Origin of the sequence: Flavobacterium sp. (assembly GCF_025352425.1) — a bacterium.
Classification (GTDB): Bacteria; Bacteroidota; Bacteroidia; order Flavobacteriales; family Flavobacteriaceae; genus Flavobacterium.
Map to the genome: position 1 here is coordinate 1 of NZ_JANXTI010000064.1, position 51,296 is coordinate 51,296.

Genomic DNA, 51,296 nt, shown 5'->3' on the forward strand with positions numbered 1-51,296 from the left:
GTATAAGGTTGATTATTTTCGGAACCTACATTCTGAGATTCAAATAAATTCAAGAAATCACCAACGACGGGATTTGGAAATATTTCTATTTCATTTTTGGCATTCAAACCAAGACCCAGCGCTATCCAACAATAATCAATTGTAGTTGCCGTAGCAGCTGATCCGGCATGGGTTGTTAAACTGTTCGCATCCTCAATAGTTCTTAAAACATTATAGTGGTTAATTGTTTGCGAATAAGTTCCAACTGCTACATTGGCACCATAAAATACAGTGGCTATTCTGTTAGTAGGTGTGAAATCATCTTCATCATAGGTCACGATTAGCAACGAATTATTATTGATACACCATTGTTTATAAGCATCTAAATTTTGACTAACCCAAGTATCATATTGCAAGACCGTGTTGCTTATAGGCGCGCAACTATTATGTCCATCGTGGCACATATCTGGTATTACAAAGCATACACTTGGAAGATTGTTAAAATTGGTTGGAAATGCAGTAAATGGCTGGTTTGTTGTTGTTGGTATTTGATTACTTCCAGTTCCCATCCAATTAGCGGCAGGATTATGTTTTCTGACATAGTTGCTACTTGTAGCTCCGTCATAACCAACAGACGGTAAGCCATCGGAGTAAGTTTTATATGTTTTTCCAGATGTTATTAATTCGCTGCCCAAATTGGCTGTAGTAAATTTTGTTCCAATGGCATTATCATTAGTAATACCTTGGTTTCCGCCCGAATAAAACTGCAAATAGTTTGGTTGGCTTGGATGTGACAAAGCGAATGAATTTGTGAATTTTGCTCCTTGTGCGGCAAGAGCATTTATATAAGGCGCATTTGAACTTCCAAAAACAGCTGTTGAAGCAGTATTTTCACCAATGACTATCACAATATGCGAGAATGATGGTACTTGTGAAAAACTTGTTATTGCTGTCAATAACATTATGCTAAGCAGGATAAAACGATTTATTTTTTTCATTTTGTTAATATTAGAAATCAAAAGTATTGATTTCTTTAGTACAATCATGTTAATGTCAAGTATATTATTTATTTCTTACCAAACTGTTTGTTGTAGTAGACTTCTTTTAACTAAAATAAAATAATAATACTATTTTTGTTAAAAGCACAACTCATGACCGACTTAGATTACCTAAAATATCTCGAAGGATTCTTAACTGAGAATCGCAAAGAGCGTTTTGAAAAAGTATTGGCAAATAGAACGAACCATTTCACAATTGTTGTAGAAGATGTTTTTCAGATGCACAATACAAGTGCAGTTATGCGCAGCTGCGAGGTTTTTGGTATTCAGCAATTGAATATTATTGAACAGCGTTTTGGTAAGAGTATCGATAAAGAGATTGCCATGGGCGCTCAGAAATGGGTTGACATCAACACTTTTGAAACGGTAGACTCATCTATAAAATCCATGCGGTCAAAAGGTTATCAAATTATAGCCACCACGCCACATAACAATTCCTGTATGCTTAGCGACTTTGATATTTCAAAACCAAGTGCTATTTATTTCGGAACTGAAAAAGAAGGATTATCACAAGATGTCATTGATCAGGCGGATGGCTATATTAAAATTCCTATGGTGGGTTTTACGGAAAGCCTCAATATCTCTGTTTCGGCAGCGATTATCATTCAGGACATTACTACCCGATTGCGTCAATCTAATGTTGTGTGGCAATTATCAGAAGAAGAAATTCTTGAAAAGCGCTTGCTTTGGGCAAAGAATACCATTAAGGATATTAAGCGGATTGAAGAGCGGTATTATTCTAAGTAGTTGTCGGTTAACAGTTGTCAGTCGTTACATAACAAGACAGAAAACAGAGAACTATTTCTTCTTTAACACCTTATATTGCTCATAGCATTCGCTAATAGCGTCCATGATTTGTAAATCGTTTGCAGTTTTGATAAACTCTTCGGAATAACTGCAACGGGTAAGGATTTCGGCTATTTCTTTTTTATTAATGCCGAGCAGTACTCCAAGAGTTTCTCTGTCAAACTTAGATTCTAAAAGATTTCTAACCGTATCATCTTTTTTCATCTGTTTTAGCTTTTTGAGCTCGTTGGTTTTCTTTCCAAAGAAATTATACAACATATCCGCCGGATTAAAAATAGAACCTAAGACTCTTGTAAAAGCTCCGGGCGATGTATCTCCTGTTTCATATCCTTGTGTCAAACCCGAAATACTGTAACGATAGTTTTCCCTGTCTGGAATAAGTCTGGAATCTATTTCGAGATAGCCTGTTAAATCGTATTTCCTTACTATTACTTCTTCCAAGGCAATTGCTTTTTCGGTAAGCATTAATTTGGCGGCACCATTTTTTACCCAGTCATTAGTAACTCTTACCCTCAACGATTGATAACCAACTAATGTAATGTGCAGGGTATCATTGACAGTTGCTTCCAATTCAAAGTATCCTTTTCCATCTGTAGTAATTCCTTTTACTTTGTTGACGTTAATAACGTTTACATTGGAAATTGGCATCAGCGTATTGTCGTTGATGATTGTTCCTGTAACTTTTTGAGATATCGGATTGACTTGTGCGGAAGCACTCAGGGAAAATATAAAGAGAAGTAAAACTGTAAAATATCTCATAGCTGGTTTTGACGGTTTAAAAGTATGAAACTCTTTTATGATATAATAAAGTTTGGTATCAGAATTAGAACAAAATTAACAAAAGAGTGAAATTCCAAACTGAGAAAAACTTTATTCATTAAATTAAAAAACTCCGACTTGCAAACAAATCGGAGTTAGTGATATTCCAAATAATTGGAATTATTTTTAAACTTTAAAAGCTTTAGCTTTTTCTCGGCCTTCTGCTTTTAGCAGCTTCAAACGAGCGACCTGCAGGCTTATCACTTGAGCTTTCGGAACGTCTTGGTGCGCTGCCTTCTCTTTGGGCAGCACCTGGTTCCCGTTTCGGAGCAGCACTATCGCGATTGAAACCACCTTCTCTTCTTGGTCTTTCTGAAGAACTTCTTTCGCTTCTGAAACCACCTTCTCTTGGTGCTGAGCTTTTGTCGCTTCTGAAACCGCCTTCTTTTCTTGGTCCGAAACTTCCGCTGCCACCTGAACTTCTTCCTCCAAAACCGCCTGAGCTTCTGCGTTCACCGCCACCACTTCTTCCGTTATGGTCACGTCTTTCACGGCTTCCGCCATCGTTTTTAGAGATTTCAACGTTGATTCTTCTTCCATTCATATCAAATCCGTTAAGGACTGACATTACTTTTTCAGTATGTTCTCCGTCAGTGTTAAAGAAAGAGAAACCTTCTTTTACATCAACTTTGAATACATCATCCCGACCTAAATCAAGCGTATCTTTCAAGAAATCTTTCAACTGCATCCAATCAAAATCGTCTCTCGAACCAATGTTTACAAAATAACGAACAGGATCTCCGGCTCTGATTTCTCTTGGCTCTGAACTTCTTTCGCTTCTATCGCCACCTTCACCGGATAAATCGCGTTTCTTTTTATAATAATTAATGAAACGGTTAAATTCAACCGAAACCATTTTCTTTATTAACTCTTCTTTGGATAAACCGTCAAGAACTTCGTTGATAGCCGGTAAGTAACTATCTATTTCGTGGTCAACTTCGGTATCTTTAATTTTATTTGCTAAGTGCAATAATTGGATTTCACAGATTTCGATTCCGCTTGGAATTGTTTTCTCCTGAAATTTTTGTTGGATGATTCTTTCGATTGAATTAATCTTACGCAATTCACTTTTAGTGATGATTACGATAGAAGTTCCCAATTTACCCGCACGACCTGTACGGCCTGACCGGTGAGTATAGGTTTCAATTTCGTCCGGTAACTGATAGTTTACTACGTGAGTAATATTATCTACGTCGATTCCACGAGCAGCAACATCAGTTGCAACAAGCATTTGGATTTGACGGCCACGGAAAGATTTCATTACACCATCACGTTGCGCTTGCGATAAATCGCCGTGCAAAGCTGCTGCGTTGTAACCGTCTTCTATTAACTTTTCGGCTACTGCCTGTGTATCACGTTTGGTTCTACAGAAAACTACAGAGAAGATATCCGGATTAGCATCCGCCAGTCTTTTCAACGCTTCATAACGATCACGCGCATTCACACAGTAAAACTCGTGTGAAACGGTAGCCGTACCTGAGTTTTTACTTCCAACGGTAACTTCCGCAGGATCATTCATGAATTTCTTAGCAATTCTAGCTACTTCTGCAGGCATTGTTGCTGAAAACAACCAAGTGTTTTTTTCGTCAGGAGTATCAGATAATATCGAAACGATATCTTCATAAAACCCCATGTTTAACATCTCATCTGCTTCGTCAAGAATACAGAAATTGATATTTTTAATGTTTACAAGACCACGATTAATCATGTCCTGCATTCTACCCGGAGTTGCCACAATGATTTGTGCTCCGCGCTTAATCTCTCTGGCTTGTTCTGTAATGCTTGCACCACCATAAACTGCCACTGTATGTAAACCTTTTACATATTTTGAGTATTGTTTAATCTCGTTGGTGATTTGTAAGCAAAGCTCACGCGTTGGGGATAAAATTAACGCTTGCGTACTTCTGTCTTCAGCATCAATTTTTTGAATTAGCGGAAAACCAAAAGCTGCCGTTTTCCCTGTTCCTGTTTGTGCTAATGCGACTAAGTCTGTGTTTTGTTCCAATAGTACCGGAATCGCTTTTTCTTGCACTTCTGACGGATTCTCAAATCCTAGATCTTTGATCGCCAGCAGTAACGATTCATTCAGACCTAATTGTTCAAATTTATTCATATTGTATTTTAAAATTTGGTGCAAAGATACTTTTAAAATGCCATAAAAACTAATTTGTTATGTTCTGAAAATTAATAAGTTATGATTTTGCGTTTTAATGAAAAACGAAGAAAGATGCCAGAAGCGAGATTGAGGTAGTGTATTATTTCAAAAAATCGACTAATTGCTTCACAGCCAAACCACGATGGCTAATTTTTGATTTCTCTTCTATCGACAATTCAGCAAAGGTTTTGTCATAACCTTCGGCAATAAATATTGGATCGTAACCAAAACCATGAGTACCAATTTTTTCTTTTATGATTTTGCCTTTGATTACACCTGTAAAAAGCGTTTGTTTTCCGTTAAGATTTAAAGCAATCACGGTTTTGAATTGAGCTGAACGATTGGATTCATCCATTAAATTTAATAGCAGTTTATCCATATTGTTGTTGGCGTCTTTTTGTTCACCGGCATAACGGGCAGAATGTACGCCGGGTGCGCCGTTCAAAACTTCTACTTCCAGACCGGTATCATCGGCAAAGCAATTGTAACCAAAGGTTTCTGAAACATAATTGGCTTTGAGTATTGCGTTACCTTCAATTGTTTCCGCTGTTTCCGGAATTTCTTCAAAACAACCAATGTCTTGTAAGCTTAGAATTTGGATGGATTGTGGAAGCAACAATTGAATTTCCTTGATTTTATTTTGATTGCTTGAAGCGAAGACGAGTTGCATTGAAATGAAGTATTAGGATGACAAAGTTATTTTAAAATATAGTATTTTGATTTATTAACAGATAAAATTTATCGTGTGTTCCTCTTTTTCATATTATTGTTGAAAACTAAACGCCAAATTTATTCGTAAATTGGTTTATCCAAAATATAACGAAACCAACATGCTATCAAATACCACAAGCAAAGCATGTAATAGTTTGCTTTGCCTTATTGGCATCTTTCTATTACTAGGTCAAAATGCGACTTCACAATTTCTTTTGCAAAAAGGCAAACAATCCGAACTGATAGCTATTGAGAGCCAATCTGAATATGTTGATGTTGGTCAAGTTGACATAACCTTCAATCAAATTAAGAATATCAAAGCATTCCATTTTTTGCCAATGAAAAAGGGAAATATGGATTTTGGTTTTACAAATCATAATATTTGGGTACGCTTTCAGTTAAAGAATACTACGGATGAAGAACTTAATTATTTTTTTGAAACGGCAAGACCGATTACAGATCTAGCCGAATTATATGTTATAAAAGAAAACAAACAAGTTATTAAATACATTAGCGGAGATGCCATTCCATATGACCAAAGAAGTTTTAAGCTCCGAAAAACCATATTCAAGATAAATTTAATGCCCGGGGAATCTCAGCATTTTTATTTACACGTAAAAAGTGACGGAGAGCAACTTTCAATGCCAATGGTACTTCACTCAACTGAAAGTCTGTTGGAGGAAAGTTCTTTTGAGCAGTTTATATTTGGATTTTTCTATGGAATCTTACTTATAGCGTCTATTTTGTATTTGTTCTTTTTCCTGGCGATGCGCGATAAGACGTTCTTTTTTTATAGCATGTATGTTGTTTTTATAGGATTGTTGCAGTTTTCCATTGATGGCTATTTTTATAAATTTGTTACACCACAGTCGGGTTGGTTTTCTTTACATGCTGTAATTATATTTGCCTGTTTTGCCAATTTCTTCCTTGGTCGTTATGCTCAAGTATATTTAAAGATAAGCCAATACAGCCGTCTTATAAATAATGCTTTTTATGTTATGTATTGCTTGGATTTGATTCTATTCCTGTCCTTGTTTATTAGTCCGAAAGCATTGCAGTATTCGTATCCAATTGCAAATGGAATGGGATTAGTGTTACTAATGTTAATTATTTCCTCCCAAATCATCATTTATATCAGAACCCAAAAAATTGATCGTTTCTTTTCTATAGGTATCTTTTTCCTTATTTCAGGTTTTGTGATTTTTATCCTGAAAAACTTTGGAGTTCTACCACTCACTTTTTTAACTGAAAATGGTTCCAAACTGGGAACGGGAATGGAAGTGATTTTCCTTTCACTTTCCATGGCGAATTTAATCCGAAACCTAAAAGACGAACGTGAGTTATTGCAAACGATAGCGCTTCAAAAATCGGGAGAAATGAACGAATTGAAGTCCTATTTTTTATCCAATATAAGTCATGAATTACGAACTCCGCTAAACGCTATTTTGAATACAGCCAAATCAATAGCTAATGATTCCAAAGATGAACAAATACAAAACGGCAGCCAAATCATTAAGTATTCGACCTATAGTTTATTGAATTCGGTTAATGATATTCTGGACTTTTCTAAAATTGAAAAAACCGAGATAAAATTGGAGTTGGCCGACTTTGATCTGGTAAAAACTGTAGAGCATATGGCCAATAATTTCATTAGTGAAGCTAAAGATAAAGGTTTGGAATTTACTTTCATAAAAGGTGAAGATTTGCCTCAAATGGTAAATGGTGATATTGCCCGATTGAGTCAAATTCTGCAAAATATATTAAGTAATGCGCTCAAATTTACAAATGAAGGTTTTGTCAAATTTAAATTGGATGCCAAAAAAGAGAAAGACAATAAAGTTAAAGTCACATTTTTGGTAAGTGATACGGGAGTTGGGATTTCTAAAGAAAAAATAAATAGTGTTTTCGATTCGTTTTCGCAGGATAGCATTACCAACAAACGAAAATTTGGTGGTTTGGGACTTGGACTTTATATCGTAAAACATTTGGTAAATCTGCAAAATGGTAAAATTAAAGTAGATAGCACTACTGGCTTAGGTACTGTGGTTACTATCGATTTGACTTATAAAAATATTGAAGTCAAAAAAGAAATTGAAACAAACGGTGCAACTAATGACTACGATTTAAATGGAAAATCTATTTTAGTTGTTGAGGATAATGCTATGAACCAGATGGTGATTAAAATGATAACCAAAAAATGGCTCAATACCACGGTTGATTTTGCTAACAACGGACAAGAAGGTGTGCAAAAACTTATGGAGAATCATTACGATATCATATTAATGGATTTACAAATGCCGATTATGGATGGTTATGAAGCTACGATTGCCATTCGTAATGGCGAAGCAGGTGAAGACAAAAAATCAATTCCGATTATTGCCTTGACAGCAGATGTTATGGAAAGTACCAAAACAAGAGTAATTGAGATTGGAATGAACAAATATTTATCTAAACCAGTAGATAAGGATACTTTATTTGAACTCATTAAACTATTGGTGACCTAAGTTTCTTAATCTTTACCACAATTTAAGGTTTACATTTTCTGAATATAATGATTAGGAGTAAACTAAATTTATAATTACTTTTGCCACGATTAAACACAAAGTGATTATGGTAAAAGATTTATTCGAAAGAATACAAAACAATAAAGGTCCGTTGGGAAAATGGGCATCTCAAGCCGAAGGGTATTATGTTTTTCCAAAACTTGAAGGAGAACTTGGACCAAGAATGACTTTCCACGGAAAAGAGATTTTAAACTGGTCAATCAATGATTATTTAGGTTTAGCCAATCATCCTGAAGTTCGTCAGGCCGATACTGACGCTGCTGCAAAATATGGTGCTGCTTATCCAATGGGAGCCCGAATGATGTCTGGGCACACTGATGCTCATGAGCAATTAGAAAACGAATTAGCAGCTTTTGTAATGAAAGAATCAGCATACTTGTTAAACTTTGGTTACCAGGGAATCATGTCTTGCATTGATGCATTAGTTACAAAAAACGATATTATTGTTTACGATGTTGATGCTCACGCTTGTATCATTGATGGTGTTCGACTTCATATGGGCAAACGTTTTACCTATAAGCACAACGATTTAGAAAGCATGGAGAAAAATCTTCAACGTGCGACTAAAATGGCTTTGGAAACTGGTGGCGGAATTTTATTCATTACTGAAGGTGTTTTCGGAATGCGAGGCCAACAAGGAAAGCTGAAAGAAATTGTGGAACTGAAAAAGAAATACAATTTCCGACTTTTAGTTGATGATGCTCACGGTTTTGGAACATTGGGAAAAACCGGTGCCGGTGCGGGAGAAGAACAAAATTGTCAGGATGGAATTGATGTGTACTTCTCAACGTTTGCTAAATCTATGGCAAGTATTGGTGCATTCCTTGCTGCTGATGCAGCTATTATTGATTATTTAAAGTACAATTTGCGTTCACAAATGTTTGCCAAAGCTTTACCAATGATTCAAACTGTTGGGGCTTTAAAAAGATTACAACTCCTGAGAGACAATCCAGGGTTGAAGGACAAACTTTGGGAAAACGTAAACGCTTTACAAAATGGATTAAAAACACACGGATTCAACATTGGAGATACTAACACTTGCGTAACCCCAGTTTATTTAGAAGGTTCTATTCCAGAAGCAATGGTAATGGTTAATGACTTAAGAGAAAACTATCACATCTTCTTATCAATCGTGGTGTATCCGGTAATTCCTAAAGGGATTATCCTGTTAAGAATGATTCCGACAGCCTCCCACACCTTGACTGATATTGAAGAAACGCTTTCTGCTTTTGATGCTATCTATGAGAAATTAGTAAACGGCACATACAAAAAAATTGCGGACGCTACTACTGTTGACGTTTCGTAAGGTTAGAAAGATTTTGTTGATTGACGACCTCAAAATGTAAAAAATTACATTTCCGCATTGGCCTCATTAAGCATATCAGTGTAAACTGTTTGAGATATTTCTCCGATAAATTGAGAGAGTTTTTTGTTATCTTTTCCTTTGGTCATGACTGTCAACAAATAAGGTTTGTTGGCAAGATAAACGATGGCCGATTCATGGAGCTGTTTATCATTCTGATTTCCGGATTCCCCAAATTTGTGAGCCACTTTAGTACCCGGAGGCAATCCTTTAAGAATACCTTCTTTGAAGTTGGATTGACTCAATAATTCTCCGGCATACTCTGAATGCTCAATAGATAAATAAGCCGCATTGTATATCGCTCTCATAAAATAGGAATACTCTCTAGTAGTAAACAAATATTGTGAAGCATACATATTTGGTACCTCTAAACCAACATCAGAAAAAAGTTTTTGGAGAATTTTAGGTTCCAAATTCTTTTCTAACAATATAGTAGCATTATTATCTGAATACTTTATCATATAAGAAAGTAATTCTTTCACGGTATAGGATTGACCAAATTGTATTGTTTTTGATGCAAAAGCCACATTTTTTCCTGCATCAACCCTTTGGTCGTACACGATTGATTTATTCAAAAAACCGGGATTAATTTCATCTTGTCGCAAAATTGCTATTAGTACCGGTACTTTAAATAATGAGCCGGGGTCAAACTTATCACCATCATTAACGGAGGTCCATTCATTATGAGCATATTCTCTCAAATAAACTGAAGCAGTGGTAAGATCCCCCGTGGTTTTATACCTATCAATGATTGCTGCCATTTTTTGCTTAATACCCGCCAATGGTGCTGATTCACATTCTTCATCCACAAACATTAAAGGTTTTATAAATTTGTAACCATTCATTCTTTTTACATCGTAATTGCATGAATAAGAACTGGCTGCCAAAATGGATTGTTCCTTATATTGTCTTTCCTTCCAAATACTGGTTACACTGAATGTTAGAACAGCTATCAGTAATGAAAAAATGATGATGTGAAGTAGTGAAAAATTTTTATTCCTGAATGAAATCATTTTATGGATATATTAAATATGTCGCAAAATTAACTAATCTTTTTTAAAGAAATCATAAAATTAGTCGCAATTTTTGATATATTTTCTCATTTAACACAACCTTATGATTAACAGAGGCTAAGATTTTGAAATTATGTGAAAAGTAAAATGAGTAAACCACCAATAAAAAAAAGCGGACATATATCCGCTTTTTTATTCAATTCCGAAAGCACTATTGCACTTTAATAATTTTATTTTCAACGATATTATATGCTCTTACAACGGCTTTATAATCTTCAAAATTTACCGTGTTACTTTTATTTAGATAACCTGGTATAACCACCACCCTAAATATCTGATTAGCTTTGTAAGCGTCGCTAACGCCAGCTAAATCAAACCCTTCTAAATGCAATTCGGAGTCAAAACGGGTGAAATCATAATCGTAACGTAAATCTAAAGTTCCGTCATCGAAATAGTAGGTTTCGGGTAACAGTTTCCAAATATCTTCTCCCTGAAAAGAGCCTGATAATCGATAGACTAAAACCATGTTAGAGGAACTGATTGAATGGGGATAAGTTAGCACAACGCTGTAATCACTTGGTAAGAAGTTGACATTAGTATATTCAAATACTTCACTGATAGTATCATTATCAGTATTGTCGTGGCTGCAACTTTGTAGCATTATCATCCCGATAAAAGCTAAAATTAGAGAAATCTTTTTCATTGAAGTTGTTTTTTTAATGATTTTTAATATTTCGCCCAAGCTCCTCATTAACTGTGCCAAAGTTTTAAATTTTTAAAGAACAGACGATAGATGATGACAAAATATAAACTTTACTTTTGTGTCATGGGAAGGAACAATGCCAAAAATATAAAAACGCACAACGACAAGCTTCACAAAGCGCAGGATAAGGAGAAAGCTAAGAAGGCGGTTCGTGCTGAACAGCTGAAAGCAATTGTGAAGAAGTTTAATGACAATAAAAACTCCTAGTCAACTACTTATCCCCATGGTATAAATATCGTTACACAAGGCATAACTATTGTTACACAAGGCTTAAGTACAATTGAACAGCGTTACTCTTACATATTCCTTCTATATTGTCCTCCTACTTCAAATAACCCAGCAGTTATCTGCCCTAAGGAACAATATTTAGTGGCATTCATCAATACCTCAAAAATGTTTTCGTTGTTGATGGCCGCATTTTGTAGAGCCACAATTTGCTCGTCTTCCTTGTCGTGATAGGTTTTGTGCAAATTATCCAAGGTTTGTATCTGTACTTGCTTTTCTTCTTCGGTAGCACGGATAACTTCGGCCGGTAAAACGGTTGGTGAACCTTTGGAGCTTAGGAAAGTATTCACTCCGATGATTGGAAATTCTCCTGTATGTTTTAAAGTTTCATAGTATAAACTTTCTTCCTGTATTTTGCTTCTTTGGTACATAGTTTCCATGGCACCAAGCACGCCGCCACGTTCTGTGATTCTGTCAAATTCCAGCAACACGGCATTTTCTACCAAATCGGTTAGTTCTTCAATGATAAAAGAACCTTGTATTGGGTTTTCGTTTTTGGCTAAGCCCAATTCTTTATTGATAATCAACTGAATTGCCATGGCCCGACGCACGCTTTCCTCTGTTGGAGTTGTGATTGCTTCGTCGTAGGCATTAGTATGTAAGGAATTACAGTTATCATATATTGCATACAAAGCCTGTAAGGTCGTACGGATATCATTGAAATCGATTTCCTGTGCGTGTAATGAACGACCTGAAGTTTGAATATGATATTTAAGCATCTGTGCTCTTTCATTGGCGCCGTATTTATTTTTCATGGCTTTCGCCCAAATCTTACGCGCAACCCTTCCAATCACGGCATATTCAGCATCAATTCCGTTAGAGAAGAAAAAGGATAAGTTTGGCCCAAAATCATTGATGTCCATACCACGGCTCAGATAGTATTCCACGTAAGTGAAACCATTCGATAACGTAAACGCCAATTGCGTTATAGGATTAGCGCCTGCTTCGGCAATATGATAACCCGAAATAGAAACCGAATAGAAGTTCCGCACATTGTTTTGGATAAAATATTCCTGAACGTCACCCATTAACCTAAGTGCAAATTCGGTAGAGAAAATGCAAGTGTTCTGCGCTTGGTCTTCTTTAAGAATATCTGCCTGAACGGTACCACGAACTTGTGACAACGTCTTCACTTTTATATCCTGATATACTTCCATTGGCAATACTTGGTCGCCTGTAACGCCGAGCAGCATAAGTCCCAGACCATTATTTCCTTGTGGTAAATCACCATTGTATTTTGGTCTTGGCAATCCTTTTTCTTTATAGATTTCGTTGATTCTTTCTTCAACTTCTACCTGAAGATTATTCTCAACGATGTATTTTTCGCAGTTTTGATCGATGGCGGCATTCATAAAAAAGCCTAATAACATTGGCGCCGGACCGTTAATCGTCATCGAAACTGAAGTCAATGGATGGCACAAATCGAAACCAGAATATAATTTCTTGGCATCATCTAAACAGCAGATTGAAACTCCGGCATTCCCAATTTTACCGTAAATATCCGGACGTAAATCGGGGTCGTTTCCGTATAATGTCACGCTGTCAAAAGCTGTCGAAAGCCTTTTTGCGGGCAAACCTGCACTTACATAATGGAAACGTTTATTGGTACGTTCGGGCCCGCCTTCTCCGGCAAACATTCGTGATGGATCTTCACCTTCACGCTTGAACGGATATAATCCGGATGCGAATGGAAATTCTCCGGGAACATTTTCCTGTAAGTTCCATTTTAAAATATCGCCCCAAGCCTGGTATTTCGGTAAGGCAACTTTTGGAATTTGTGAATGCGATAAGCTTTCGGTATGGGTCTGAATTTTGATTTCCTTGTCACGTACTTTAAAGCTGTAAACCGGGTTTTTATATTTGTTTACCTTGTCATTCCAGGTTAGGATTATTTCCCAATTGAATGGATCAAGATTCATTTTTACCCGGTCAAATTCTTTAACTAATAAGTTTAGGAAATCTTTGTTGCTATCATTGTTGTTTAAAGAGTTAGCGTCAACACCAGCTTTATCAATTTGTGCTGGTTTTTTAGAAACACTTTCAATGGTTTTATAGATTCCGTATAATTTTTGCGCTACTTCAACCTGTGACAGAACCGTTTCGTCATACTTGCGATTGTTCTCAGCAATTTCAGATAAATATCTTGTTCGGTGTGGCGGAATAACATAAATCTTCTCGCTCATTTCGCGTGTAATTCGGAAGGTAGATTTTAAATCGGCGCCCGTTTTTTCTACAATCTTGTCCATCACTTTTTTGTAAAGCGTATTCATTCCCGGATCATTAAATTGGGAAGCTATTGTTCCAACAACGGGCATTTCATCAGGGTTTGCGTCCCAAAGATTGTGATTGCGCTGGTATTGTTTCTTCACATCGCGAATAGCGTCCAAAGCGCCGCGTTTATCAAACTTATTGATGGCTACCAAATCGGCAAAATCAAGCATGTCAATTTTTTCCAGCTGGGTTGCCGCGCCAAATTCAGGTGTCATTACATATAATGAAACATCTGAATGATCCATGATTTCGGTATCAGACTGCCCTATTCCTGAAGTTTCCAGAATAATAATATCGTATTTAGCGGCTTTCAAAACCTGAATCGCTTCGGCAACATATTTCGACAACGCCAAATTAGACTGACGCGTAGCCAGAGAACGCATATAAACCCGAGGATTGTTGATGGCATTCATTCGAATCCTGTCACCAAGCAAAGCGCCACCTGTTTTTCGTTTGGATGGATCAACTGAAATCAAACCGATAGTTTTCTCAGGAAAATCGATTAGAAATCTTCTAACCAATTCATCAACCAAAGAAGATTTTCCCGCACCACCTGTTCCTGTAATTCCCAAAACCGGAATTTTAGAATTTTTATTCATTGAATGAATATCATCAAAAACAGGCTTGGCAATTTCAGGGAAATTTTCTGCGGCAGAAATCAGACGGGCAATCGCTGTTGGATTTTTATCTTCGATATGTTTTAATTCACCATTCAATTCATCTCCGATTGGATAATCGGATTGTTTCACCAAATCGTTAATCATGCCTTGTAATCCCATCGCACGTCCATCATCGGGAGCATAAATCCTGGTAATTCCGTAAGCCTGCAATTTAGCAATTTCTTCCGGGAGGATTACACCGCCTCCGCCTCCAAAAATCTTGATGTGTCCTGCTCCTTTTTCCTTTAATAAATCGTGCATGTATTTGAAATACTCATTGTGTCCACCCTGATATGAAGTCATAGCAATGGCATTGGCATCTTCCTGTATGGCTGTGTTCACAACTTCTTCCACGCTCCTATCATGCCCTAAATGAATCACTTCGACACCAGTTGCCTGAATAATTCTTCGCATAATATTGATGGCAGCATCGTGACCATCAAAAAGAGAAGCTGCGGTTACAATTCGGACTTTATTTTTAGGGATATACGGGATTTGTGGTTCCATTTAAAGGATATGATAATTTTAGAGCGGCAATTTACGGATTTTTCAAAAAATGGACTATTAATTAGTACAAAACATAAAAATTAGTTTTTTTAAATACCAAAGCAAAATAAGTTTAGATTTGGAATCCAGAAACCTTCAATTCCAGAAAGCAAAATGAACCGAATTACCATACTTATTCATTGTCGTGACCAAAAAGGAATTATTGCTGCAGTGACGAATTACATTGCTTCAATTGGAGGGAATATCATTTATCTTGACCAACATGTTGACGGCGATCAGGATGTGTTTTTTATGCGGTTGGAATGCGAATTTGACAACGAGCATTTTAATTTGGATGATATCAAAGATAATTTCCAAAAAAACTTAGCCAGCCCTTTTTCCATGTCATGGTCTGTTCAACTTCAGGAAAGAAAACCTAGGATGGCGATTTTTGTTTCTAAATATGACCATTGCCTTTATGATATTCTTTCAAGATACAGCACCGGAGAACTGCATGTAGAAATACCTTTGATAATAAGCAACCACAATGATTTAAGTGTTGTTGCTGAACGATTTTCCATTCCGTTTCATTATATTCCATTTACTGGAGACAGTAAGGAAACAGGAGAAAAAACTCAAATAGCTATTTTGGAAAAATACCAAATTGATTTCATTGTTCTGGCGCGTTATATGCAAATCATTACTCCAAATTTGATTGAACTTTACAAAAACAAGATTATTAATATCCATCATTCATTTTTGCCTGCTTTTCCCGGCGCAAAACCTTATCATTCGGCTTTCAACCGAGGTGTGAAAATTATTGGTGCAACCAGCCATTATGTCACTAATGAATTGGATGAAGGCCCAATCATTGAACAAGATATTACCCGTGTCACACATAGTCATTCCATCGAAGACTTTATTATGAAAGGAAAGGATTTGGAACGGATGGTTTTGGCAAGAGCCATAAAATTACATGCTCAACGAAAAACTATGGTTTACAACAATAAAACCGTTGTTTTTGCTTAGTTAATTTTTTGGCTTTATTATTGTAAATAGGTTGAAAAAAATTTAACATTATGAAAACATTCCTCTCTATTATTTTAATGTTCACACTTTTAAGCTGTGCTGAACTACAACAAGTCGCTAATCAATTTCCCGGAATTGATACAACCTCCGGTCTCGATATTGCTGGCGGATTAAAAGAAGCGCTGAATAACGGAATCTCCAAACAAGTATCTAAGCTGACTTCGGTTGATGGGTTTTATAAAAACCAAGCCGTTAAAATTTTACTGCCCGAAGAATTGCAAAAAGTAGATAAAGCATTGCGAACAATAGGATTGAGCTCACTTGCCGATGATGGAATAAAAATGCTGAATCGGGCGGCTGAAGATGCCACCAAGGAGGCAACCCCAATTTTTGTGAATGCAGTAAGGCAAATGACTTTTACTGATGCAAAGAATATTTTAATGGGTAATGAAAGTAGTGCGACTATGTATCTACAGACTACTACGACTTCTCCTTTGTATGATAAATTTAATCCGGTGATTAAAAATTCATTTGCAAAAGTGGGCGCCGACAAAGTTTGGACGAACATCATTACCAAATACAACAACATTCCATTTGTTAAAAAAGTAAACCCGGATTTAACGGATTATACTACCAATAAAGCGTTAGAAGGTGTTTTCAAGATGATTGCTGTAGAAGAAAAAAACATCAGAACAAATATCAGTTCGAGAACGTCAACACTATTGCAAAGAGTATTTGCGATGCAAGACAAAAAGTAAGTTAAACTGTAAGTTAATTTTTTAGAAATCAATAACATAAGTATAACATAACCTTAACAGTAAAAGCTAAAGAGGCGGCGTATATTTGTAATGTAATAAATTTGGTTTTTTATTATTTTGGTTAGGGTTAGTTAGTTTATGAGTGCCAGCATTTTAAAAGTGCTGGCATTTTTTTTATGCAAAAATAGTGTGTGACTTCTTTTGAGTAATCCAAAAAACTGTTTTGACCTGATGTATAAAACCTCCTATTTTAAAAGAGATACTATAATTTCAGCCATTTCCTCTTGTATTTTCAAAGCTTCTGCCCTAGCTCTTTCAGCAAAATCTTTTTCCCTTGAAGCATAAATAATTCCTCTGGAGGAATTAATCAACAAGCCAATGTTCTGATTCAATCCATATTTACAAATCTCTTGAAGGCTTCCTCCCTGAGCGCCTAGGCCTGGAACGAGCAGAAAACTATTTGGAACTATTTCCCGAATTTCTTTAAAATATTCCGCTTTTGTTGCGCCAACAACATACATTAAGTTTTGAGAGTTTACCCAGGTTTTGGAAGTCTCTAGAATCACTTTGAACAACTCTGTTTCGTTTGTTTTTTTTGTCTGAAAATCAAATGCTCCTTCGTTGGAAGTCAATGCAAGCATTATGGCATGCTTGTTCTCAAAAGCTAAAAAAGGCTCAATAGAATCTTTCCCCATGTATGGTGAAACGGTAATACTGTCAAAATTTAAATCCGTCAAAAATGCTTTAGCGTACATAGCGGAAGTGTTTCCAATATCACCTCGTTTCGCATCAGCAATAGTAAAAATTTCAGGATAAGTGGCGTTGAGATAATCTATGGTTTTTTGAAGCGATTGCCAACCTTTCAATCCCTCGGCTTCATAAAAAGCCATATTAGGCTTGTAGGAAACACACAAATCATGCGTTGCATCAATTATGGATTTGTTGAAATCAAAAATTGAATCTTCTGCTTTCAGTAAATGTTTTGGTATTTTAGTCAAGTCTACATCTAGGCCAATACAGAGAAACGATTTTTTCTGCTTGATTTGCTGAATGAGGTGTTGTGTTGTCATTTCTGTTTTGTGTGGGCAAAGTTACAAATTGAAAACTAAAAGTGAAAACTTTATAAGATTATGTCAAAATTATGTAAGCAATTCCAGTCAGCCTCAAATACTTTTGTAAAGCATAATTGATACGCAACCTACTATCATTTTGCTAATAATAAAAGTTGGGGTTAGAAAGAAAAAAGCCGTATTAAATTACGGCTTTTTTGATAGGATTATTTTAGTACATTTACAGTCATTAACCCGAAATCATATTTATGAAAATCTTTATTAAATTTGACTTTAACGTTGTTTGTCGAAAAGTATTGGAAGAAAAGCTTATCAAACATAATATCAAGTATCGAATATTAGGTTTTGGCGAGGTTGATGTATTGGAAAAAATCGATATTTCTGTTTTCTCAAAATTAACCGAAGAACTTAAAGAATATGGTATTGAAATCATTGAAAACCAAAAAAGTGTTTTGGTTCAAAAAATAAAAGATACCATCATTGAGATGATTCACAGTCCTGAACTAATTAATGTCAAAAGTTCGGTCTATCTCGCGGATAAATTAAGCCACAGCTATGGTTATCTTTCAAATTTATTTTCCGATGTAACTTATACTTCAATCGAGAATTACATTATTTTACAAAAAATAGAATACGCCAAGCAATTAATTGTAAGTAGTGATTTGAGTCTAACTGAGATTGCCTTTCAACTTAATTATTCCAGTGTGGCCCATTTGAGCACACAATTTAAAAATGTAACTGGAATCACGCCTTCTACTTTTCAGAGAATAATAGTAAAAAGAAGAGAAATCGCTAATAAAAAATAAAACTTCATGGACAAAGATTATATACATATTATTTTGGCTGATGATGATGAAGACGATAGAGTGCTTTTTACAGATGCATTTGAAGAATTAAAGATAAATACTAAAGTCAATACGTTTAATGACGGCGTAGAATTGATGGATTATTTAAATTCTCCGGATGCTGTTTTGCCCAATGTTTTATTTCTTGATTTAAATATGCCAAAGAAAAACGGAATTGAATGTCTCTATGAAATAAAGGCAAATGAGCGTTTCCGGGAAATTGCTATTGCTATATTTTCTACTTCATCTTCAGAGGAACATATCGAGGAAACTTTTGTTCAGGGTGCTAACATTTATATTAAAAAACCAAGCGATTTTGCTACGCTGAAAAAAGTGTTATCAGACGTGGTAACTATAAACTGGCAATATTATACATCGGGATTAAACAGAGATAATTTTTTACTGCGATTATAGCCCCTTGAAGTTATGAAGTTAAAGAGATTTTATAAATCCTCAATCTTTCTCAAAAGTATTTTTGTAGTTTCTATATTTGCGATTTTCTTTATTTCTGCTGTTACGTATAGGCACATCAGTTTGGTTAACAGTTTCTCTAACGGCGTTAATCATTCTTATGATATCAATTTAGAACTGGAACGATTATTTTCTTATTTAAAAGATTCGGAAACAGGGCAACGGGGTTTTTTGATAACCAAAGATTCTACTTTTTTAGAGCCTTATATAGGCTCTAAACAAAAAATTGACCATTCCTTTGCTTTGGTAAAAACCTATATCCATAATGATCCCGTTCAGGCAGACAATCTCAGAAAACTGCAATTTTACATCAGCAAAAGACAAAATTATCTTTCGGCTACTTTACATTTATCCTTAGATAAACCATTGACAGATAAAGTGCTGATGGAAAAACTAACCATTGGAAAACAAACCATGGATAGCGTTCGAAAGCAAATAAATAAGATGATTCTTTTAGAAAAAAAAATATTAAAAGGAAGAGAACTGAATTATAAGGATACTATAGAAGTTACTCCTGTTTTTGTATATGTAACGCTTCTGATTACACTTTTATTAATCTCTATTTCCTATATCAGAATTACTAAAGACCTTGAAAAACTGCAAATTTCAAACAATCGTTTGGCTGTGTTGAACGAATCAAATAATCTAGCCGAAATTGTGGGTAGTTTTGGTAACTGGGAATTAAATGTGGATACCAAAGAATATACCTTTTCAGATAACAGTTACCGACTACTTGGTTTTGAACCAAAAGCTTTTGTTGCAAGCCAGGAAAACTTCATGAAATATATTCACAAGGAAGATCTTTCCGCTTTTCGCGATGCCACATCTACAATGGTAGAAAACGGAAATATGGCCCCTTTACATATAGAATCATTAGAAAAGATAAAAAAGTCAGGTATTTTAGGACTACTGCTCGAATTGTAACAAATAAATTAGGAGAAGAAACATTAATTGGTACAAATAGCGATGTGACCGAAGAAGTATTGGCATCATTGTCGTTAGAGCAACAAAATATAGAATTGGAAGCCAGTAATAAAGAACTAATAGCTTTTAATTATGTTGCAAGTCACGACTTACAGGAGCCGTTGCGGAAAATTCAAACCTTTGTTTCCCGATTGTCTGATAAGGAGTATGATAATTTATCCGATAGCGGAAAAGAGTTTATGCTACGAATTAATAATTCTGTTGACCGTATGCGCATTCTCATTGATGACTTATTACAATATTCAAGAACTACTAAAACTGAAAAAGTCTTTGAAATTACTGACCTGAATGACTTATTAGAGAATTCCAAAACGGACTTATGGCAAATCATCGAGGAAAAAAATGCTGTTATTCAAAGTGATAAATTGCCCAAAATAACTGTAATACCATTTCAAATACAGCAATTATTTGTTAACCTTATCAGTAATTCACTAAAATACAGCAAGTCAGACAGCGTTCCCACAATTAGAATTTCCTGCAAAAAAGTAATTGCAGCTGAAGACGAATTGATTCCGAAAAATACTAAAGAAAAGTTCTACAAAATCACTTTTACAGACAAGGGAATTGGTTTTGAACAAGAATATGCTGAAAAAATATTCGTCCTGTTCAATAGGCTTCACAATAAGAATGAATATGTAGGTACAGGAATTGGCCTAGCCATATGCAAAAAAATTGTAGAAAATCATAAGGGTTTTATCCTCTCAAAAGGAAAGCCAAATATTGGTGCAACCTTCACCATTTATCTCCCGGAAGACAGTAATTAAATTTTTTTTCCTTATCCTACGTTACCATGGGATTTTGTTTTTTTAATCCATTTCATAAACTGGAAAAAATATAACTATTCTGAAAAAAGTTATAACAATAAGCTGCGTTAATCCATGCAACTTTGTCCCGTACAATAAAATTTGATAATCAGTGTAGAACTTCCCATCTTAACTTCAACGCTTTTTGAAAGCTAAATCCATCCGCAGAAGTGGCACTTTCAAATTCTACTCATAAATGATTGAAAAATACATTAAGTAACATTCAGAGGAATTTCAGTATATCCTAAAATCAAAAAAAAATATGCAAAATATAATATACAGCGTAACTGCAGCATTGTTGTTACTATGGTCACTAGGGTTTTTCTTTTACAATACTGGCTCAATCATCTATGTTTCACTTATAGCACTTATTTATGTGATTTTCATAATAGCTAGTGTCGTTCTATTCCTTAAAACTATAAAGAAGAAAAAGTGTAGCTAATACACCAATAATTAATTTTAAATTAAACACCATGAAAATTACCTTAAGAAACTCAGTAAAATTAGCTTTAGTTGTTTTATGTCTGTCAGGTTCTGCTACAATTGTAGCGCAGGAAACCGGAAAAGAAACCAAAAATTATGATCAGGGCTTCCGCCTTGGCTTTGGTTTAAGCGCCGGCGTGCCTTTAAATGCGGAACCATATAAATGGAATCTCGGCGCCGATGTAAGATTGCAGTATGATTTATCAACCAGGTATTCGCTAACATTTACCACAGGTTTTAATAATTTCTTCATCAATGGGGATAACAATGATTTAGGATATATTCCGGTTAAAGGTGGATTTAAAGCTTTCGTCCTAAAAGACAAACTTTATTTATTAGCTGAAGTAGGTGGCGCATTTGGGGTTACTAATGGCTATGATGAAACTTCATTACTCCTTAGTCCGGGAATTGGCTATGCAACAGAATATTTTGATGCTAGTTTACGATATGAACACTATACTGATTTTCCAAAACTTAACGATGATGGAACAACAGGAAAAGGATTGGGAATGATTGCTTTGAGACTTGCGTACGGATTTAGATTATAAATTTCTGGTACGTAAGCAAAAGAAAAGAGCTAACTTTCGTTAGCTCTTTTTTATTTAGAAAACTTCACTTTCCTTTAGCTTTTCCATATTATTAACCAATTGAAGTTCGTCAACAAATTTTTGAATTTTTCCGTTCATAACGCCATCCATATCAAAGACATCCAACCCTATTCGGTGATCGGTTACCCGACCCTGAGCATAATTGTAGGTTCTGATTTTAGCCGACCGGTCACCTGAACTTACCTGGGAAGTACGCTTTACAGCATCTTCTGCTTCTTTTTTTGCTAATTCTTGTTCGTATAATCTAGAGCGTAAAACCGTTAATGCTTTATCCTTATTTTTATGTTGCGATTTTTGATCCTGGCACTGTGCTACCAAACCAGTCGGAATATGTGTCAAACGCACAGCAGATTTAGTGGTATTTACGGATTGTCCACCCGGACCAGACGAACAGAAAAAATCTACTCGAACATCATTCATATCAATCTGAACGTCAAATTCTTCCGCTTCGGGTAAAACCATAACCGTTGCTGCAGAGGTATGAACCCTCCCCTGCGTTTCTGTTTGTGGTACACGTTGCACACGATGAACGCCTGCTTCAAACTTCAATGTTCCATAAACATCTTCGCCTGTTACTTCAAAAATAACCTCTTTAAAACCACCAGAAGTTCCTTCATTCATATCAACTGTAGAAGTTCTCCAGCCTCGGGCTTCACAATATTTAGTGTACATTCTGTATAAATCTCCTGCAAAAATTGAAGCTTCGTCACCACCAGTTCCGGCACGGATTTCAACCATTACATTCTTGGCATCTTCAGGATCTTTTGGAATCAGCATGAATTTGATTTCTTCTTCTAATTCCGGCAAACGTTCTTTGGCTTCGTCTAATTGCATCTTAGCCATTTCTACCATTTCCGCGTCAGAGCCATCAGAAATAATTTCATTTGCTTCAGATATATTTGCCGTAACATTAATCAGTTCCTCACGCTTTTCCATTAACGCTTTTAAACCTTTATATTCCTGATTTAATTGCACATAACGTTTTTGATCGGCAATAATATCCGGTTGAATAATCAAATCCGAAATCTCGTCGAAACGTTGTTTTACATATTGAAGTCTTTCTAACATTATTATTCTTTTTATTGGAGTGCAAAAATACAAAAAAAGGGTTCAGTTTACTGTGTTAAGCTGGCAGATTTTTAATAGTATTGTATAGTTAAATAAAAAATGACGAATATGAAAAAACCAATTTACATTCTATCCTTAATTTTATTAGTTTCCTGTAAAAAAAATGCTGATGAAAATAAATTTGACAAACTTGAAAAGATGAACTGGCTTATTGGCGAATGGGAACAAAAACTTCCTGACGGCATATTAAAAGAAACATGGATTAAGCAAAATGACAGCACATTCAGCGGAAACAGTTACTTTATAACGAAAGACACTGTTCATTTTGAAAGCATACAACTTGTACAAAAAGCTGAAGAATTGAATTATATTGCCACAGTTGTTGGTCAAAATGACGATAAAGACGTTACTTTTAAATTAACTTCTGATACTAATAACACATTTACTTTTGAAAATCCGGCTCACGAATACCCGCAAAAAATTGTATACAAAAAAATTGCGAGTGACCGTCTGATTGCAACCATATCTGGAAAACAACAAGGGAAACTAACTCAAGAAAGCTATCCAATGACAAAAAAATAGACATTTAACGACCGAGATTACATTCAAACCTCATTAACAATGAGGTTTTTTCGTTTGTAAATTATAGTAAATCAAACAGATAAAAACTTTATTTATATTTAATCTAAATAAACTTTTTTAATTCAAATCTCGTATTTATATTTGCATCGTTATTTTTAACAATTCTAAATAAACAACGTCTACCAAATGGAATTTTAACCTTAATTATTTAATATATATACAATGAAAAAGATTTTTATAATCGCAAGTTTTTTAATATTATCTGCACTGAATAGTAATGCTCAGGACCGAGTATTTACTTATACGTATCAATCGAATGTTTTGAACAAAGGTCAAAAAGAAATAGAAGTTTGGACCACGCTCCTTACGGGAAAAGAAAATTATTATAGAGAAATCAAAAATCGTGTGGAGTATGAAGTAGGTTTAGGTTCTAATTTACAGGTTGCGTTCTATATGAATTCAAAACAAAAAGCAGGTTTTGATGATGTTACCGGAGAAATTGTAATGGAACCAACAGAAATTTCGGTTTCAAATGAATGGAAATATAAGTTTTCTGATCCTGTAGCCGATAAAATTGGGTTTGCAGGATATGGTGAAATAACTGTTGCTACCGACGAATTGGAGATTGAGTTGAAAGCCATTTTTGACAAGAAAATCGGGATAACGCTACATGCTGCGAATTTGATTTTTGAACCGGAATGGCAAACTACAACCATTGAAGGGAAAGTAGCTACCGAAACTGAATACAAATATGATGTGAACTATGCTTTTGCTTACAACATCAACAAAAACTGGAATGTTGGAGCCGAAATCATTAACCGAAATATCTATTTCAAAGAAAACAAAGCGACAATATCCGCTTTATTTGGTGGACCTATACTATCTTACAATGCGAACAATTTTTGGATAAACCTAACAGCGCTTCCACAAATTGCGGGATTACATAATCCTGAAGGTATGAGCGGTGTTAATATTGACGAATGGACAAAATTTGAAACGCGTGTAATTGTTTCCTTTGCTTTTTAATATTTTGCATCATGAAAAAATTTGGTATTTTATCTTTTTGCTTTTTCCTAGTTAGCTGTTCATCAAAATTGTATGTGCCAACTGAAAGTGTAAACTTTATATCGGCAGAAAACCTCAAACAAGGTCGTGAATTGTATGTAAACAATTGCGGCAGTTGCCACCAATTGTATATACCAAACCAATATAATGCTGTAACCTGGAAGCACAATCTTGATGAAATGCAGGCCAGAGCCAAAATCACCGAGAACCAAAAGAAATTGGTTTACGATTATTTGGTCAACGCTCCAAAATAATAGTATTACTTGATTTAATTGCCCCAAAAAGAAAAGACTATTTGGGGCATTTTTATGGATTTTAAAAAAGTCAGTTTTTGATACTTATTTTAACAAAAAATTAAAACTTGCCTGTTGCATAAAATCGTAATTTATCAAAAATTTGATATGAAAATTCAATTAGGTTTAGTCTTTCTGTGCTTATATTTAATTACAGGTTGCGCGACCAAAAAATATGGAAATGTTTCCTATTTAGGTCCCGAAAATCAAGATAAGGAACAACCAACTCTTAATGTTTTCACTCCAAGAAATTCAAAATTTACAAATAATCAGGTTTTGTTGTTTGTGCATGGAGGAAATTGGAATTCAGGAGATAAAAAATTGTACGGTTTTTTTGGTCGGAATTTTGCAAAAAAAGGAATTACCACGGTTATCGTTGGCTATACGTTAAGTCCTGCTGCAAATTATAATGATATGGCAAATCAAGTTGCGAAAGCTGTAGAGTGGACAAAATTGAACATTGGTAAGTACAAGGGAAACCCAAATGAAATATTTTTAACCGGACATTCAGCCGGTGGTCATTTGGTAGCTTTAGTAGCTACGAATCCCAAATATTTAAAAGATAAGTCCATAATAAAAGGAGTTATTCTTAACGATGCTGCGGGCTTGGATATGAAACATTATCTTGAAGATTATCCGCCTATCCAGCTATGCCAATTATACAACTACCTGGACTCAGAATCCCGAAAAATGGCGAGAAGCATCTCCCATTTATTTCTTAGATAAAAACGCGCCACCCATTATGATTTATACCGGGAGTAAAACATACGAAAGCATAAAAGTGTCTAACGAGCGATTTCTCGACGAATTACATAAGTTTCAGCCCACTGTAAAACGTATTGTCCTGAATAAGAAGCACATTCCAATGGTTTTGCAATATATTTTTCCGTGGAGTAAGAGATACGATGAGATTATAGATTTTATGAAAAAGAACAAATAAAAACCCGTATAAATCAACGGGTTTTTATTTTTTTCTGTAGCTATTTTTTTTCTATTTTTTCTCCGGAATATTCGCCAATATCTCCAAATAAAACTTCCAGAATTTTTGTGACGATTTAATGGATGCTCTTTCATCCGGACTGTGTGCACCGTGGATGGTTGGCCCAAAGGAAATCATATCCATTCCAGGATAATTCGTTCCTAAAATTCCACATTCCAATCCGGCGTGGCAGGCCACAACGTTAGGCTTGCTTCCGTTTTGTTTTTCATATATATCTACAAGAACGTCCAATATCTCCGACTTCACATTTGGTGTCCAGCCCGGATAATTTCCTCCAAATTCAACTTCACAACCAAATAACTCGTAAGCCGACCGAAGGGAATTCGCCAAGTCATATTTAGAACTCTCCACCGATGAACGTGTCAAATTCTGAATAGAAATCTGACCGTCTTTTACGATAACCTTAGAAATATTATTTGAAGTTTCCACCAAATCCGCCATATCAGCACTCATTCGGTAAACGCCATTATGAGCAGCATAAATAGAACGAAGCAATCCTTCCTGAACGCCTAAATCAATAACTTGTTTAGGTAAATCACTTTTTACAATTTCAATAGTTAAGTTGGGTTCCGTAGTTTTGAATTCAAATTTAATATCATTGATGATTTCCTGCATGTCAAAAACAAACGCCTCGTCATACATGCCGGCAACAATAACTTTCGCTACGCTTTCACGCGGAATCGCATTACGCAAACTTCCACCTACTATTTCAGAAATCTGTAAGCCAAAGTTCTCAAAGCCGTCAAACAATAAACGGTTCATAATCTTGTTGGCATTTCCCAAGCCTTTGTGGATATCCATTCCGGAATGCCCACCATTCAAGCCTTTTACGGTGATTGAATAACCCACAGAACCTTCGGGAGTTTCTTCCGATTTATAACTTCTGGTTGCTGTTACGTCTACTCCACCGGCACAGCCAATATCAATTTCATCGTCTTCTTCTGTATCTAAATTTAAAAGAATTTCCCCTTTTAAAATACCGCCTTTTAAGTTTAACGCTCCGGTCATTCCCGTTTCTTCATCGATAGTAAACAACGCATCTATTGCAGGATGCGGAATATCTTTACTTTCTAAAATCGCCATAATTGCTGCAACACCTAATCCATTGTCAGCCCCAAGCGTAGTTCCTTTTGCGCGAACCCAGTCACCATCAACATACATATCGATTCCCTGTGTGTCAAAATCAAAATTGGTATCGTTATTTTTTTGGTGCACCATATCCAAATGCCCCTGAAGGACAACCGTTTTACGATTTTCCATTCCAGTAGTGGCGGGTTTACGAATGATTACGTTTCGGATATCGTCTTCAAAAGTTTCCAATCCTAAACTATTACCGAAGTTTTTCATGAATTCAATAACCCGTTCTTCTTTTTTTGATGGACGCGGCACCTCATTCAAATCGGCGAATTTATTCCAAAGTACTTTTGGTTCAAGGTTTCTAATTTCCTGGCTCATTATGTATTTTTTAGTTTCTAAATTTATTTTCATTCAATTCGCCTTACGGCTCGGTCAAGAACACAAAGTTACAAAGTTTAACTACTTCCGAAATTAATTAGTGATTATATTTACATTTTAAATCCGCAATGTGAAACGCAAGTATATACTTCCCCTTTTTCTGCTTATCCAAATCGTCTTCTTGAAAGTATTAGCATTCTTTCCCGAAGTTATTGAACGCTTTTACAGCAATGGATTGTACAGTTTCACTTCAGAGATTGAGCGCGCGGTTTTAGGCTGGATTCCGTTTTCTGTTGGTGACATTTTTTATGGAATCCTTATTGTTTATTTGCTGATATCCATTTGGAAAACACGAAAGACATGGCGTAATCAATGGAAAAATAATTTGCTGAAAGTATTGAGCGGTTTCTCTATTTTTTATTTCCTCTTTCATTTTTTATGGGCTTTGAATTATTATCGTGTGCCATTATTCGAAAAAATGAACATCAAAAGGGAATATTCCAATGAAGATTTGTATGCGTTTACCGAAAAGCTGGTTGCCAAAACCAACGAAGTACAATTCGCAATCACACACAACAAGAATAAAAAAGTAAGCAATCCCTATACACAGGGCAGCATTTTCAGCATGACGCAGAATGGCTATGATAACCTCGCCAGGCAGTATCGTTTTTTTAGGTATGAAAGTCCGTGCAGAAAGAAGTCTCTGTTTAGCTTACCTCTTACTTATATGGGTTTTGGTGGATATCTGAATCCGTTTACAAATGAATCGCAGGTAAATTATAAGTTACCTATGTATGGTTTACCAAATGTAATCTGCCACGAAATGGCGCATCAGATTGGCTATGCCAGCGAAAGCGAATGCAACTTTATTGGTTTTATGGCCTGCATCAAGAATGAGGATTTGTATTTTCAATACTCAGCATATTCCAATGCTTTACGCTATTGCCTTGAAAATATTGTGATGAAGAATGAGAAAAAATTTAATGAATTAAAGCCAACAATAAATCCCGGAATTATTAAAAACTATAAGGAAAGTGAGCGCTTCTGGAAACGCTATGACACCTTTGTCGACAAAGGATCCCACGCTTTTTATGACCAATTTCTAAAGGCAAATCAGCAGAAAGATGGCTTGGAAAGTTATAGCAAGTTTGTTGATTTGTTGATTAATTATTATAAGGGAAAGGAACTAAGATGATATACGAAGAGATAATAGATGATAGTATAGTCTCGAATCTGTCTATCATCTATCCGTCTATTCTCTATTCTCTCATTTAACATTCTGCTTAAAGTAAACTTCTGTTGCACCCAGCCCATACTTCTGATAATTAGCATCCTGAAAAACAACGTTGTCATATCTTCCTAATAGAAAATCGAGATCCGATTTAAGTACGCCTTCTCCAACGCCATGAATAAAAACTATTTTTGGAATCCGGTTGCGAATTGCAAATTCGATATGGCGTTTGGCTGTTTCTATTTGCAGGTTCAGGATGTCAAAATTGTTCATTGCCTTGTAGCTTTTGACTAGCTTTTCAATGTGAAGATCAAACTCCGGTGGCGGAATTTCTTTCTTAGGTTTTTTCTCTTTGTTGATATAGTTTGGCTTGGCAACTTCCTTTTCGCTAATTACCTGGCTTTTGTTAAAACTAATATTCATGGCATTGCCACTTTCGATCTTGATTAACTCGTTGCTTTTATAGGTCAGGTTAAAGCCATCAGTAGTTTCGATAGTCACTTCAGAACCATTAATTTCAACAACAACACCGTCAATGGCATCGTCTAAAACCGAAACCTTATCTCCTTTATTCAACATGATCTTCTTCTTTTTCTTCCTGATTCTTACTTGGCGTTTTCGCACTCAATCTCATAACACCATACATAAATATCACGATAGTAATACATAAAATATAGATGTTGGGTTTCGCTTTTGACTGCTCGTACAAACCCACAATAATTGCCACAAGTGTAAAAGGTAGTACTAGTTTTTTCATGGTATAAATTATATTCCAAAAATAAAAGAACCAGCCGAATATGACTGGTTTTGAATAAGTATATTTTAATGCCATTTAATGCATACTGCTCGCAAAGGCAGCCCCAAAAACAATTCCAACAATAAATATTAAAATATAGATAGCAATCATGATGATAGTCATTATTCCTAAAAACTTATGATGAGATTTTAAATTCACTAAAGCATTGCTTAATACGTCATTGTTTCCTGATTCTAAAGCTTGTTTCGTTCCATTGGCATACTTGTATAAGTAATAAACCGGAAAGAAATAGAGCAGCGCCAGCAGAATGTAAAATACTCCTAAATAACCTTTGATAGCATTAAAAGGATTTGCCGCCATAGGCCCCATTGCACCACCATAAGGATCGGTTGGTATTGCAGACATCATAACTGCAGTAAAGGCACCAATCACTACCATCAGTGCGATAAAAATAAATCCCACAATAGATAAAAACAGGCACCACTTGGCGCTTTCCCTTAAGGCTCCAATAGCTAAGTCATTCAATGATAATTTTTCTTCCATAATTAATTTGGTTTTAAGTTGGTTATAAAAAGGTTGGTTTTTTACTTTTCAAATTGTTTTAATGTCTTGATAATGATGGAGACGCAATCTAATAATTGCTCTTCATTCATTACCAATGGCGGAGCAAAACGGATGATATTGCCGTGGGTTGGTTTGGCTAATAAACCATTATCACGTAAAGCCAAACAAATATTCCAGGCGGTATCGCTTTCTTCGGTGTCATTAATGACAACTGCGTTAAGCAATCCTTTTCCACGAACAAGCGTCGCAATATTTGATGTTTCAATATATTTTGCCAACTCTTCTCTGAATATTTTACCCAATCTTCGCGCATTTTGGGCCAAATGTTCCTCGTTAACCACATCCATAGCCGCTATAGCAACAGCGCCCGCGATTGGGTTTCCACCAAAAGTAGAACCATGTTGACCTGGCTTGATAACATTCATTATTGCATCATTTGCCAATACAGCTGATACCGGATAAGCTCCGCCTGATAAGGCTTTCCCTAAGATTAAAATATCAGGATTGACATAGGAACCTTGTTTTTCACATTTATTCTCACAACTGCAATTACCACAAACAGCCAATAAAGAACCCGTTCTCGCAATTCCCGTTTGTACTTCATCTGCAATGAATAATACATTGTTGGCTTCACATAAAGCTTTGGCTTTCGCCAAATAACCTTCAGCCGGTACATACACTCCGGCTTCGCCTTGTATTGGTTCCACTAAAAATCCTGCAATGTTTTTTGAAGAAGTAATCGCTTTTTCCAAAGCATCAATATCATCGTAAGCGATTTTTATAAATCCGGCCGTGTAAGGTCCAAAGTTTTTACGTGCATTTTCATCGTTAGAAAACGAAATGATTGTCGTAGTTCTCCCGTGGAAGTTACCGTCACAAACAATGATCTGTGCTTCGTTTTCGTTAATTCCTTTTTTTTCGTAGGCCCATTTTCTACACAGTTTCACAGCGGTTTCCACAGCTTCGGCTCCCGTATTCATTGGCAATACTTTGTCAAAGCCAAAATATTTAGTAATATATTCTTCGTAAATCCCTAATTTATCATTGTAAAAAGCTCTTGAAGTAAGTGTCAGAGTTTGCGCCTGTTCTATCATTGCACCAACTATTTTCGGATGGCAATGACCTTGATTTACGGCGGAATATGCCGAGAGGAAATCATAATACTTTTTACCTTCAACATCCCACACATACACACCTTCTCCTCTACTCAGCACTACCGGTAACGGATGGTAGTTGTGTGCACCATACTTGTTTTCTAAAGCAATTGCTTCTGCTGAACTCATTTTTTCTAAAACTGACATAATTCTTCTTATTGATTTTTAAAAATCGCAATTCCTTCTTTTGGAGAGAAATCATCCATATTGATTACAAAAGTAGAACTTAATTGCGAATAAATCTTAATACTAACTACTTCCTACTTTCAATCCTGTTCAAAATATCATTCATCATTTCTATCTGCACTTTCTGTATTTCAATTAGTTCCTGTTGCTGCTGCATTAGCAGATGATCTAATTTATCATCCAGCATTCTGATTTCCAACTCCGACTTAAGATTTATCATATAATCTTTCCTGGCGCGTTCCCGGTCTTTTTCTTCCTGACGGTTTTGGCTCATCATGATTATTGGTGCCTGCAGCGATGCCAGACAGGACAAAATTAAATTCAATAGTATAAATGGATACGGGTCAAAACCTTTGTTCATCAGGAGAAAAACATTCGCTGCAATCCAACATATAATCACTACAAAAAACCAGATAATAAATGTCCAGCTGCCGCCAAAATCAGCTACATTATCGGCAAGCCGTTGCCCAAAAGTACGGGTGTCCGGTTCATCTTCCACTTTGCTGACTAGTGATTTGTCGTCAGCCAAAGCCTTTAGGACGTTTTTATGCAAATCATTTAGCTCGCCTACTTCCGATTTTAAAAACCTCGAAATATATTTCTCCCTGTAGATATTCAGTTCCCCTACCGTTATCTCCTTCGACATGTCTAAATCGGGGTGGTCTTCCTTAATCAGATTAAGGATGGGAATTCGGATACTATTGCAGCTGACCTTATCATGTTCGGGGGCTTCCAAACCTGAAATGGTACTTTTGAATGTGGCTTTTAAACTCATACTCTGATTTTAGGGCTAATTTCCATAAAAAAACCTCATTCCTTAAAAGAAATGAGGTTAGTTGTTATAGTACTTATTAACTAAAGTAGTGTAGCAGTTGAACTGATTTCAGCATTCAATAATTTGGATATCGGACAGTTTTTCTCCGCTTTTGTAACCAACTCCTGAAACGTATCTTTAGAAATACCGGGAATCTTGGCTTCCACGGTTAACGTCGAACTAACAATAGCGCCATTCTGGAAATCGATTACACATTTGGTTTCGATGCTATCAGGGGTAAATCCGGCTTCGCCAATAAAAGCAGATAGTTGCATGCTAAAACAACCTGAGTGCGCTGCCGCAACAAGTTCTTCGGGATTGGTGCCAACGCCTTCTTCAAAACGAGAACCGAAAGAATATTGTGTGTTATTTAATGTGGTACTTTGTGAAGTAATGGCTCCTTTACCTTCTTTTATAGAACCTTTCCAAACTGCGGTGGCATTTCTTTTCATGATAGTTAATTTTTTTAAATTTTATCAAATTTAAGAATAGTATTATTGTTAAAGTTATCAAATCATTGTTATTTGTTATTTAATTATAGTTTGTATTGTCATTGCGGTTTTTTCCTTTGATGAATAGTTTTAAACATTTTGGGTCTTTATGGATTCCCGCCTGCGCGGGAAAGACAGTGTTACTAAAAAAAGTAATGCGTTCAGGTTGTACAGGTTTGTCTTTCCCGAAGGCAAATATTGATGAATAGTTAAACATTTATTTATGGATTCCCGCCTGTGCGGGAAAGAAAGTGTTACTGAAAAAAGTAATGCGTTCAGGTTCTACAGATTTGTCTTTCCCGAAGGCGATTATTGATGAATAGTTAAACATTTATTTTTGGATTCCCGCCTGCGCGGGAAAGACAGTCGTTACCCGAACATTTCCAGCAGCTTATTCACCGTATTCCAATTGCGCGTGGTAGAAATCACATTCATGCTTTTCTCTATCCATTTGTTATCGAGTTTAGTTTTTGCCGGTGAGATATCATACTTTAAATAAATCCGTTTCCCATCAAGTTGGATTTCGTCGGGTTTTATAAAGTTTAGGTTGAGCTGGGTAATCATATTATCCGGTAGCATCGAAGAAATAAACGAGACATACAATTTCTTTAAATCGACACCTTCTTCGTTAAGGAATTTATTCCTGTCAAGGCACGCCTGCAAATCGGCTTTCCCAATGACAATCACAGGAACATCATGACCAAACTCCTTAAAAATTTCCTGCTTGATAAGAAACGCCACTTTCGTTGGGCTCTCCTCGTCAGTATCCACAAAAACATTCCCCGAGTTAATATACGTGCGCACATTTGAAAATCCAATGGCTTCAAGTGCTTTTTTCAAAGCAATCATGTTAATCATTTTATGACCCGAGACGTTGATGCCGCGCAAAAGGGCAAGATGGGTTTTCATGTTGTAGGTATGTAGATGTCAAAGTTAGCGCCTTTGTTTAGTTCTCCGTTAGCGGTGATGATGCCGTGATGGTTTTCTACTATTTTTTTGACAATAGCAAGCCCGATACCGGTTCCGTTGTATTGTTCTTTTCCGTGAAGGCGTTGGAATACTTCAAATATTTTATCAGAATAGTGTTGTTCAAAGCCAATTCCGTTATCAGAAATACTGATGTGGCAAACCTTCTGGCCTCCCAGTGGATGGTATGCGGATATGATTTTGCTTTTTATCTTTATATGCGGTGGTTTTTCGGGTGTTGAAAATTTTAGTGCGTTACTAATAAGGTTGTGCAGCATTTGTCGAAACTGGAAAGGGATGATATCTGCTTTGCCTAGTTCAGTCACTTCAATTGTAGCGTTCTTTAGTCTTAGTTCATCTTCTAGGTCGTTTTTTACTTCGTTCAATATTATATTGAGGTCGGTATTTTCAAATTTTCTATCTGAAACGTTGGTTCGTGAGTAAGCAAGCAAATCATTAATAAGTGTCTGCATGCGGCAGGCTGCGTTTTGCATGCGATCCAATTTGTCTTTTCCACTTTGGGTAAGGTTTTGCTTTTCTTTTTCTAATAGCTGTGTGGAGAAGGTTTGTATTTTTCTTAGCGGTTCCTGCAAATCGTGACTGGATATGTAATTGAAGGATTGTAGTTCTTTGTTCATTTTTTCAAGCTCGATTGTGCGTTCGGCCACGGTATGTTCAAGTTCCTGTGAAAACGACTTTTGCGCCGTAATGTCTAAATTAATTCCGGTAATATACTGGTGGCATTCCGTGTTTGTCAAACTGTGTGCGGTTGCGGCTTTCTATCCAACGTTGTTTCCCGTCTTTTCGCGTAATGCGAAATTGCTGAATCAATTCAGGTTTCCTGTCTGCAAGCTGTTGCGCTGATTCTTTTTCCAATGGCTGCTTGTCTTCCGGCAAAACAAATTCCCAAAAAGTTTCGGGAGTACAATCAAACTCATTTTCCTTAATTCCGTAAAGGTCGCACTGCTGCTTATTCCAATGCAGGTATTTGGTTTTTACATCTAATGTCCAAATTCCCACTTTGCCTGCGCTGATACTGAGTTCGAGTTGCTCTTTTGTTTCGCGCAAAGCTTCTTCGGCTTTAACTCTTTTAACCGCATTCCATGTGCGTTCTGCAAGTTCTTCCAGAATCTGCACATCGGTCGTTGTCCAATTTCGCGGTGCGCTCGCGTAAACAATGACGAGGGTGATTATCTTTCCGCTTTTAACAACCGGCGCGGCTAAAAGTGCACGCACTTCAATAGCGCGATAGGCTTCGGGATGCGGTTCGTTTTCGGCGTCGTTAATAATAACTGTTCGTCCGGCTCGGTAAATTTCCAAGTGGCTGGACGAAAAATCCGAAATCCGCCCACTCATTGGCGCCGGCGATGCTTCTTTTTCATAACGCGCGATTACTTCCCATTGGTCACGTTCGTCATCCACTTCAACATAGGCGACACGCATCACGTTGAGCTCTTCCGCCAGCAACTTCATAGCTGCTTCCTGAATTTTGATGGGCTCATGGAGCAATCGTGTAACTTCATTGAGCTTCAATAGAAAGGTCTGTTTTCTTTCTGTATTTTTTCGTTCGGTGATGTCATAAAAAACGGCAGCTATAAGTTTGCTTCCTTCACCGCCAATTCGAGAGTATTGCGTAGTAAACCAGCGTTGTGCATCAGCCTGGTAGCCTTCCAATCGAACCGGCTCACCCGTTTTATAAACAATCTCAAACGAATCAAGCCAATGTTGTTCCACTTGCGGAAACAGTTCGCGAACCCTTTTGCCTTGCGCATTTTTTACTCCTGTATGCTGTTCAAATGCCGCATTTACTTCCTGGAAAATAAGATCGGTGATCGTGCCATTTTCATCAATTATAAGTTCATGTATACAAAAGCCTTCGTCAATCGACTCGAAAATGCTGCGGTACTTTTCTTCGCTTTTTCGAAGTTCTTGTTCTGCCTGAATGCGCTTAGTAACATCGGTAGCAACGCCTGGCATGCGCAAGTGCGTAAAGTCTTCCGCATATTCCATTTTACCCGTAAACGTGATCCATCGTAATTCACCATCTCCACGGTAAAAACGACCGGTGTAATTGAGTATGCCGGAGGTTAAAGATGCTTCAAGATCTGTTTTGAACCGCTTTGCATCGTCGGGGTGAACGACCTCCGTCATAAACATTTCCGCATTAACCGGCCCTTGCTCCCGAGTGCGCCCATAGATTTCAAACATTCGCTCGTTTTCCCAGGTTACTTCATCTTTAGCCGGGTTCCACTCCCATACTCCCAGTTCAGCCGCCTCGGCTGCAATGCGTAGCCGGGATTCTTTATTGCGCAACACTTCTTCTGATTGCTTGCGTTCGGTGATGTCGGTAAAAAAAGTAGATAGAAGCCGGCTTTCTGCTCCTCCAATGCGAGAATATTGTGAAGTAATCCAGCGGTTGGTATCGGAATTGTAAGCTTCAAAAAGTTGCGTTTCGCCATACTTATATGCTTGGGTCATGGCATCCAGCCAAACGGGTTCAAGATTGGGAACAATTTCACTTACTTTTTTACCCTGCACATTCTTTAATCCGGTGTGTTTTTCAAAGGCCTCATTTACTTCCTCTAAAATCACGTCGGTAACATTGCCACCTTCATCGATGATAAGCTCATGTATGGAGAAGCCCTGATCAATATTTTCAAAAATGCTACGGTATTTTTCTTCGCTGTTGCGCAATGCTTCTTCAGCTTGCTTGCGGTCGTGGATGTCGGTAGCAGCACCATACATTTTAATCACCTGCCCGTTATCATCCTTAAGCGGAGTTGCACTTATTGCAAACCAACGGTACTCGCCGTCATGTCGACGTATCCTGTGTTCCTGCCGTAAAGACCTGCCTGCTTCAACTGCTTCGCTATAGCGTTTTGCCGAGCCTTCTCTGTCCTCAGGGTGAATGGCATCTATCCAGCCCCAACCTATAGCCTCATCTAAACGCTGCCCGGTATATTCTAACCAACGCTGGTTGTACCAGTTGGTTGAACCATCAGCCTCGCTATCCCATAGTACATCAGGCACCAGGTTAGCAATTGACTGAAACTGCATTTTGCTTTCTTTCAGTTTATTGTGATTAAGTACTTTATCGGTGGTTTCAGTGCAGGCAACAAAAACTCCTGCCGGCTTTCCAAGTTCATCCATTACCGGGCTGTAGCTGAATGTCCAATACACATCTTCAATATTTCCGTTACGGTAAATAGGAATTAGCTGATCTTCACTCCATGTTGCTTCTCCTCCTTCAAGTACTTGATCGATTAGTGGTTTTATGGTATCCCAAATTTCCTTCCACGCATCTTCGCCTTTCATACCAAGTATAGCAGGGTGTTTTCCCTCATTGCCTAAGCTTGGGAGATAGGCATCATTGTAAAAACAAATTAGTTCTTTTTCCCAAAATAAAAACATCGGAAATTTTGAATTGAGAATAATTCCAAGTGTGGTTCGTAAACTTTGCGGCCAAAATGGTGGAGCACCAAGAAGTGTTTTGCTCCAATCTTTTTCTCTAATTAGTTGCCCCATTTCACCGCCGCCTGAAAGGAATTGTAAGTTGCTATCCGGATTTTTATTTTCCATGTGACAATTTATTTGCATTTAAAATTACAAAATTTTCTCATATGATTTTTATTAAATTATCAACTTGGCATAATGGTTAGTGCTTTTTGAACTACTTTTATGAGCTTAGGTAATTCGGCGGGCTTCATGTTCCGCGGCTGATTTCGGCGGTCCATTAAGCGTTTTGTCAAGATCGTCACTTCGTTAATTTATTATTCTCGATAAAACTTCCTTAAATAAATCACCCAAATAGAATAATTTTGTACAACAACTGTTAAGAACCTTACTATCCCTTCTGAACACAATGCAATCCCTTCCGAAGGCTTATCATTTCACAAATAAGGGATTGCAATCCCTAAATAAGAGAATGCAATGAGTAAATAAGGGATATACTATCCCTGAATAAGTGAATGCATTCACTTCGGGAGGGATTGCAATCAGTAAATAAGGGAATGCATTCACTTCGGAAGAGATTGCAATCAGTAAATAAGGGAATGCATTCACTTCGGGAGGGATTGCATTCCCTAAAAAGGGAAATTGAATGTCTTGGAAAATCCATAAATAAAAAAGGCGCGATAAATCGCGCCTTTACATTAATAATAATCATTCATTTTATTCCGGTGTTTTAAAATTTCCCTGCCCTCTAAACCTTCTTCCAATTTGTGAAACCAATTCTTTTGCATTGGCATCGGTCTTAGCGGCAAGTTTTAAGAATCCGTAAACTTCATCGCCTTGTTTCATGGCATCTGAGCCTAAAGCGAGAATCGTGTCATTCAATCCTTCGGTAAGTGCCTGAGAGGCTACCAGTAAAGGATACAATTTGTTGAGTAAGGTAACGTCCTTTGCAAACTCTGCTACAGGAAAGTCACCTGGTAAACTGTTCGGGAATTGGTTAGCTCCCGTTAGATTATCGTTTACATAATCTACACTCTTTGGCCCCATCTTTCTGAATCGCTTTCTCTCAGCAACCGAAAGGTTGATTAAGAATGGGAACTCAATTTTTACATCTTTGATGTTTTGAAGAGCTGCTGCAATCGTTGCATCTGATGCTTCGGCGGAAATTAAATTTTGTCTGGACATTTTTCTTGGTTTTTAAATTAGACAATTAAATTTTTTCGTAAAACCTCAATACCAATTTTAGTGCCAGAAATAAGTTTAATACTATTAATTATATCAAAAGGGGAAAAAATTAATTTAACCTTAAGAATAGGAAAAGAATTACGAGTTAGGAATTACGAATTACGAATTGACATGAGACCTGAATCAACCAACAGAATTTAAACAAGACCCTAATTCGTAATTCGTAATTTGAAATTCGTAATTAAATTCTACTTTTGCGCCATGGGAAGAAAACAAACCAACAAAGTCATTTTTGAAAACATAACGGTTCTTGATGCTGGTGCCAAAGGCGTATCGGTAGCTAAAGCGCCCGAGGGTCAAGTTATTTTTATACCTAATGTCGTTCCCGGCGATGTGGTAGATGTGCAAACCCTCAAAAAAAGAAAATCCTATTTTGAAGGCAAAGCCATAAAGTTTCACTCCTATTCTGAAAATCGGGTTCAGCCGTTGTGCCAACACTTTGGTGCCTGCGGTGGTTGCAAGTGGCAGAATATGAAGTACGAACAACAGTTGTTTTATAAAAACCAGGAAGTATACAATAACCTGAAACGCATTGGTAAAATTGAACTGCCCGAGTTCGAGCCGATATTAGGTTCGGAAAAACAATTTTTTTACAGAAACAAAATGGAGTTTGGGTTTTCGGATACGCGATGGTTAAACGACATCGAGATTAAATCGGAAGACCAATCATTAAGCAAGAAACCGGCATTGGGTTTTCATATTCCGAGAATGTGGGACAAGATTTTGGACATCGAAAAATGTTACTTACAGGAAGATCCATCGAATGATATTCGTAATGCAATTCGCGAATTTGCGGTTCAAAACGATATGACTTTCTTTAACGCCCGAAATCACGAAGGCTTGCTGCGAACTCTGATGATTAGAACGGCTTCTACCGGAGAAATCATGGTCTTGATTCAGTTTTTTAAAGAAGATAAAGCACAGCGCGAATTGTTATTGGATTTTATCGATGCTACATTTCCACAAATTACGTCATTGCAATATGTTATTAATAGCAAAGCCAATGATACGTTATACGATCAGGACATTAAACTTTACAAAGGCAGGGATTACATCCTGGAAGAAATGGAAGGATTGCAGTTTAGCATCAATGCCAAATCGTTTTATCAAACCAACTCCGATCAGGCATACGAACTATACAAAATTACACGTGAGTTTGCGGGTTTAACAGGCAACGAAGTGGTATACGATTTATACACAGGAACCGGAACCATTGCGCAGTTTGTTTCCAAAGGCGCCAAAAAAGTAATTGGAGTGGAAGCAGTTCCCGAAGCAATTGCTGATGCTAACGAAAATGCCAAGAGAAATGCCATAACCAATTGTGAGTTTTATGTTGGCGATATGAAAAATGTATTCAATGATAACTTTATTGCGCAGCATGGCCAGCCAGATGTCATCATTACCGATCCGCCACGAGACGGAATGCACAAAGACGTTGTGGAGCAATTGCTAAAAATTGGTGCCGATAAGATTGTGTATGTAAGCTGCAACTCGGCGACACAAGCGCGGGATTTAGCATTGATGGATGAGCAGTACAAAGTAACGCGTGTTCGTGCGGTAGATATGTTTCCGCAAACGCATCATGTGGAAAATGTTGTACTTTTGGAAAAGCGATAAAAAAATTACGAATTACGAATTACGAATTACGAATTACGACACGAGCCGAAAGCGACTGTATGGAGCACAGCGGAATAAATTACGAATTTATATGAAGAAAATACTTGCCCTGTTAATAATTACAATAAGCCTTTCCAGCTGTGAAAAGGATGATATCTGTACAGACGACACAACTCCCCGACTAATATTGGAGTTTTATGACATTTCAAATCCGTCTGTTTTGAAGCCGGTGATAAACGTGCTGGTTACGGGCGAAGGGCAAACGGCGCTTGGCACTTTTAATAATGTCAGTAAAATAAAATTGCCGCTGGATATTACACATGATACCACTAAATACAGCCTGATATCAAACAGTACGAGTTTGACTGATGCCGATGAAGACGTCCTTCAGTTTAATTATACCCGTCAAAACGTTTTTGTTTCCCGTGCATGTGGTTACAAGACCATCTTTGAACTGAATGCTAGTCCGAATGGCGTTATCAAAACCGATGCTACGCCCGCTGATGGTTTTTGGATACAGGACATCAACATTTTAACAACAAACATTGACAACGAAAATGAAACACATATCAAGATTTACTTTTAGTATTGCTTTGGTATTGCTTTCATTTGCAGGCAATGCTCAGAAAACCACGACTAAAAAAGACAGCATTCCGGTTAAGAAAGAGCGTTACGGATTACGTTTGGGAGTTGACCTGTTCAAACTAACGCGTTCATTTTATGAAACAGATTATCGCGGACTCGAGCTTGTTGGTGATTATCGTTTAACACGCAGGCATTACCTTGCGGGTGAAATTGGTAACGAAACCAAAACCGTTGATGATGACCAAGTGAACTTTACCACGAAAGGAACGTATCTGAAAGTGGGATTTGACTATAACTCTTTTCAGAACTGGGGCAATATGGAAAACATTATTTCTGTTGGCTTGCGCTATGGTGTGAGCAGTTTTAGCCAGACTCTAAATAGTTATCAGGTGTATAATCCCAACCCATATTTTGGGGAATCACCCGTAATTATATCGGGTGAAAAATTTGATGGCTTATCTGCGCAATGGGTAGAAGTTGTTGCCGGTATGAAAGCTGAAGTATTCAATAACGTCTTTGTAGGTTTCAGCGTTAGGTTAAATAGATTGGTATCACAAAACCGTCCGGACAACTTTGACAATCTCTATATTCCGGGCTTTAACAGGACGTATAATGGCGATTTTGGAGTTGGGTTTAATTATTCTGTTTCCTATTTTATTCCTTTTTACAAAGCAACTGTGAAAGCGAAGGTGAAAGCGAAAGAGAAAAATAAGAAGAAGAAGAAATAATTACGAATTACAAATTACGAATTTTATGAAGGAGAATGTTGTACAGATAAAGAGCTATGCATTTGCAATAAAAACTGTAAAGCTGTATCAGCGTTTGTGTGAAGAAAAGAAGGAATACGTTTTGAGTAAACAACTGCTGCGCTCCGGAACATCAATTGGAGCAAATATTGAAGAGGCAATTGGAGGTCAGTCAGATAGAGATTTTTTTGCTAAACTTACCATAGCTTACAAAGAAGCCAGAGAAACTCACTATTGGATAAGGCTTTTAACAGATACAAATTATATTTCCAAAGAAGAAAACCAAAGTTTACTAAACGATGTCAATGAATTGCTTCGAATAATAGGCTCCATTCAAAAAACATTAAAAAATAACACCAATTCGTAATTCCTAATTCGTAATTCGTAATTTCTAAGTCTATGAACAAAAAACTAAAATCCTTCCTCTACAACCTTATCTGCTTCGCAATACTTTTCATCTTGTTTCGTTTCCTTATAGAAAAATATACCAACCTTACAGGTTTATTGGTTCCGATCACGGCCTTTGTGGTTGGTACGCTTACCGCACCTAAATTCCAGGCGGTACAAACTCCCGATGGAGAAAAGATATTCATGCGTTGGCTGCTGTTAAAAGGCGTTCGCGAAGTGGGATAAACGTTAATCCTTATAAGTGTGTTAAATAGTATATCTTTAATTCCTGAAAATAACCAATAATGGAAAATACAAAATTTAATATCGCAGTTTTAATAGATGGTGATAACGCCCAACCCAAACTGATAAAGGAAATTCTGGAAGAAGTTTCCAAATATGGTAAAGCCACCATCAGAAGGATTTATGGAGACTGGACTCAACAACATATGAACGGATGGAAAGAGATTATCAATCAATATTCTATCAGCCCCATTCAAAAGTTTGCTTATACAACCGGTAAAAATTCTACAGACAGCTCATTGATTATTGAAGCCATGGATATACTCCACAGCAAAAATGCCGAAGGGTTCTGCATCGTTTCCAGTGATAGCGATTATACAGGTCTGGCCAAAAGAATCCGGGAAGAAGGACTTTTTGTTATGGGTATCGGACAAGAGAAAACGCCAAGCGCGTTTGTACAATCGTGTGAAATCTTTACGTTCACCGAAAACCTTATTATTGAGAAAGAAATTGTTCCGGTTGTTAAAAAGAAAACCAATACAAAAGAAATAGCCGCAAAAGAAAAAGATACTTCTCCGAAAATAAATCTATCTATCATAGACAAGGCATTTGAAATATCGGCAAATGAAGACGATGAAGCCTATATCTCAAGTATTGGAACCAACCTGCGTAAAATATCACCAAGTTTTGACTCCAGAACCTACGGTTTCAGAAACCTGACCAAGCTTTTCGAGAGCCTTGATAAGTACCTGGTGGTGAAAAATATAGTAAACGGATTGAATCATCCTTTAGTCCGATTAAGATAATTAATGAAACTTTAAGCAAACTTTAAATATTCAATAGGCGGTTTTTTTGTTAAATGCATTATTTTTGACCGTCTAAAACATTTAAAACTATAAATATTGTTTGTTTATGAAGAAATTGCTGGTTGCTACTGTCTTTTGTTTCTCTTCATTATTTGCCGTTGCCCAATCGGGTTACGAGATTACCATTAATCTAAAAAACGCGCCTGATTCCATAGCGTATCTTACCTTTTACCAATTTGACAAAACCTTAATTAAGGATACCTGCACCGGTATCAAAAACGGAAAGATTGTTTTTAAAGGAAAGAAAAAACTCGATAAAGGAATTTATTCGTTGGTGAGCCAGGGAAAATCTATCTACTTTGATTTCTTTATTGACGATAACACGCAAAAATTGGAACTCAAAACGGAAGCAAGTCAAAATATCGGTAAAGAATTAACCGCTTTGAATTCACCACTGGAAAATGAATTCTTTAGCTATGTTCAATACATTAATGAACAGAACAAAGGATTTCAGGCTTATAAACAAACCGCTAAATTGGCTACTATAAAAGACACGCTTGAGTTAAATAAAAAGGCGAAAGATGTCGAAAAAAACATTAACGATTTTGAAGAAAAGTTTATCGCAAATCATAAGGGAACTTATATTGGTGATGTCATAAACCTGAAAGTAGAAAAACTGCTTAAGGACATTCCCAAAGCATCTAACGGCAGACCTGACAGTATTCAGGTTTACAACTATTACAAAAAACACTATTGGGACAATGTTGATTTCAAGGATGATGGCACCATCAGAAATCCGTTTTTTAATAATAAAATCAAAAAATATTTTGAATCTGTTGTCGTAACACATCCTGATTCTGTTGCTGTTGAAATTGACAGGATTTTGGACAAGACCCAACCCGGCAGCCTCAACTACAAACTTTTGTTGGCTCATTTCACTTACGCTTATGAAACATCCAAAATAATGGGGTTTGATAAAGTGTTTGTGCACATGTCTGACAACTATTTTAAAACCGGTAAAGCTGATGGCATTTATGAAGATAATGATGTGGTTAAAAAAATAATGAAGCGTGCCGATAAACTGAAACCACTATTGATTGGTGCCCCGGCTCAGGACTTGTTTATGATAAAAGCCGAAGATTTCGAGAAAATGAAAACCATGGGATTCGAAACTGCAAAGAACAGTGAAGAAATGACCAATGTTTTCTATAAAAATGTTGATCAGGTTACTAAGATGTTTGTCAAATTAAGCGATGTAAAAGCGGAATATACGGTTATTATTTTCTGGGATGTTGATTGTAGTCATTGCCAAAAAGAAGTTCCGATATTGCTTGAGCAATACAACGAACTTCTAAAAGAAAAGAAAGATGTAAAAGTGTATAGTGTTTATATGCAGCACGAAGGCGATAAGTACCTGAAGTATATTGCCGAGCACAAATTACCGTGGATAAACGTTTATGATGGCGCGCATTACAACAATGCTGTGGAGAAATATGATGTTTATTCTACGCCGGTAATTTATATATTAGACAGGAATAAAGTCATCAAAGCCAAACGCATTGATGCCAGCCAATTAAAAACTTTGATTAATGCCCTAGACAAAGAGTCCAAAAGAGGAAAATAAATTATTCTTCTGAGTTCATATATTTCCCTTTTTTACTGCCTTCATACATTTCATATTTCACTAAACGCGCTTCAAGGCTTCCGTTGAAAAGTTTTATTTTGCGTGATGGCCGGAGTCCGACAAATTTTAAAGCTTCCAGATTTGCAGTGATAAACCAGGCGTTGGTATTTGGGTAATTATTCTTTAACGTATCTCCTATTTCTCTGTAAAAACGCTCCAACTCAATATTCAAACGTTCGCCGTATGGCGGATTGAAAACCATATGCAATGGTCCGTTGTTTTCCTTTTTACTGTCGAAAAAATCGCCCTGAATAACACTTACATAATCATCGAGGTTAGCATTCTGAATGTTATCTTTCGCTTTCTGGGCGGCACTTGGTGCTTTGTCGTAACCAATAATTGTATGATGAAATTCTTTAGTACGTTTCATTAATGCATCAATAATTTGGTCAAACAAATCGTTATCCCAATCGTTCCATTTTTCGAAAGCAAATTCTTTTCTATTAATATTCGCCGGAATATTGCAAGCAATCATAGCGGCTTCCGCCAATAAAGTCCCGGAGCCACACATTGGATCCAAAAAATCACTGCTTCCATCCCAACCCGAAAGTAATAACACTCCTGCTGCCAGCACTTCATTAATCGGAGCAATATTAGTAGCGGTTCTATAACCACGATGATGTAGCGAAGCACCCGAGGTATCAAGTGCTACCGAAACCTGGTCTCTGTCGATATGTATGTTAACCCTTAAATCGGGGAAATCCTTATCAACACTTGGGCGTGAGCCTGTCTTCTCACGGAACTGGTCAACTATCGCATCTTTTGCTTTTTGGGAAACAAATTGTGAATGTTTGAAATTATCCGAATGAATTGTAGCGTCAATTACAAAAGTCTGGCTTTCGCCGATATATTTTGTCCAGTCAATACCCTGAATGCCTTTGTATAAATTTTGGTCATTTGTAGCTTTGAAATAATAGATAGGCTTTAATATTTTCAAAGCAGTCCGTAACGATAAGTTGGCTTTATACATAAATCCTTTATCGCCTTTGAAGCTGACGGCACGCGTGCCAATTTCGACATCCTGTGCGCCTAACTGCTGTAATTCCTTGGCTAATATTTCTTCAAAACCAAAAAAGGTTTTGGCAATCATTTTAAAATTCTCCATTATATTTTATTTTAACGACAAATAGATACAAAGTACTTTCTTATGTGACTTTGTTTTTTCTTTGTGCCTTTGTGGTTCCAATAAGGCACAAAAGGAAATAAAAAGGGTTTTTACTTTCTTCGGCAAAAATACACTAATTTTGTACGTTCAGAATTCATTTGAAAAGAATAAATGTCAGAAGCTATAAAACCACAATCCACAAACAACCCGCGAGCCGTAAAAGGTGAACTGAGCGAAGTTAAACCACAAACAAATACTTGGTATTCTTCCTGGTTTGACACACCTTATTATCACATACTTTACAAAGACAGAAACTACCGTGAAGCACAGATTTTCATGGATAATCTTACCCATTATTTAAACCTGCCGGAGAAAGCAAAAGTACTGGATTTGGCTTGTGGCAAAGGTCGGCATGCCATTTATCTGAACCAACTGGGCTTTGATGTTATTGGCGCTGATTTATCCGAAAACAGTATTGCTGAAGCCAATAAGAATACAAATGACACGTTGCATTTTGTGGTTCATGACAAACGCGAGCCATTTGATGAGAAGTTTGATGCAATCTTCAATTTGTTTACGAGTTTTGGTTATTTTGAAAATATTGAAGATGATATTAAAACCTTATTAGCCATAAAGGAAAGCCTTTCGGAATATGGTTTTGCTGTGATTGACTTTATGAATTCGCCAGTGGTGATTGATAATTTGATTCCGGAAGAAACCAAGGAAGTCGATGGCATAATCTTTAACATTAAGCGATTTGTGATTGATGGTTTTATAATAAAGGAGATTGATTTTGAGGCGGACGGCAAAAAGTTCCACTTCACAGAAAATGTAAGAGCGTATACTTTGGAAGATTTTCAAACCATGATGAACGAAACCGGAATTTATTTATTGGATACTTTTGGTGATTATAAATTGAAAAAATTTCATAAAAGCACCAGTGAGCGTTTAATAATGATTTTTAAATAAAGTGGATTTGGTTATTTGTGGATTTGGTTATTTGAAAGCCAAATAACCGAATAACCGCATAACCGAATAAACAACAAATGAATTACTTATTACCCTTACTCTCAGTACTTATTGGCTACTTAATTGCTATTGTGCTTAAGCCTAGAGTAAAACAAAACCTAAAACTATTACTGGCATTCAGCGGTTCGTTTTTATTGTCATTAACCGTTTTGCATTTGTTGCCCGATGTATATCAAAGTGGAAATAAAAGCGTTGGAATTTTTATCATGTGTGGAATTTTATTCCAGATAATTTTGGAGTTCTTCTCTAAAGGCGCCGAACACGGGCACGTTCACGGGCATGATAAATTAACACAAATGCCCTGGCTGCTGTTTATCAGTTTATGTATTCACGCTTTGCTCGAAGGTTTCCCGGTGGGACATCACCATGATTTAGCTTACGGAATCGCTATTCACCACTTACCTATCGCGATTATCCTAACAACATTTTTTATTCAGGCCGAGCTGAACAAAGTGGCGCTGTTTTTCTTTATGCTGACGTTTGCAGTAATGACTCCACTGGGTACATTAGCTTCAGATAGTTTTCCAATATTAAACCAATATTATACCCAAATTACCGCTGTTGTCATCGGAATCCTTTTTCATATTTCATCAACAATTATCTTTGAAAGCAGCGAAGGACACAAATTTAATATTGCCAAGGTATCGATGATTATTTTAGGGATTGTATTGGCGAGTTTTTTGTAAACTTTGTAACTTAGCAACTCTAAAACTTTGCCACTATAACAAAATGAACTTCACCAAAACCACTGAACAATCCTCGCACTACGAACATTTGGAAAAAATGTCGGTTGCTGATTTGTTAGCCAATATCAATAAAGAAGATAAAACTGTTCCGCTTGCTGTTGAAAAAGCGTTGCCGCAAATCGAAGCGTTGGTTACCCAAGTCGTTGAAAAAATGAAACTCGGAGGAAGGCTTTTTTATATTGGTGCCGGAACTTCTGGAAGATTAGGTATCGTTGATGCATCGGAATGTCCGCCCACGTTTGGTGTTCCGTTTGATATGGTCAACGGACTAATTGCCGGCGGAGACAAAGCCATTCGACAAGCTGTTGAAAATGCAGAAGACGATACACTTCAGGCCTGGATAGATTTACAGGAACACGGCATAATGGCCAATGATGTGGTTATTGGTATAGCCGCTTCGGGAACTACGCCATATGTTACTGGCGGATTGGAAAAATGCAATGCACAAAATATTATTACGGGCTGTATCACCTGCAACGAAGGAAGTCCGATAGCGATAGCATCAAAGTTTCCCATAGTTGTTGTTGTTGGCCCCGAGTTCGTCACGGGAAGTTCCCGAATGAAAGCCGGTACCGCACAGAAACTAGTGCTAAACATGATTTCTACGGCAACGATGATTCAGCTTGGAAAAGTCAAAGGCAACAAAATGGTTGACATGCAACTTAGTAATGACAAATTGGTTGACCGCGGCGTTAAGATGATTATGGGTGAAATCCCTGTTGATTATGAAAAGGCGTCACAATTATTAAATGAATATGGCAGCGTTAGAAAAGCCGTCGAGAATTATAATAAATAATGGAAGTTTATATTTTCTTTTTCATTTTGGGATTGATGCCTGTCTTATGGATATTCAGCCTTCTGACGCTAAGAAAGTGGCAATTTTTCTTTCGTTTTCTTTGGATTAATGCTTTAGCAGTTATATCCTATTCCACATTAATCATTTTTTCAGGATTATCATTTTTTGGTCACGATGAATATGGTTTAAAAAAAGTATTCTTATTTTTAATGACTATTGGCTTTCATACCATCATAGGATTTACTATTGCTTTATATTACAAATACATAATGTCAAAAAAATAACCTCTAAAAATGAAACAATTACTTTTCATACTCATCTTGCTCCTGGGATTTACTGCTTTTTCGCAAGAACTTACCCTGAAAAAAACTACGGCTGTTGTACTCAAATTGGAAAACGGAAAGATTTATCAGAATGGCGAACAAGTTCCGAGTTATCTGGTTAAGAAAATTTTGGCTTCAAATCTACATTCCCTTCATCTTTACAAGGCAGCCAAGTCAAAAGAAGCGCTTGGCGGAATGCTTCTCGGATTGGGAGCAACGGCTTGTATTGTTGATTTGGCTATTGGTTTGTTTTCGGATGCAAAATATCCTACTGCCATAACGTATGCCGGTTTAGGCGTCGTTGCCATTTCCATTCCGATACTTTCCGGAAGGGCAAAGAAAGTGGAAGAAGCGGTAAGAAGCTATAACGACGGACTCAAAAATACAGGTTCGCTTGATTTTGATCTCAATGTAGTGTCGAATCAAAACGGAGTTGGAATCCAGATAAAATTTTAACATGCCTGTCAACAAAGAACTTCTGGACAAAGGAATTAAATATTTGCTATACGCATTGCCCCTAATGTTTATTGGACCCAGCGTAATTTATAATGCGTTTATCAATAAGCAGAATGTGTGGCATTATTTGGTGTTAGCTTTTGGAATCACTTTTTGTTTTTTAGCAGTTTACTTTATGTTTAAGGGAATCAAAACTTTAACCGACGCACTTTTTCATCATGATAAATAATGGTTACTTAGAAAGCATCAAAAAGCAATTTCTCTATTATAAAACCTTAGGAGAAAAGGCAATGGAGCAGCTCGAACCTGAACAATTGTTCATTTCAGTAAACGAAGATACCAATTCCATTGCGGTTATTATACAGCACCTTTCGGGAAACATGATTTCACGATGGACAGACTTCATGACAAGTGATGGCGAGAAAGAATGGCGCAACCGCGATGGCGAATTTGAAGAAACAATTTCCAATAAGGAAGAATTGCTAAAACTTTGGAATAAAGGCTGGGATTTTTTTTCAACACTATTAATTCCTTAGCTCCTGACCAACTGGAAACCATCATTTATATCCGTAATGAAGGCCACACCATGATGGAAGCAATAAACCGTCAGTTGGCGCATTATCCGTACCATATTGGGCAGATTGTTTTTTATGCCAAAATGCTAAAGCAAACCGAATGGAATTCGCTTTCGATTCCGAAAAACAAATCCAACAGTTATAATGCGGATAAGTTTTCGAAAGAAAAATGCATTAAGAACTTTACGGATGATGAACTCGATAAACTAAAATAACTAGCCCCGAGTGAAGCGGCATCCTTTTTAAAGATTGGCCTAGGCGAAGCAAAGGCACATCTTAAAAAAGATATAGCGGAAAGCGGGAACCAGCTCCTAAAAATGAAATCAAAGATTCACGAATACCAAAAATAACTTGCATGAGTAAAAAACTAACTCTACTTCTACTGACCTTATCGATAATCTCCTGCAACAACCACGAACGCAACTGCGCCGATTTCAAAACCGGAAAGTTTGAATTTACGCAGGACATTGATGGCAAAAAGCATACTTCCACTTTTACCCGAACGGAGAACCTTCAGATTGAAACCTATAACGGAAAAACCGATACCGCTTCCGTGCGCTGGGTAAACGACTGCGAATTTATACTTCAAAAGCTTCATCCAAAAAGTATGAAGGAAGAAAAGGCAATCAGTATGAAAATCTTGTTTACTGAAAAGAATAGGTATACCTTTGAATATTCCTTTGTGGGAAGCAACAAAAAATCACGCGGCGTTGTAACAAAACTCGATTAAGCACAAATTAAATTTATTAAAATGAACATTTTATTTACGCCAAATGCCTTAATGGCCCTACTTACACTGACTTTTCTTGAAATCATCCTTGGGATTGACAATATTGTTTTCCTTTCTATCGTTTCCGGAAAACTAAGGGAGGAAGATCAGCCAAAAGCGAGACGCATCGGGTTATTGCTTGCGATGGTTTTCAGGATTATCCTCTTGTTTGGAATTACATGGGTTATGGGTTTAAAGGAAGTCATGTTTCATATTGACTGGGGATTTTTTGAAGCGGGAATTACAGGGCAAAGCATTATTATTTTTGGCGGTGGATTGTTCCTGTTGTATAAATCAGTTTCAGAAATTCATCACAAGATGGAAGGCGAAGAAGACGGCATTGGCGGAAAAGCAAGTCACAGCTTGTCGGCGGCTATCCTTCAGATTGCGTTGCTGAACATCGTTTTTTCTTTTGACAGTATCCTGACAGCTATCGGAATGGTGAGCAATGCGGAACCTGCGCAAGGCGGTTTTGGACATTATGGCGCACTAATTATTATGATTTTAGCAGTAGTGATTTCAATACTTATTATGATGGTTTTTGCCGGACCGGTTTCCAAATTCGTAAACGAGCATCCAACGATACAAATCCTTGGTTTGTCGTTCCTTATTTTAATTGGCGTAATGCTGATTGCGGAAGGTTCGCATTTGGCGCATTTCAAATTTGGCAATGATGTTGAAGTGGGAACGATTCCGAAAGGCTATTTATACTTCTCCATCTTCTTTTCACTGTTTGTGGAATTCCTCAACCTGAAAATGAAGAAAAACAGAAAAGCCGTAAGGCTGCATAACAGCAGGATTATCGACAGAAAACTAAAGGATAAGGATGTTACGGATTAATAAAAAATATTTTATTAAAACACTTTTAGCTTTTTGCTTGGTAACGTTAATTGTTTGCTTCGCCGGTTCGCTTACGCTCGTGTCTTGTGACAGACCAGTTTGTAAAAACAAAAATCTGATATTTGATAAGTATTCACCGGAAACAAAAGAGTATAAAATAGAATTGATTAAACAATTTGCAAAAGTCGACAAGTCTAAACTAACTTACTGGATGGATACTTATCAAGAAGAGAATAACACAAAATACATAAATGTTCACATTCAGGGTGACGGACTTTGCG

The 51,296-nt window shown here is 36.8% G+C and carries 54 protein-coding genes and 1 pseudogene; 33 read left to right on the forward strand and 22 right to left on the reverse strand.

Going from position 1 to position 51,296, the window contains the following annotated elements; all coding sequences use genetic code 11:
* The coding region (locus tag Q0Q99_RS08405) for an alkaline phosphatase family protein (protein WP_293894241.1) at positions 1-977 on the reverse strand (977 nt) is incomplete at its 3' end.
* A gap of 153 nt (positions 978-1,130) precedes the next feature.
* On the opposite strand from Q0Q99_RS08405, the gene Q0Q99_RS08410 reads away from it, so the two are divergent.
* Positions 1,131-1,784, forward strand: coding sequence for an RNA methyltransferase (locus tag Q0Q99_RS08410; protein ID WP_293894244.1), 654 nt, complete (start codon positions 1,131-1,133; stop codon positions 1,782-1,784).
* Between the two features lie 51 nt (positions 1,785-1,835).
* Here the strand turns inward: Q0Q99_RS08410 and Q0Q99_RS08415 are convergent, their stop codons facing one another.
* The 3 genes from Q0Q99_RS08415 to Q0Q99_RS08425 all read right to left on the reverse strand — a co-directional run bounded on the left by Q0Q99_RS08415 (position 1,836) and on the right by Q0Q99_RS08425 (position 5,488).
* Entirely contained in the window at positions 1,836-2,603 is a 768-nt protein-coding gene (locus tag Q0Q99_RS08415) for a carboxypeptidase-like regulatory domain-containing protein (RefSeq protein ID WP_293894247.1), read from the reverse strand.
* A 202-nt stretch (positions 2,604-2,805) separates the two neighbouring features.
* Positions 2,806-4,776 carry a DEAD/DEAH box helicase gene (locus Q0Q99_RS08420; RefSeq protein WP_293894250.1) on the reverse strand — a complete coding sequence of 657 codons (1,971 nt, stop codon included), beginning with the start codon at positions 4,774-4,776 and terminating at the stop codon, positions 2,806-2,808.
* A 142-nt stretch (positions 4,777-4,918) separates the two neighbouring features.
* Positions 4,919-5,488 (reverse strand): non-canonical purine NTP diphosphatase, encoded by a 570-nt coding sequence (locus tag Q0Q99_RS08425; RefSeq protein ID WP_293894253.1) that lies wholly within the window; start codon positions 5,486-5,488, stop codon positions 4,919-4,921.
* Positions 5,489-5,648: 160 nt separating this feature from the next.
* On the opposite strand from Q0Q99_RS08425, the gene Q0Q99_RS08430 reads away from it, so the two are divergent.
* Positions 5,649-8,033, forward strand: a complete 2,385-nt coding sequence (locus Q0Q99_RS08430; protein WP_293894256.1) for a hybrid sensor histidine kinase/response regulator — start codon at positions 5,649-5,651, stop codon at positions 8,031-8,033.
* A 106-nt stretch (positions 8,034-8,139) separates the two neighbouring features.
* The gene (locus Q0Q99_RS08435) at positions 8,140-9,399 is read left to right on the forward strand and encodes a pyridoxal phosphate-dependent aminotransferase family protein (protein WP_293894259.1); all 1,260 of its coding nucleotides are present in this window, start codon (positions 8,140-8,142) and stop codon (positions 9,397-9,399) included.
* A 44-nt stretch (positions 9,400-9,443) separates the two neighbouring features.
* Here Q0Q99_RS08435 and Q0Q99_RS08440 read toward each other — a convergent pair whose 3' ends face one another.
* Both Q0Q99_RS08440 and Q0Q99_RS08445 read right to left on the reverse strand, forming a co-directional pair.
* A complete protein-coding gene (locus Q0Q99_RS08440; RefSeq protein ID WP_293894261.1) occupies positions 9,444-10,469 on the reverse strand; it encodes a serine hydrolase in 1,026 nt (341 codons plus the stop codon).
* 211 nt (positions 10,470-10,680) lie between these two features.
* Complete coding sequence (locus tag Q0Q99_RS08445) at positions 10,681-11,172, reverse strand: hypothetical protein (protein WP_293894264.1); 492 nt, start codon at positions 11,170-11,172, stop codon at positions 10,681-10,683.
* A gap of 123 nt (positions 11,173-11,295) precedes the next feature.
* Between Q0Q99_RS08445 and Q0Q99_RS08450 the strand changes: the two genes are divergently transcribed.
* Complete coding sequence (locus Q0Q99_RS08450) at positions 11,296-11,439, forward strand: hypothetical protein (protein WP_293894267.1); 144 nt, start codon at positions 11,296-11,298, stop codon at positions 11,437-11,439.
* An 89-nt stretch (positions 11,440-11,528) separates the two neighbouring features.
* Here the strand turns inward: Q0Q99_RS08450 and Q0Q99_RS08455 are convergent, their stop codons facing one another.
* Positions 11,529-14,954: a methylmalonyl-CoA mutase family protein gene (locus Q0Q99_RS08455; protein WP_293894269.1), complete on the reverse strand. Its 3,426-nt coding sequence runs from the start codon at positions 14,952-14,954 to the stop codon at positions 11,529-11,531.
* A 153-nt stretch (positions 14,955-15,107) separates the two neighbouring features.
* Between Q0Q99_RS08455 and purU the strand changes: the two genes are divergently transcribed.
* Positions 15,108-15,962, forward strand: coding sequence for a formyltetrahydrofolate deformylase (purU, locus tag Q0Q99_RS08460; protein WP_293894271.1), 855 nt, complete (start codon positions 15,108-15,110; stop codon positions 15,960-15,962).
* A 50-nt stretch (positions 15,963-16,012) separates the two neighbouring features.
* Positions 16,013-16,720 carry a DUF4197 domain-containing protein gene (locus tag Q0Q99_RS08465; protein WP_293894274.1) on the forward strand — a complete coding sequence of 236 codons (708 nt, stop codon included), beginning with the start codon at positions 16,013-16,015 and terminating at the stop codon, positions 16,718-16,720.
* Between the two features lie 245 nt (positions 16,721-16,965).
* Here Q0Q99_RS08465 and pyrF read toward each other — a convergent pair whose 3' ends face one another.
* Positions 16,966-17,790, reverse strand: coding sequence for an orotidine-5'-phosphate decarboxylase (pyrF, locus tag Q0Q99_RS08470; protein WP_293894276.1), 825 nt, complete (start codon positions 17,788-17,790; stop codon positions 16,966-16,968).
* Positions 17,791-18,038: 248 nt separating this feature from the next.
* Between pyrF and Q0Q99_RS08475 the strand changes: the two genes are divergently transcribed.
* From Q0Q99_RS08475 to Q0Q99_RS08495, 5 genes are all read left to right on the forward strand, one after another.
* Positions 18,039-18,596, forward strand: coding sequence for an AraC family transcriptional regulator (locus Q0Q99_RS08475; RefSeq protein WP_293894278.1), 558 nt, complete (start codon positions 18,039-18,041; stop codon positions 18,594-18,596).
* Positions 18,597-18,602: 6 nt separating this feature from the next.
* Positions 18,603-19,049, forward strand: a complete 447-nt coding sequence (locus Q0Q99_RS08480) for a response regulator (protein ID WP_293894281.1) — start codon at positions 18,603-18,605, stop codon at positions 19,047-19,049.
* 12 nt (positions 19,050-19,061) lie between these two features.
* Complete coding sequence (locus Q0Q99_RS08485) at positions 19,062-20,030, forward strand: CHASE3 domain-containing protein (protein ID WP_293894284.1); 969 nt, start codon at positions 19,062-19,064, stop codon at positions 20,028-20,030.
* A gap of 44 nt (positions 20,031-20,074) precedes the next feature.
* Complete coding sequence (locus tag Q0Q99_RS08490; RefSeq protein ID WP_293894287.1) at positions 20,075-20,854, forward strand: ATP-binding protein; 780 nt, start codon at positions 20,075-20,077, stop codon at positions 20,852-20,854.
* 512 nt (positions 20,855-21,366) lie between these two features.
* A complete protein-coding gene (locus Q0Q99_RS08495) occupies positions 21,367-21,924 on the forward strand; it encodes a hypothetical protein (RefSeq protein ID WP_293894290.1) in 558 nt (185 codons plus the stop codon).
* Between the two features lie 54 nt (positions 21,925-21,978).
* Here Q0Q99_RS08495 and prfA read toward each other — a convergent pair whose 3' ends face one another.
* On the reverse strand, positions 21,979-23,052 hold the full coding sequence (gene prfA, locus Q0Q99_RS08500; RefSeq protein WP_293894293.1) for a peptide chain release factor 1: 1,074 nt from the start codon (positions 23,050-23,052) through the stop codon (positions 21,979-21,981).
* Positions 23,053-23,160: 108 nt separating this feature from the next.
* On the opposite strand from prfA, the gene Q0Q99_RS08505 reads away from it, so the two are divergent.
* The 5 genes from Q0Q99_RS08505 to Q0Q99_RS12900 all read left to right on the forward strand — a co-directional run bounded on the left by Q0Q99_RS08505 (position 23,161) and on the right by Q0Q99_RS12900 (position 25,932).
* Positions 23,161-23,634: a DUF6265 family protein gene (locus Q0Q99_RS08505; RefSeq protein WP_293894296.1), complete on the forward strand. Its 474-nt coding sequence runs from the start codon at positions 23,161-23,163 to the stop codon at positions 23,632-23,634.
* A gap of 222 nt (positions 23,635-23,856) precedes the next feature.
* A complete protein-coding gene (locus Q0Q99_RS08510; protein WP_293894298.1) occupies positions 23,857-24,660 on the forward strand; it encodes a DUF6662 family protein in 804 nt (267 codons plus the stop codon).
* A gap of 11 nt (positions 24,661-24,671) precedes the next feature.
* Positions 24,672-24,953: a hypothetical protein gene (locus tag Q0Q99_RS08515; RefSeq protein ID WP_293894300.1), complete on the forward strand. Its 282-nt coding sequence runs from the start codon at positions 24,672-24,674 to the stop codon at positions 24,951-24,953.
* Positions 24,954-25,100: 147 nt separating this feature from the next.
* On the forward strand, positions 25,101-25,718 hold the full coding sequence (locus Q0Q99_RS08520) for an alpha/beta hydrolase (protein WP_367175014.1): 618 nt from the start codon (positions 25,101-25,103) through the stop codon (positions 25,716-25,718).
* 16 nt (positions 25,719-25,734) lie between these two features.
* A complete protein-coding gene (locus Q0Q99_RS12900; RefSeq protein WP_367175015.1) occupies positions 25,735-25,932 on the forward strand; it encodes a hypothetical protein in 198 nt (65 codons plus the stop codon).
* Between the two features lie 51 nt (positions 25,933-25,983).
* On the opposite strand, the gene Q0Q99_RS08525 is transcribed toward Q0Q99_RS12900, so the two are convergent.
* Positions 25,984-27,447, reverse strand: coding sequence for an aminoacyl-histidine dipeptidase (locus Q0Q99_RS08525; protein WP_293894302.1), 1,464 nt, complete (start codon positions 27,445-27,447; stop codon positions 25,984-25,986).
* 181 nt (positions 27,448-27,628) lie between these two features.
* Here Q0Q99_RS08525 and Q0Q99_RS08530 point away from each other — a divergent pair, with 181 nt between their 5' ends.
* Positions 27,629-28,642: a DUF3810 domain-containing protein gene (locus Q0Q99_RS08530; protein ID WP_367175016.1), complete on the forward strand. Its 1,014-nt coding sequence runs from the start codon at positions 27,629-27,631 to the stop codon at positions 28,640-28,642.
* A gap of 72 nt (positions 28,643-28,714) precedes the next feature.
* Here Q0Q99_RS08530 and Q0Q99_RS08535 read toward each other — a convergent pair whose 3' ends face one another.
* The 11 genes from Q0Q99_RS08535 to Q0Q99_RS08585 form a co-directional block, all read right to left on the reverse strand.
* Positions 28,715-29,257, reverse strand: a complete 543-nt coding sequence (locus Q0Q99_RS08535) for a Smr/MutS family protein (RefSeq protein ID WP_293894306.1) — start codon at positions 29,255-29,257, stop codon at positions 28,715-28,717.
* Positions 29,247-29,435 carry a hypothetical protein gene (locus Q0Q99_RS08540; RefSeq protein WP_293894308.1) on the reverse strand — a complete coding sequence of 63 codons (189 nt, stop codon included), beginning with the start codon at positions 29,433-29,435 and terminating at the stop codon, positions 29,247-29,249. Before Q0Q99_RS08540 ends, Q0Q99_RS08535 begins: the two co-directional genes overlap by 11 nt.
* Before the next feature lie 75 nt (positions 29,436-29,510).
* On the reverse strand, positions 29,511-29,978 hold the full coding sequence (locus Q0Q99_RS08545; RefSeq protein WP_293894310.1) for a DUF5362 family protein: 468 nt from the start codon (positions 29,976-29,978) through the stop codon (positions 29,511-29,513).
* Positions 29,979-30,019: 41 nt separating this feature from the next.
* On the reverse strand, positions 30,020-31,300 hold the full coding sequence (gene rocD / locus Q0Q99_RS08550) for an ornithine--oxo-acid transaminase (protein WP_293894312.1): 1,281 nt from the start codon (positions 31,298-31,300) through the stop codon (positions 30,020-30,022).
* A gap of 106 nt (positions 31,301-31,406) precedes the next feature.
* Positions 31,407-32,114 (reverse strand): DUF1003 domain-containing protein, encoded by a 708-nt coding sequence (locus Q0Q99_RS08555; RefSeq protein WP_293894314.1) that lies wholly within the window; start codon positions 32,112-32,114, stop codon positions 31,407-31,409.
* A gap of 80 nt (positions 32,115-32,194) precedes the next feature.
* Entirely contained in the window at positions 32,195-32,605 is a 411-nt protein-coding gene (locus Q0Q99_RS08560) for an OsmC family protein (RefSeq protein WP_293894316.1), read from the reverse strand.
* Between the two features lie 79 nt (positions 32,606-32,684).
* Positions 32,685-32,861, reverse strand: coding sequence for a hypothetical protein (locus Q0Q99_RS08565; protein ID WP_293894318.1), 177 nt, complete (start codon positions 32,859-32,861; stop codon positions 32,685-32,687).
* Positions 32,862-33,013: 152 nt separating this feature from the next.
* Positions 33,014-33,553 (reverse strand): DUF1697 domain-containing protein, encoded by a 540-nt coding sequence (locus Q0Q99_RS08570; RefSeq protein ID WP_293894320.1) that lies wholly within the window; start codon positions 33,551-33,553, stop codon positions 33,014-33,016.
* On the reverse strand, positions 33,550-34,368 hold the full coding sequence (locus tag Q0Q99_RS08575; protein ID WP_293894322.1) for an ATP-binding protein: 819 nt from the start codon (positions 34,366-34,368) through the stop codon (positions 33,550-33,552). The genes Q0Q99_RS08570 and Q0Q99_RS08575 overlap by 4 nt, the downstream gene beginning before the upstream one ends.
* A complete protein-coding gene (locus Q0Q99_RS08580; RefSeq protein WP_293894324.1) occupies positions 34,328-37,189 on the reverse strand; it encodes a PAS domain S-box protein in 2,862 nt (953 codons plus the stop codon). Before Q0Q99_RS08580 ends, Q0Q99_RS08575 begins: the two co-directional genes overlap by 41 nt.
* Before the next feature lie 591 nt (positions 37,190-37,780).
* A complete protein-coding gene (locus Q0Q99_RS08585) occupies positions 37,781-38,248 on the reverse strand; it encodes a hypothetical protein (protein ID WP_293894326.1) in 468 nt (155 codons plus the stop codon).
* Positions 38,249-38,509: 261 nt separating this feature from the next.
* On the opposite strand from Q0Q99_RS08585, the gene rlmD reads away from it, so the two are divergent.
* From rlmD to Q0Q99_RS08620, 7 genes are all read left to right on the forward strand, one after another.
* Positions 38,510-39,925, forward strand: coding sequence for a 23S rRNA (uracil(1939)-C(5))-methyltransferase RlmD (gene rlmD / locus Q0Q99_RS08590; RefSeq protein WP_293894328.1), 1,416 nt, complete (start codon positions 38,510-38,512; stop codon positions 39,923-39,925).
* Positions 39,926-40,016: 91 nt separating this feature from the next.
* On the forward strand, positions 40,017-40,511 hold the full coding sequence (locus Q0Q99_RS08595) for a DUF6452 family protein (protein ID WP_293894351.1): 495 nt from the start codon (positions 40,017-40,019) through the stop codon (positions 40,509-40,511).
* Complete coding sequence (locus Q0Q99_RS08600) at positions 40,483-41,238, forward strand: DUF6048 family protein (protein ID WP_293894354.1); 756 nt, start codon at positions 40,483-40,485, stop codon at positions 41,236-41,238. Before Q0Q99_RS08595 ends, Q0Q99_RS08600 begins: the two co-directional genes overlap by 29 nt.
* Before the next feature lie 25 nt (positions 41,239-41,263).
* On the forward strand, positions 41,264-41,623 hold the full coding sequence (locus Q0Q99_RS08605) for a four helix bundle protein (protein WP_293894357.1): 360 nt from the start codon (positions 41,264-41,266) through the stop codon (positions 41,621-41,623).
* 92 nt (positions 41,624-41,715) lie between these two features.
* Complete coding sequence (locus tag Q0Q99_RS08610; RefSeq protein WP_367175017.1) at positions 41,716-41,889, forward strand: hypothetical protein; 174 nt, start codon at positions 41,716-41,718, stop codon at positions 41,887-41,889.
* Positions 41,890-41,948: 59 nt separating this feature from the next.
* Complete coding sequence (locus Q0Q99_RS08615; RefSeq protein WP_293894363.1) at positions 41,949-42,692, forward strand: NYN domain-containing protein; 744 nt, start codon at positions 41,949-41,951, stop codon at positions 42,690-42,692.
* A gap of 106 nt (positions 42,693-42,798) precedes the next feature.
* The gene (locus Q0Q99_RS08620) at positions 42,799-44,316 is read left to right on the forward strand and encodes a TlpA family protein disulfide reductase (RefSeq protein ID WP_293894365.1); all 1,518 of its coding nucleotides are present in this window, start codon (positions 42,799-42,801) and stop codon (positions 44,314-44,316) included.
* 1 nt (position 44,317) lies between these two features.
* Here Q0Q99_RS08620 and Q0Q99_RS08625 read toward each other — a convergent pair whose 3' ends face one another.
* On the reverse strand, positions 44,318-45,484 hold the full coding sequence (locus Q0Q99_RS08625) for a class I SAM-dependent RNA methyltransferase (RefSeq protein WP_293894391.1): 1,167 nt from the start codon (positions 45,482-45,484) through the stop codon (positions 44,318-44,320).
* A gap of 168 nt (positions 45,485-45,652) precedes the next feature.
* On the opposite strand from Q0Q99_RS08625, the gene Q0Q99_RS08630 reads away from it, so the two are divergent.
* The 9 genes and pseudogenes from Q0Q99_RS08630 to Q0Q99_RS08670 form a co-directional block, all read left to right on the forward strand.
* Complete coding sequence (locus Q0Q99_RS08630; protein ID WP_293894368.1) at positions 45,653-46,450, forward strand: bifunctional 2-polyprenyl-6-hydroxyphenol methylase/3-demethylubiquinol 3-O-methyltransferase UbiG; 798 nt, start codon at positions 45,653-45,655, stop codon at positions 46,448-46,450.
* Positions 46,451-46,527: 77 nt separating this feature from the next.
* Positions 46,528-47,196 (forward strand): ZIP family metal transporter, encoded by a 669-nt coding sequence (locus Q0Q99_RS08635; protein WP_293894371.1) that lies wholly within the window; start codon positions 46,528-46,530, stop codon positions 47,194-47,196.
* A gap of 43 nt (positions 47,197-47,239) precedes the next feature.
* On the forward strand, positions 47,240-48,052 hold the full coding sequence (murQ, locus tag Q0Q99_RS08640) for an N-acetylmuramic acid 6-phosphate etherase (RefSeq protein ID WP_293894374.1): 813 nt from the start codon (positions 47,240-47,242) through the stop codon (positions 48,050-48,052).
* A 293-nt stretch (positions 48,053-48,345) separates the two neighbouring features.
* Positions 48,346-48,831, forward strand: coding sequence for a hypothetical protein (locus tag Q0Q99_RS08645; protein WP_293894377.1), 486 nt, complete (start codon positions 48,346-48,348; stop codon positions 48,829-48,831).
* A 1-nt stretch (position 48,832) separates the two neighbouring features.
* Positions 48,833-49,060: a DUF6095 family protein gene (locus tag Q0Q99_RS08650; protein ID WP_293894380.1), complete on the forward strand. Its 228-nt coding sequence runs from the start codon at positions 48,833-48,835 to the stop codon at positions 49,058-49,060.
* Positions 49,050-49,621 (forward strand): annotated as a pseudogene (locus tag Q0Q99_RS08655) (DUF1572 family protein). The gene Q0Q99_RS08650 and the pseudogene Q0Q99_RS08655 overlap by 11 nt, the downstream one beginning before the upstream one ends.
* Before the next feature lie 140 nt (positions 49,622-49,761).
* Positions 49,762-50,136 (forward strand): DNA topoisomerase IV, encoded by a 375-nt coding sequence (locus Q0Q99_RS08660; RefSeq protein WP_293894383.1) that lies wholly within the window; start codon positions 49,762-49,764, stop codon positions 50,134-50,136.
* A 21-nt stretch (positions 50,137-50,157) separates the two neighbouring features.
* On the forward strand, positions 50,158-51,015 hold the full coding sequence (locus tag Q0Q99_RS08665) for a TerC family protein (RefSeq protein WP_293894386.1): 858 nt from the start codon (positions 50,158-50,160) through the stop codon (positions 51,013-51,015).
* Positions 51,002-51,296, forward strand: a 295-nt coding sequence (locus Q0Q99_RS08670) for a hypothetical protein (RefSeq protein WP_293894389.1), incomplete at its 3' end; no start/stop codon positions are given. The genes Q0Q99_RS08665 and Q0Q99_RS08670, both read left to right, overlap by 14 nt.

What these genes read in the sequence shown, in the direction of transcription:
- Q0Q99_RS08495 (WP_293894290.1), top strand. Translation starts at nt 21,367, where the DNA reads ATGAAAATTACCTTAAGAAACTCAGTAAAATTAGCTTTAGTTGTTTTA.
- pyrF (WP_293894276.1), bottom strand. Translation starts at nt 17,790, where the DNA reads ATGACAACACAACACCTCATTCAGCAAATCAAGCAGAAAAAATCGTTT.
- Q0Q99_RS08440 (WP_293894261.1), bottom strand. Translation starts at nt 10,469, where the DNA reads ATGATTTCATTCAGGAATAAAAATTTTTCACTACTTCACATCATCATT.
- Q0Q99_RS08665 (WP_293894386.1), top strand. Translation starts at nt 50,158, where the DNA reads ATGAACATTTTATTTACGCCAAATGCCTTAATGGCCCTACTTACACTG.
- Q0Q99_RS08425 (WP_293894253.1), bottom strand. Translation starts at nt 5,488, where the DNA reads ATGCAACTCGTCTTCGCTTCAAGCAATCAAAATAAAATCAAGGAAATT.
- Q0Q99_RS08540 (WP_293894308.1), bottom strand. Translation starts at nt 29,435, where the DNA reads ATGAAAAAACTAGTACTACCTTTTACACTTGTGGCAATTATTGTGGGT.
- Q0Q99_RS08580 (WP_293894324.1), bottom strand. Translation starts at nt 37,189, where the DNA reads ATGGAAAATAAAAATCCGGATAGCAACTTACAATTCCTTTCAGGCGGC.
- Q0Q99_RS08410 (WP_293894244.1), top strand. Translation starts at nt 1,131, where the DNA reads ATGACCGACTTAGATTACCTAAAATATCTCGAAGGATTCTTAACTGAG.
- rocD (WP_293894312.1), bottom strand. Translation starts at nt 31,300, where the DNA reads ATGTCAGTTTTAGAAAAAATGAGTTCAGCAGAAGCAATTGCTTTAGAA.
- rlmD (WP_293894328.1), top strand. Translation starts at nt 38,510, where the DNA reads ATGGGAAGAAAACAAACCAACAAAGTCATTTTTGAAAACATAACGGTT.
- Q0Q99_RS08545 (WP_293894310.1), bottom strand. Translation starts at nt 29,978, where the DNA reads ATGGAAGAAAAATTATCATTGAATGACTTAGCTATTGGAGCCTTAAGG.
- Q0Q99_RS08570 (WP_293894320.1), bottom strand. Translation starts at nt 33,553, where the DNA reads ATGAAAACCCATCTTGCCCTTTTGCGCGGCATCAACGTCTCGGGTCAT.
- Q0Q99_RS08630 (WP_293894368.1), top strand. Translation starts at nt 45,653, where the DNA reads ATGTCAGAAGCTATAAAACCACAATCCACAAACAACCCGCGAGCCGTA.
- Q0Q99_RS08505 (WP_293894296.1), top strand. Translation starts at nt 23,161, where the DNA reads ATGAAAAAACCAATTTACATTCTATCCTTAATTTTATTAGTTTCCTGT.
- Q0Q99_RS08510 (WP_293894298.1), top strand. Translation starts at nt 23,857, where the DNA reads ATGAAAAAGATTTTTATAATCGCAAGTTTTTTAATATTATCTGCACTG.
- Q0Q99_RS08435 (WP_293894259.1), top strand. Translation starts at nt 8,140, where the DNA reads ATGGTAAAAGATTTATTCGAAAGAATACAAAACAATAAAGGTCCGTTG.
- Q0Q99_RS08520 (WP_367175014.1), top strand. Translation starts at nt 25,101, where the DNA reads ATGAAAATTCAATTAGGTTTAGTCTTTCTGTGCTTATATTTAATTACA.
- murQ (WP_293894374.1), top strand. Translation starts at nt 47,240, where the DNA reads ATGAACTTCACCAAAACCACTGAACAATCCTCGCACTACGAACATTTG.
- Q0Q99_RS08450 (WP_293894267.1), top strand. Translation starts at nt 11,296, where the DNA reads ATGGGAAGGAACAATGCCAAAAATATAAAAACGCACAACGACAAGCTT.
- Q0Q99_RS08430 (WP_293894256.1), top strand. Translation starts at nt 5,649, where the DNA reads ATGCTATCAAATACCACAAGCAAAGCATGTAATAGTTTGCTTTGCCTT.
- Q0Q99_RS08565 (WP_293894318.1), bottom strand. Translation starts at nt 32,861, where the DNA reads ATGTTTAACTATTCATCAATATTTGCCTTCGGGAAAGACAAACCTGTA.
- Q0Q99_RS08635 (WP_293894371.1), top strand. Translation starts at nt 46,528, where the DNA reads ATGAATTACTTATTACCCTTACTCTCAGTACTTATTGGCTACTTAATT.
- Q0Q99_RS08595 (WP_293894351.1), top strand. Translation starts at nt 40,017, where the DNA reads ATGAAGAAAATACTTGCCCTGTTAATAATTACAATAAGCCTTTCCAGC.
- Q0Q99_RS08560 (WP_293894316.1), bottom strand. Translation starts at nt 32,605, where the DNA reads ATGAAAAGAAATGCCACCGCAGTTTGGAAAGGTTCTATAAAAGAAGGT.
- Q0Q99_RS08660 (WP_293894383.1), top strand. Translation starts at nt 49,762, where the DNA reads ATGAGTAAAAAACTAACTCTACTTCTACTGACCTTATCGATAATCTCC.
- Q0Q99_RS08615 (WP_293894363.1), top strand. Translation starts at nt 41,949, where the DNA reads ATGGAAAATACAAAATTTAATATCGCAGTTTTAATAGATGGTGATAAC.
- Q0Q99_RS08515 (WP_293894300.1), top strand. Translation starts at nt 24,672, where the DNA reads ATGAAAAAATTTGGTATTTTATCTTTTTGCTTTTTCCTAGTTAGCTGT.
- Q0Q99_RS08420 (WP_293894250.1), bottom strand. Translation starts at nt 4,776, where the DNA reads ATGAATAAATTTGAACAATTAGGTCTGAATGAATCGTTACTGCTGGCG.
- Q0Q99_RS08415 (WP_293894247.1), bottom strand. Translation starts at nt 2,603, where the DNA reads ATGAGATATTTTACAGTTTTACTTCTCTTTATATTTTCCCTGAGTGCT.
- Q0Q99_RS08555 (WP_293894314.1), bottom strand. Translation starts at nt 32,114, where the DNA reads ATGAGTTTAAAAGCCACATTCAAAAGTACCATTTCAGGTTTGGAAGCC.
- Q0Q99_RS08535 (WP_293894306.1), bottom strand. Translation starts at nt 29,257, where the DNA reads ATGTTGAATAAAGGAGATAAGGTTTCGGTTTTAGACGATGCCATTGAC.
- Q0Q99_RS08455 (WP_293894269.1), bottom strand. Translation starts at nt 14,954, where the DNA reads ATGGAACCACAAATCCCGTATATCCCTAAAAATAAAGTCCGAATTGTA.
- Q0Q99_RS12900 (WP_367175015.1), top strand. Translation starts at nt 25,735, where the DNA reads ATGATTTATACCGGGAGTAAAACATACGAAAGCATAAAAGTGTCTAAC.
- Q0Q99_RS08600 (WP_293894354.1), top strand. Translation starts at nt 40,483, where the DNA reads ATGAAACACATATCAAGATTTACTTTTAGTATTGCTTTGGTATTGCTT.
- purU (WP_293894271.1), top strand. Translation starts at nt 15,108, where the DNA reads ATGAACCGAATTACCATACTTATTCATTGTCGTGACCAAAAAGGAATT.
- Q0Q99_RS08605 (WP_293894357.1), top strand. Translation starts at nt 41,264, where the DNA reads ATGAAGGAGAATGTTGTACAGATAAAGAGCTATGCATTTGCAATAAAA.
- Q0Q99_RS08525 (WP_293894302.1), bottom strand. Translation starts at nt 27,447, where the DNA reads ATGAGCCAGGAAATTAGAAACCTTGAACCAAAAGTACTTTGGAATAAA.
- Q0Q99_RS08620 (WP_293894365.1), top strand. Translation starts at nt 42,799, where the DNA reads ATGAAGAAATTGCTGGTTGCTACTGTCTTTTGTTTCTCTTCATTATTT.
- Q0Q99_RS08475 (WP_293894278.1), top strand. Translation starts at nt 18,039, where the DNA reads ATGAAAATCTTTATTAAATTTGACTTTAACGTTGTTTGTCGAAAAGTA.
- Q0Q99_RS08445 (WP_293894264.1), bottom strand. Translation starts at nt 11,172, where the DNA reads ATGAAAAAGATTTCTCTAATTTTAGCTTTTATCGGGATGATAATGCTA.
- Q0Q99_RS08585 (WP_293894326.1), bottom strand. Translation starts at nt 38,248, where the DNA reads ATGTCCAGACAAAATTTAATTTCCGCCGAAGCATCAGATGCAACGATT.
- Q0Q99_RS08650 (WP_293894380.1), top strand. Translation starts at nt 48,833, where the DNA reads ATGCCTGTCAACAAAGAACTTCTGGACAAAGGAATTAAATATTTGCTA.
- Q0Q99_RS08485 (WP_293894284.1), top strand. Translation starts at nt 19,062, where the DNA reads ATGAAGTTAAAGAGATTTTATAAATCCTCAATCTTTCTCAAAAGTATT.
- prfA (WP_293894293.1), bottom strand. Translation starts at nt 23,052, where the DNA reads ATGTTAGAAAGACTTCAATATGTAAAACAACGTTTCGACGAGATTTCG.
- Q0Q99_RS08465 (WP_293894274.1), top strand. Translation starts at nt 16,013, where the DNA reads ATGAAAACATTCCTCTCTATTATTTTAATGTTCACACTTTTAAGCTGT.
- Q0Q99_RS08480 (WP_293894281.1), top strand. Translation starts at nt 18,603, where the DNA reads ATGGACAAAGATTATATACATATTATTTTGGCTGATGATGATGAAGAC.
- Q0Q99_RS08645 (WP_293894377.1), top strand. Translation starts at nt 48,346, where the DNA reads ATGAAACAATTACTTTTCATACTCATCTTGCTCCTGGGATTTACTGCT.